Genomic DNA, 57,542 nt, shown 5'->3' with positions numbered 1-57,542 from the left:
AATCTTAAGGATTTACCTTTTTTACCTAAAGAATATTTATATGATGTAATTCCGCAGGTGAAAAAGCAGTTTGAGATTGTTAAATCTCTTTTAAATAGAAATGATATAGATACTATTTATGTATGTACAGATTCTGGAAGAGAGGGAGAATATATATATAGGCTTGTAGATAAACAGGCTGGAGAACCTAATAAGACAAAAAAGAGAATTTGGATAGATTCACAAACAGAAGAGGAAATAAAAAGAGGAATAAAAGAGGCTAAGCCTTTAAGTGAATATGATTCTCTAGCTCATTCAGCTTATTTAAGAGCAAAAGAAGATTATTTAGTGGGTATAAATTTTTCAAGACTTTTAACCTTAACTTATGGAAGACAAATATCTAATTTTTTGAATAACGATAAGGTTGTCATAGCTGTTGGTAGAGTTATGAGTTGTGTATTAGGTATGGTAGTAGACAGGGAAAGGGAAATAAGAGGTTTTCAAAAGAAGAACTTTTATAAGATAAATGGTGAATTTATAAAATCAGAAGATGAAAGTTATGAAGGTGAGTGGAAGGCAATAGAAGGAACTAGATATTATAATTCATCATTATTATATAATGATACTGGTTTTAATAAAGAACAAGATGCAAGAAACTTAATTAGCTACATAAAACCAGCTGAGTTTGCAGTAGTTGAATCCGTTAAAAAGACAAAGGAAACTAAAAATGCGCCACTTTTATTTAACTTAGCAGAGCTTCAAAATGAATGCACAAAAAGGTTTAAAATAAGCCCTGATGAAACATTAGGTTTTATTCAGAAGTTATATGAGAAAAAGCTTTTAACTTATCCAAGAACTGATGCTAGAGTTTTATCTACTGCAGTTGCTAAGAATATAGGTTCAAATATAAGTAAACTAGTAAAGATGAATTTTAATCAAAATGTTACAAACTATAGTAATGAAATTCTTAAAAATTCATGGCAAAAAAATATTCTAAAGAGCAAGTACGTAGATGATTCAAAAATAACAGATCACTATGCTATAATACCAACTGGAGAAGGTCAAAGTTCAGTGAATTCTTTAGGTAAATTAGAGAGGGCTATTTATGATTTGGTTGTAACTAGATTTTTAGCTATATTTTATCCACCAGCTAAGTATAGTAAGGTAGCTATAGTAACAAATGTTATGGATGAGAGATTTATGACAAGCAAGAAAGTTTGTGTTGAAAAAGGTTATTTAGAAATACTTAAGAATGACGTTAAAGATAAAGATTCAGAAGAGGATGCAGCAGCTTTTTTAAGTAAGCTTAGGAAAGGTGAAAAACTTCAAATAGGAGAGTATAGAATTAAAGAAGGAGAAACTACACCACCTAAAAGATATACAACAGGTTCTATAATAATAGCTATGGAAAATGCAGGAAAGTTAATAGAAGATGATGAATTAAGAGAGCATATAAAAGGCCAGGGAATAGGAACATCAGCAACTAGAGCTGAAATAATTAAAAAGCTTATTAATATAGGGTATCTAGGTGCAAATTCTAAAAGTCAGATATTAACACCTACAGAAAAGGGAGAAATGATATATGAGGCTATAAAGGTATCTGTACCATCTCTTTTAAATCCAACATTAACAGCATCGTGGGAAAAAGGATTAAAGCTAGTTTATGAAAAAGCAATAGAGCCAGATAACTTTATGGAAAAGTTAGAGTATTATACTAAAAATAATATAAACCGAGTAATGGTAGAAAATAATCTTGGTTATTTAAATAGAAGATTATTTGAAGTAAGAAAAGTCTACAATGTAGATATTTCTTAGCGTAAAAATAGGGGGAAGTTCATTAAATGTAGGATCCAAGTCACCAAAATTTAATAAACTTTCCCCTACAATATACGAAATAGGAATATTTATTCATAATCTATATAGAATTTTAATATAATGGATGAATTTATTAATAAAATATTTTTTTGATTTGCTTAATCTTAAAGTAATGTGATTAAATTACAAATGGTAAACTATTTGTAGGTAGAGTTAAAAAATAACCAGTATGGATATATTTGAAAATATTTCCATACTGGTTATTTTTACATTAATTTGTTTATTAAATTATATATTATAGGTGCTAGGAATACAGTCATAAGACCAGCTATTCCTATAGATAAACTACTCATAGCTCCTTCAGTTTCTCCAAGCTCTAAAGCTCTTGTAGTTCCAACAGCATGAGCGGCAGTTCCAAGGGAAATACCAACAGCTATTTTACTTTTTATTTTAAGTACTTTACAAACTCCAGGGCCTACAATTGAACCAATAATTCCTGATACAACTATTGATATTACAGTTACAGGTACAATGCCTTGCATATTTTTGGCTATTTCCATACCGATTGGTGTTGTAACTGATTTTGGTGCTAGTGAACGAACTAAAGCCTCTTGAAGATTAAATACATGAGAAAGTAATATAATACTTATAATTCCAACAGTACTTCCAACAAATATACCAACTAAAATAGGAAATGCATGTTTTTTTAGTAATGAAATTTGTTTGTATAAAGGAACTGCAAGAATTACAGTAGCAGGTCCCAAGAAAATGGTTATAAATTGTCCACCTTTATTATATGTATCAAAGTTTATGTTAAAGATAACTAGAACTAAAATAACTAATGTTATAGCTATTAATAAGGGATTGAAAAAAGATATTTTAGTTTTTCTATATATAAATGCGCCAACTTCAAAGGCTAACAGAGATAGTGTAATGCCAAACAGGGCATTATCTAGTAAAGAATTCATTAAAATCACATCCTTATTTAATTAAGAGTTTTAAGCACACTCTTTTTCAGTTTTATCATTAGAATCTTTTAAAATATTTGAACTTTTTTTTCTTGTCATAAGATCTACTACTAAAGCTGTAACACCTATAGTAATTATTGTAGTTAATGTACATACTAGAAGTAATCTTCCAAAACTATCTTTAATAACCGCAATAGATGTTAAAAGTCCAACACCTGCTGGTATAAAGAAAAAAGCTAAGTGATCTAAGAAAAATTTAGAAACAGTTTCTATCATATTAAGTTTAACAATATTAGTACATAATAAAATTAAAAGTAAAATCATTCCTATAATATTACCAGGTACAGGTAGGTTTAAGCCTTTTGCAATAATTTCACCTGCAAAATAAATAGCTAAAATAATTAATAATTCTCTTAAAAGTTTCATTTTAAAGCCTCCATTCATATATTAAATTTATCATTTTAAAGCTTATAGGTAAATCTTCATATAAAGTGGTTTTCTCTTGGGAAAACAATTACATTTGGTTTCAGCCCAATGTATATTTATAATTCTTAAAATTAAAGATAAAAATAAAAGTTAATCAAATTATAAAAGGACATGCAGTTGAGCATGTCCCCAATTTTAAGCATTTAAAGCTTCTATATTTTCTAGAGTTTCACTAATTTGATCCGTTGTAAGATTAGTAAGAATTGATTCAGGTAAATTTAGTGCAGTATTCAATAAATCTATAGCATTTTCTTTTTCGCCTTTTTCATTTAAAATTAAAGCTAAATAATAGTATGGTTCTGCAAAGGTTAGATTTTGTTCAGCTAATGGAAGTAATATTTCTTCAGCCTTTTCTTTTTCTCCAAGCTTATAATATATTTCTCCTAAATTAGCACTTATTATAACATTTTCATCACTAAAATTTAATGCTTCAGTATTAAATTCTAATGCTTTTTGTAAGTCACCTTTAATAATTAACATATATCCAAGAGTTTCTAATAAGGTTCTATTTTTAAAGTCTTGATTATAAATATTTTCTAAAATTTCTATGCAGTTATCAAGCTCGCCTTTTTTCCATTCTATTAAAGCTTTATTCATTTGAACTGAAAATAAATCTTCTCCAGTAAATGTTCTTTCGGTTAATATCTTATTTAAAATTTCTTCAGCCTTCTCATAACTTCCACATTTTAATTCTAAATACACATATATGGTTATGTATTTTGGATTAGAGTTTTTAATAGTGGCAGCATATCTATAATAATTTAATGCTTTTTGAATTCTTCCACCATGATATTTTGTATTAGCAATGAAAGCAATGATAGTAGATCTATATTCATAAACTTTATAAGTACAATAAATAGTAAATAGAATACTACCTATAGTTGGCTCGAAAAAACAAATAATAATAAGAGTCAATATTATGGATGTAGTTTTGTTTAAAAGTTTTTTTGTGTCAAATTGCATAAATAAACTCCCCCTCAAAGTCATAGTCTTATAAATATTATTATACTATGAAAAAAGGGGGATGAAAACAATTAAATTAGTTAAATTGGAAATTATTAATATTTATGTCTAAGTTTATTTTCAAACAAAGCAACGATTTTATACATTAGATATGCAATTAAGCTTAAAATTAAGATACTCATCATAACCATATCAAGTTGAGCTATCTGTCCTCCATAAACTATAAGAAATCCGAGACCATCTTTAGCTACTAAAAATTCTCCCATAATAACTCCAACAAAAGAAAGTCCTACATTTATTTTAAGAGCAGAAACTAGTGTTGGAATAGAGGCTGGAATAATAAGATATTTTAAAATTTGGAACTTTGAAGCACCAAAGGTTTTCATAAGTTTTAGTTTTTCATTATCCACCTCTTTAAAACCAGAAAGCACACTTATTATGGTTACAATTATTGATATAAGAAGGGCTATAACTATAATAGCAGTTATACCATTTCCAACCCAAAATATTATAATAGGTGCTAATGCAACTTTTGGAAGAGCATTTAAAACTACTAAATAAGGATCTAGAACTTTTGATAAGAAATCTGACCACCATAAAATAACTGCAATTAAACTTCCAAGCAATGTTCCAAGAATGAAACCGAGTACAGTTTCATAAAGTGTTATATAAATATGCCTAAATAGGCTGCCCTCAGAATAAAATTTAATGATGCTTTTTAAAATTCTAGAAGGAGTAGAAGTTAAAAATGGATCAATCCATTTTAAATCTCCGGCAATTTCCCAAAGAGCAAAAAATATTAATAAGATACCTAATCTAGTTATAGTAAGTTTAATTTTATAAAACTTTTCTTTTTTTAAAAATTTATCATGTTCAAGTAAAGCTTCTTTAGAATATAGTTCACTTAAATTATTATTGTATATTCGTTTCATATCTAATCAATCTCCCTCCATAATAAATTAAAATAATCTTTAAATTCTGTACTATCTCGTCTTTGAAGAGGTGATAAATCAGAATTTCCAAAATTAATATTGATACTAGTTTTAATTGTTGCAGGCCTTTTAGAAAGCATTAAGACCCTGGAAGAAGTTGAAATAGCTTCACTTATATCATGTGTTACCATAATAGCAGTTTTCTTTTCTCTTTTTATGATATAAAAAATTTCATCACACACTTTAAGCCTAGTTTGATAATCTAAAGCTGAAAATGGTTCATCTAGAAGTAGTATTTTAGGTTCTAAGGCAAGTGTTCTAATAAGTGCGACTCTTTGTTTCATGCCTCCTGAAAGTTGTTTTGGAAAATAATCCTTAAAATCATAGAGTCCATAAAGATTAATAAGTGACAAAACTCTATCCTTAGCTTCATTATTTAAAGTTTTTTTGATTTTTAAGCCAAGAACAATATTTTCATAGACGGTAAGCCAAGGGAAAAGGTGATCTTTTTGAAACATATAACCAAAGATATCTTCACTATTTTCTATTTTTAAATTATTAAAAAATATGTTTCCAGAGGACGGAGTTATAAGTCCTGCTATAATATTTAAAAGGGTCGATTTACCACAACCTGACGGACCTAAAATGCTTAAAAATTCACCTTCATTAACGACAAAATTAATATTCTTAAGTGCTTCTGTAATTTCATTTTTAGAGTGATAATTCATAGAAATGTCATTTATATTTAAATAGCTCATTTTATTCCACCTCAAATATTATTAGTAATGAAAAGTTTTATAAAGTAAATAATTAATTTAAAGTCTATAAATTTATGTAATCACTTAAGGTGACAAATTCCCTAAGTGACAATTTAAGGCGAATAAAATTATATTATATTAATAAGAATAATTAATTTTTTTCTTTTACCTTATCAGCAAATGAGTTATTAACCATAGTATTAAAACTAGGTCTATTAGGAAGAAGGTTTTTATTATAAGATTGAATAATATCCATAAGCCTATTCATATCTTCTTCCTTCAAACTAGGATCACTAGAAAAAGCATTAACCTGTCTATAATTCTTAATAACATTAATCAAAATATCATCTGAGGTTCCAGGGAAAAAACTCTTAATTTTACTGGCTACCTCTGAATCAGAATGTGTTCTAACAAATTCTTGACCTTTATAAATAGCTTTAGTAAATTTTAAAATAGTATCTGGATTTTTATCCATATAAGATTTAGTACTAAAGAAGCAAGTATAAGGGAGAGCACCAGCTTCCTTACCAATAGAAGCTACAATATATCCAGATTTATTTTGTTCAAGCATAGAAGCAGTAGGCTCAAATAAAGCAACATAATCACCAATATTAGCTTTAAAAGCGCCAGCTGTTGCGGTAAAGTCAATATTAGTTATTAGATTTACATCTTTATTAGGAATAAGTTCATGATTTTTAAGAACATATTCCAAAGCCATTTCAGGAACACCACCAGGTCTACCCCCTATAATAGTTTTACCTTTAAGGGTATCAAAAGAAAAATTATCATTTTTACTTCTAGCAACAAGGAAAGAACCATCTCTTTCAGTAAGTTTAGCAAAAACTACGGGGTAATCATCTCTACCTTGATTGTGGGTATAGATAACTTGCTCAGGTCCACAAAAACCAATGTCAGCATTTTTACTCAAGACTTGTTGCATTGTTTTATCAGCGCCTTGCCCAGTGGATAAATCAATATCCAAGCCTTCATCTTTAAAATAGCCATTAGCAATAGACACATACATAGGAGCATAGAAGACTGAACGAACAACTTCATTTAGTTTTACTTTTTTAATGTCTGAAGAAGTATCTTTTTTATCATTAGCAGGTCCACAGGAAACCAAGGTTAAAACCATTATCATAAGTACAGATAAAATAGTAAATAGCTTAGATTTTTTCATTTTGCTCTCCTTTGAGTGTTTTACATTTCTTGGTTTATAATATGAAGTGGAATTTACAACGGTTACTTATAAAAAGGGTTTTATTGTACAAATATGATAGGATAAAGAAAGATTTTGTAAAAAAGAATATATTCTAGAAAGGAATAAAAGGTCATAAAAATATATCTGAAATAGTAGAGTGTAATGCATAATATCTTTGAAGTACGAACTAAAAACACCGAAAAACTCATTGCTGAATAATACGGTGTTTTAAATAATTATTCGATTTTCATTGTTGTGACGTTAAATAAGAAGATTGCGTATCAACGTTTCTTACTCCCGACATTTGCCAGACTTAGATAGCTCCTATCTTAGGCTGGCAAATGTCGGGAGTATTTTGTTATATGAAGTTACCTTTAGCGTCTCCCAAATTTAAAATATCTTCTTTTATTAATTCTAATTCTTCTTTGACATATTTAAATGTATCATTTTTTAATAATTTGGCTGCTGTGGGTAAATACTTTGAATCCAACTCTTTTAATATTCTAATAGACACAAGCCTTAAGTAGTCATCTGAGTCAGTCAGTTTCTCAATCGATATATCCTCTGCCTTCTGAGGATATATTCTACTCAAAGAAATTAAAGCCCTTCGTTGAACATATTTATGCTCGTCTCTAACAAAATCAAGGAGGTACCGTCTACAATTATCGTTATCACTTCTTCCAATTAATTCTGCAATTTGCCACCTTGCCTCATACATGGGAAATTTTATTGCAACTTCAGAAAGAAGTCTAATAGCATCTATTTCAAGTAATTGTTCGCACTTTTCCATAGTTATTTCGTTTTCGTTATCAATTGCTATTACCTCAAGAAGCAGATTTGCTAAAGCATGGCTTTTCTCTACCGTTTTTATAATCTCAATAGCCCTATCAGCAAATTGCATTAGACCATTCCAATTTGGATAGTAGAATTCCTCATACTTAAAATACTTTTCACCACGTTCGTATTCATCTGAAGATAAACCTTCCCACTTCCAAAAGGAATCTAATTCTTCTCTAAATTCATTAATTAATACTTCCATCAATCGACCTCCCCGTAATAAAGGTAATTTCATATAACTTTTAAATTACTTCAAAAATGTAATAATATACCTTGTGTTAGCCATGTATTCCCGACGTTCATGTCGCTTATACTACATATATGCAACATTACTGCTCCATGTTAGCATCTTAAAGTACTAAATATCATTTCCAATTTTGCTTTAGAGTAGTACGTCATATTTTACGAGTGCGACTCGTTTATTTGTAATTATACCATATAATTGAAAATGGTTGCTTATCATTTTCAAATAGATGATATTTTTAATTTTATTTTTTCACCGTATTATTCAATTTTCAAAGAACATTGTTCGCATCCCTAAATCAAGTAGTTAGTTCTCAATATTTTCATATTGAGGTGTTGTGTTGATACTTTATATAATAAAATCTTGAAAAGATATGAAACAAAAATAGAAAGTAGGTTATTCTTTAAAAATATAACTCCATAAAAATAGAGATCTAGCTTATAATAAAGTTAGATCTCTATTTTTATAAACTTTTATGTATAACTTCTTAATTATGAAACTTGTGTTTTGGAGATAGTTGCTTCAGCACCCTGCCCAGTGGATAAGTTGATGTCCAAGCCTTCATCTTTAAAATATCCATTAGCAATAGAAACATACATAGGAGCATAGAAAACAGAACGAACAACTTCATTTAGTTTTACTTTTTTAACGTCTGAAGAAGTATCTTTTTTATCATTAGTAGGTCCACAGGAAACCAATGTTAAAACCATTATCATAAGTACAGATAAAATAGTAAATAGTCTAGATTTTTTCATTTTGTTCTCCTTTGAGTATTTTACATTTCTTGCTTTATAATATGAATAGAAATTTATAACGGTTACTTATAAGAAGGGTTTTATAGTAGAAATATGATAGGCTAAATAAAAAGTTTGTAAAAATATATATGATTTTAGAAAGGAGTAAAAGATATTTGTAAAAGATAGGAGATACTTCATATCATCTTTGAATTGCGAACTGAAAACACCGTAAAATTCAATTAAATAGTACGGTGTTTTAAATATTTATTTTGTTTTCATTGTTGTGACATTAAATAAGAAAATTACTAATTAATAATTAGTAAAATTTGCTTTATTAATTAACGCTAAATCATTTTTAAAATATCTTTTACTTATTTTTTTATTGTTTTCAATTATATAATACATCCATTCATTTTCAACAAAATGATAGGTTGTCTTAAAAATAACGCCTTTATGATATGTTGTATTTTTGACATTAACAATTACCTCAACAATATCTCCTTCCCTAAATAGAGGGGGTGTTCTGCCCTGTAAAATATCCATATCAGTCAATAATTTTGCTGTTTTATATAGGTCGCTATTGTCGTGAATGGACTCTATTAAACATTCCTTTGGTATACCGATAGCTAAACCATATTTTAAATACCAGCCAACTGTCAGATTGACTTCTTCGGAGGATATACAATTTTCTATTTGTTCAACAAAATCTTTTTTCAATAATTCTAATCTTGCTAGTTTTCCACACACTGGCACATCCATATTATCCATTTTGATCACCTTCAATTAATTATTTTGTTAGTATTTTAAAATCATTCTAACTTAGTTAATAATAATTATATCATATAAAACCAATTGATTAAGTATTGTTTTTCACCGTATTATTCAGTTTTCAAAGAAACTTTTCAGTATCTCTAATTTCAGTAGTTGGTTCACAATATTTTCATATTCAGGTGTTGTGTTAATACTTTATATAATAAAATCTTAAAAAGATATGCAAGAAATATAGAAAGAAGGTTATTTTCTGAAAATATAACTCTATAAAAATAGACATCTAGCTTATGATAAAGTTAGATGCCTATTTTTGTAAATTTTTATGTACAATCTCTTAATTATAAAACTTGTGTTTTGGAGATAGCTCTTTCAGCACCTTGCCCAGTGGATAAAACAATGTCCAAGCCTTCATCTTTAAAGTATCCATTAGAAATAGCAACATAAATAGAAACATAGAAAAAAGAACGAACAACTTCATTTTGTTCTCCTTTGAGTATTTTACATGGCTTGATTTATAATATGAATAGGAATTTACAACGGTTACTTATAAGAAGAGTTTTGTATTAGAAATATAAAAGATTAAAATAAAACAATATTTATATACTTAGATTTTGATTTATGTTAAGAGAAAGGAGAGTGTGATATAATTTTCATATAAGTTTAATTAAAATAGTGAAAAAATGTAGAAAAAACTAATTTATATATAGCATGTAGGTAAATGATGATTTATAGAAGAGGAGAAGTATGTATGGAGACAATAGTAATTAAATTAAACCCTGAATTATTAGAAAATCCTGATTTAGATTTAAGCTATACGGTACCTGATAGGATTGAGGAATTATCAGATAAGAGAATAATAGATAATGGATATGATTATTTAGAAGGTAAAAATAATCCAATTGGTATTTGGATGAAAACTACATCAGCGGAACAAAATTATCCATTTATAATTGATATATTCAAAAAGGAAATGTTTTTAGAAAATGATTTATCAAGATCAGTAGAAATATATATTTCTAAATCAGATTGTGCTGAACTGAAAAATTGCAAAAAAGTTTATCCTTTATAAATTATCGGTACAAGCTCTTATTTAAGATTGAGTAATATAAATAGTAATTTGAAAAGGAGTGCATTATTGAAAAGGCAACTTTTAATATAAATCTCAATATACACTATTCAGCACCAGAACAAGAATGGGATGAATGGATATTATAGAAACAGTTGTTTTAGAAAACAAGACTGATGTTGAAAAATATAAGGAGTTTATAAATAAGTGTAATTCTGATGAATATAAAGAAAGATTATTAGTAGGATTAGATAATTGGTTAAAGTAGTTATTATTTAAGAATAATGACATCTATAAATTCCAAGTTAAATTTAATTACTATAAATAGATGGAGTACGAAGAGTTTTATATTTTGAGAGGGGAGTTGTAAAGTGAGGATATTATCCATTGATGTAAGTGATGAAGAAATTAAAAATATGGTTATTGAGTGGAATGAACTTTTAGCTGTTGAGAAATACGAGGAAGCACTTTCTATGTTTTCCTCTGATAATTTAGAAGCTGAATGGACACCTGACTTATTAGAACAAGCAGTATATGGTTATGGGGTCATTGGTTATACCCGCGAAGAAATAAAAGAAATGTTTGGTCCTGAGGAATATAAAATTACTTCAATCTTTGATAATAAAGAAAAGGATAAAATAATAAATAGTATTGAAGTAAGTCGTGACTTGAATTTTAAAGATGAAAATGTTATAGGGATGGTGCATTACGATTGCATTCCCTTAAATGGTGAATTGAGTGATTTAACAGCTAGATTTCATATAAAGAAAATTGATGAGAAGAATATAACTTTAAAATTTTTGGATCTTCATGTCATGTAAAAGTTATGGTGAAAATTAGGAAGATAAATTTAAATTTGAAAGGGAATATATTCTAAAATATTTATATATAACTTCAATTCATTAATGTAAAAATTTTTAAATGATATATATTTGAATAGGTGTTTAAGGGGCGTGACTATGAATTTTTATATGCAATATACTGATACAGATGATTCGTTTGAAATTGGACAGGAATGTACTGTTTTTTATGAAATAATTAATAACTACGTAGAGAGACAAGTGTTATTAGCAAAGGACAAACTTGTGGGTTCAAATAGAAAAGATAAAATGTTAGATTACTTTTTATCAGAGTGTAGTATAACACCAGATGATTTTGATATAGAAGATAAAAACTTTAAAATAATAACAAAAATAGAATTTGAGGAAATTTGGGATAAGCATTGCAATCTATATAAAGAAGAATGGAACTACAGTAAGAATAAATTTAAGATAGGTATGGAAGTAAAAGGAGAGGTAGAGGTTATTTACCCACAAGGAATTATTATTAAATTAAATGAAACTACACTAGCAATTACGGATTATGATAAGTGTTTAAGAAATTCACCAGTTACAAGCATATACCCAAATCAATATATTAGTGGAAAAGTAAAAGAATATGATGAGAAAAATATGTGGATAGTTATAGAAATGTCGAAAGTGATAATTTAGTTCGAAATTAATTTGAGATTAGTATAAGGGTGAGATAAATTTAAAAATAAATACTAGGAGATGATTTTATGTTACTTTTTAGACCAGTGGGGAAAGCTGAATTAGAGTTAATAGAAAAAACTGATTATACTGCATTTCCACCTAGATTACCACAACAACCTATATTTTATCCTGTTCTCAATCAAAAATACGCAGAAGAAATTGCAGAAAGATGGAATACAAAAGATATAAATTCTCAATACAAAGGATATGTTCTAAAATTTGAAGTTGATGACACATATATATCAAAATTTGAAATACAAATTGTAGGAAAGAGTTATCATCAAGAGTTATGGATACCAGCAGAAGAGTTAGAAGATTTTAATAGGTATATTAGAGGAAAAATTGAAGTTGTTAAAAACTTTGAATAAAATTATAAAACTTAGAGATGTTTTATTAAATAGCCAAGGATTTGTGTGGAGTGATGCATTTATAATATTCAATACTTTATAATGTGAAAATAGCTTATTATATTTAATAATCTTAAAAATAGCCGTATAGCTTATTAAAGTTAAATGCTATTTTTATTAGGAGGAAATTGAATGATATTTAATAAAGAAATGGGAAGTTACCTAAATAAAATAACTATAAATTCTAACTTGAATGAAACAAGCGATAGCAATGATTTAAGGATACTACAAGGGGTAAATTGTATTGGAGAGCCTTTCTTTTATTTAGAGGATAACTGTTGCAATATAAGTAATAAAAATACCACAAATTCAACTGGAGAAAATCTTATGCAATTAGAATGGGATTGTAATGAGATTTATATAAATAGTTCAGAAGATAGCATAGCTTTATTAGAAGCTGGATTATCTATGGTAAAATTAATAAAAGACATTTTAAAAACAAAGTATTCGTCACAATCATTTGATATTGTTATGAGTTTTGATGATGGAAAAGAGTTTGAAGTATCACCATCTGTAACAGTACGGTTTTATGCCATTCGAAATAATGTTACTTTAATTTCTCATGATAAATTAGCTTTAGAAGAATTTAATGAAGCAGTTCTAATTGAATTTGTAAATTAAAATATTAAAAGATGTTATGTAGTAGATTATTAAGGGAGGATTTATGGGGAGAGATAAATATAAAGTATGGATAGAGGCAGAGGAATGGGTAGAAGGGGAATGGAATGTCCATAATGATAATACAGACGTTATAGTAGAATTTGATATTTGGGATAGGTGGGTAGCATCTTTTTTCACTTACAGCAATATTAATAAACTTATTGAAAATAATCAAAATACAGGAGAATGTTTATGTGGAAAATACTTTTGGGCAGCTAATATGCTACTTGTAGATGAGGTTAGTAGAAAAAGAATACAAGAGGTTATAGAGCATTTGATTAATAAGAATGAATTTGAGGGTGTCTTTAAAAAGTTTTGTGATGAGTAATTATTTAATAATCTATTATATTGTTAGATATTACTGAAATTATTAAATAATTGATTTGGCTTACAAACTCAAAATACCATAAAATTTATTTCTAAATAATATGGTATTCTAAAAAATCAGTTGTCTTCCTGAAAATATTCATATGCATATTCTTCTATTTCACTGCTATTTGTTAGCTCATAACCGATTTCATCATATAATCTATACTTTTGTTGTATATTTCCAATTGAAGCTTCTCCATCTAGTCCTAATAAAATGGTATACATAGTGTCTGTAAGAACTGTGTTAATAACACCGTGCATCTTTTCTAGTTGATCCGAAGTTAAGCCGAGATTATCTAGTTTTAATCCAACTTCAGTATCTTTGAGATTGCTAAAATACTGTTTCAACATATTATTTTTTTCTATGTAAAATAATTCAACGAATTCTTTTGCATTCATAAATCTTTCTCCTAACATAGATAGTATAATTCAACTTATGTGTAATTATATTATATAATAAAATATCAAAATGATGTACAAAAAATATAGAAATTAAATTATTGGCCTAAAGTATAATCATAAAAATAAACAACAGCTAGCTTACTGAAGGAATGGTGTTTATTTTTTATTAACTTTTATGTACAATCTCTTAATTATAAAACTTGTGTTTTGGAGATAGCTCGTTTAGAGCCTTGCCCAGTGGATAATTCAATGTCTAAGCCTTCATCTTTAAAATAGCCATTAGCAATAGAAACATACATAGGAGCATATAAAAAGGTTGGTTATATGGTATAATTTTCATATAAGTTAAATAGTTAAAAATGAAAATCAAAGTATAAAAAAAGGAGAACTAAATATGCCGGCTTATGTTTTTATACAATGTTTTATTAAATATGATAAAGAAACTTTCAATTATTTATTAAAAAATTTTATACTTGCTTTACAAGAGTTGGGGTTTTCAGAACATTACACAAAAACTCATGTTGCTAATGTTAAATGGGAGTTAAGTAAAAATGGATTTATGTATACAGGATGTAATATGCAAAGTGAAAGAATAAGTTTTGGTGAGAATTCTTTTTTTATTAGACCATTAATTGAGGGATATACTCCTGAAGGATTTGAAGGTTTAAAGGGAAATTGGATTGAATTTTCACTTATGTTTGATGAAGATGAAGTAATCAAAGATTTTAAAACTAGAGAGATGGATAACTGTGCAAAGAAAGTTATATGGACTGGGTGTAATGTACTATCAAAATATTTCCCTAATACTGTAGTATATTTAACAGATGCGTTACCATGGGAAGCATCATTAGGATTATATGAAAATATTTATAGTTTTGATTTAGCTATTGTACCAACTAATTACTTAAATTTATATAATAATATTCCTCATGAGTTTAAAAGTATTGAAAAGAATAGTAAATTACATATAGTGCGCATGAAAGCTTGGGGGAATTCTATATCATTTATATAGTACAAAATGATTAATTAGAACTTATGATGAAATTATATTAAGAAGTGTTTACTAAAAATTTCAGAAGTAAATTTGGGTTAACGAAATTTTATAAGTGGATTGTTTTATAAGTTATTATTTGTGATATAATTTAAATAGAATATTTATAAAGTATTATTTTAATTATTAAGGAGGAATAAGAATGACGATAGCAGAAAGAATAATAGAACTATCTAAAGAAATACCTGAAGATAAGTTAGCTGAGGTTATAGATTTTATGGAATTTTTAAAGGAAAAAGAATTAAAACAAAGAAGAAGTTTGATAGATGAAATTATGATTGAAGATAATGAAACCCTAGAGGAATTAGCAAAATGAAAAGTATAACTTATTCGGATTTACTTTATATTCATGAAAAAACAATAGTAGCTCATGGTGGATCAAAAGGAATAAGAGATGCTGAATTGATTAAGAGTGCATTAGAACTTTCGCTGTCAACATTTGGTGGAGAAGAATTATATAAAACTATCGAGGAAAAGATTTCTGTAACATCATATTCATTAATCAAGAATCATGGATTCATTGATGGAAATAAACGGGTTGGTATAGTTGCGTTAAGGCTTTTATGTAAAATAAATAATATAAACCTTAAATATACTCAAAATGAACTAACTAATTTAGGATTAGGAGTAGCAGCTGGTAATATTGATAAAGAACAAATAAAAGCATGGATTTTAGATCATAAGATATAAATCCCTTCGATTTTAAAATCGTAGGGATTTATTTTTATTAACTTTTATGTACAATCTCTTAATTATAAAACTTGTGTTTTGGAGATAGCTCGTTTAGAGCCTTGCCCAGTGGATAATTCAATGTCCAAGCCTTCATATTTAAAGTATTCATTAGCAATAGAAACATAAATAGGTGTATAGAAAACAGCTTAGATTTTTTCAGTTTGTTCTCCTTTGGGTGTTTTACATTTCTTGATTTATAATATGAATGTGAATTTATAACGGTTACTTATAAGAAAGGTTTTATAGTAGAAATATGATAGGTTAAATAAAAAATTTGTAAAAATATATATGCTTTTAGAAAGGAGGAAAAGTGGAATAAAAGATATTTATAAATAATGGAGTATGACTTATAACATCTTTGTATTACAAACTAAAAACACCGTAAAATTCAATTAAATAATACGGTGTTTTAGATAAGTATTTGTTTTTTATTGTTGTGCCGTTAAATCAGAATATTATGAACCAATAATCATAATATTGTAGTCATATATAGACTATTAATCAATTATGCTTATGATAATACAATACCTTTTTCTATTTTATTTCCTTTTAAAAATTCTTTTACCTCAAGAGGTTTCCCACCTGGAAACTGTAATATTTCTATAATCAGAATACCGTTATTGGTGGCGACTGTAATTCCTTCATTATTTGCATCTATGATATAACCAGGTGGTTTAATAATATTTGACTCTAATGACTTGGATTTGAATATTTTAATTGGAATATCTTTATAATAAGTATGAGCAGTTGGCCATGAGTTTATATTTTTATATGGCCAAGAACTCAATCCTCTTATTAAATTATGTATGTTAATACTACTATCATTCCAATTAATCTTTGCCATTTGCTTGTTTAACATCTGTACATAAGAACTTCCATCATTCGATTGTTTTAACCCACAAATTTTACCTGTGGCGATTCCATTTATTGTTTCCTCTAACAGTTCAGCACCGTTTATTTTTAATAAGTTGTACAATTCTCCTGCTGTCATAGATTCAGATATGTCAAACTCACTTCTCATAAGAATATCACCCGTATCTATACCAGTATCCATCAGTATAGTTGTATTTCCAGTTTTTGTTTCACCATTTATTAAACTCCAATTTATTGGTGCTGACCCCCTATACATTGGGAGGCGAGATGCATGTAGACAAATACATCCAAGTCTTGGTATGTCAAGTATTTGCTTAGTTAAGATTTGACCATATGCTACAACAATAATAAAATCAGGATTTATTTCTTTTAATTTATCAATAATTACAGAGTCTGTTCTTATTTTTTCTGGTTGAAAAATTTGAATTTCATTCGATAGTCCGACCTCTTTAATTGGTGAAATTGCTACCTTATTCCCCCTTCCACTTGGTTTATCAGGTTGTGTTACAATAGCACTTACATTATATTTCTCTATCATTTTCTTCAATGAAGGAACTGCAAAATCAGGAGTTCCCATAAAAACTATTTTCACTATTAATACCTCCATTTGATACTACAAAATATATTTTGTAGTTATTCATTAGTTATGAAATAATTTGTGATTTCAATTAAAATATTAGCAATTATACCATATAATCCTAATAATTTCAATTTTGTCTTTTTCACCGTAGTATTTAATTTTTAAAGAACTTTTTATATTTAATTTAGTTTGTAATTTTTTTATTATTTTAATTTTCTAATGTTTTTTATCAAAGATTAAATCAATTGTTAATAAAACTATAAGAAAGTAATTAACAATATCAGCAACTAAAGTAAACTCTAACAAATGATTTGTTTCTAATAGGAATAGTGTTTAGATAGAAATTAATAAGAATATATTGCCATTAGTAAATGGTATTGATTGGATGCAAATTTATGCCTCAAAAGAAGTGCAGATATATTTAGTTTAATGAACTTAAAACATAAGAAATATACATATAATTTAAATATAATACAGAAATTAATATTAGGATAAAATAAAATTTGATTTTTAAGTCAAATCATACTTTTAATGAGGTGAGTATTAAATGATTAGAAGAACTATAACAAAAAAAGAATTAGAAACTTCACCATACATAAAATGGAATGAATTTATTAACCTTATAGCAGTAGAAGATTATAATGAGTTAACCTATATACAAAGAGTGGCTCAATTATGTTTCTATTATGATTCAGAAGTTCAGAATGGCGGGCATATTCAATATTTTACAAATAGGAAAGGTCAATATTTAAATGAAACGTTAGAAGCGTTGAAAGTTATAGGTGCTTTTAAACAATTAGATATAGTGAGTGAATTAATAAATTCTTATGATATATTAGATGAAGAAAATATTAATAGCAGAGATGAATTCATACAAAAAGTTTTGGTAGAATATGACTACGAGTTTAGTAGGGATGAATCAGAAGAAAGATTTGATGAATTGATTGAAAGAGTAGATAGAGAGTTTTATTTATGCAAACCTACTATTAATGATCTGTTAGAAGAGTATTTAAAAAAATATGAAGAGGAATTTATAAGTTTAATATAATTGTCTAAAAATAAACATCTAGCTCATGAAGTTAGATGTCTATTTTTATAAACTTTTATGTAGAATTTCTTAATCATAAAACGTGTATTTTGGAGATAGCTTTTTCAATACCTTGCCTAGTGGATAAACCAATATCCAAGCCATCATCTTTAAATTATCCATTAGCAATAGACACATACTTCTATAAGCGAATTTCAAACTAATGGCTTTAGCCATGGTTGTTTTCTTCACGGTATTTCTTTACCAAACTATAAAAGTTATTTTTATACTTATCCAATCGTGTTTTGTCTTGCTTTGAATTCAAAAAGGGCTTTCTTTTACCTATTACTAAAACATCTTTTATTATTTCATCACAATCAATAGGATGTTTTAATTTTAAATATGGAGCAAGCACAGATGAATTTATATTTGTAGTATTAGCAGTTAGCCATGCTACTTGTTCGGTTGTAAAAAGGTTTGTTGGAAATTCTAGATTTTTCAAATTGCATATTTTCGAAAGAGGGTTAATATCATTGTCATCAATTTTTTTAGCTGAAAAGATTAGAGTCTCTAATTTTTGTGCATGACAAAGTGGCTTTAATGATTCCAAAACATACTTGTTCCATACTTTATCACCAAAATACAACTCCTCAAGAGCAGGGGCTAAAGGAATTTCTTTCAATGTATGCATTCTAGTAAAATCATCAAAAGATAAACCTTTCAAATGAATGTTTTTTGACAAATCCCATAGATGTGTAACTCGTTGATTCCAAAAGAATAATAGATACTCTACATTTGGTAGTTGTTCTAGTTTTGTAAAGTCTGAAATTAATGGACATTTCCAAAAGTGAATTACTTTAAATTGGTATCCATAATTTTCAATAAAGTAATCAAAAGTATCTTGTGTTAAGCCACTTATCAATATTTCTATTGCATTTGGATGGTTCTTTAATTCATCAATTTGTTCATAGGTTATACGACCACCAGAAATATTTGATTGTATTAATGATATACAATTGTCAGTATTTTCATCTCTGATTTTAAAGCTTTTCAAATAATATTCTAATCCTTTTTTATTCATATCATCACCTCATTAAATTATAAATAAAGTTGCTCATTACAAGTAATTTTAGACTTATTTATATTAGTATATAGTCCACAATAATTTAAGAATCTAATATAATTAGTATCTATTATACAATTTTATAATTAGGTAGTTCTTTAAGGAGTTGTGATTGGGAAGGTTTATTTTTCATTTATCTTCAATCCCAATCCCTTTTTTTGAATTATATAAAAAGGTAGATTTCCTTCGTTATCATTAAGTACACCAATATTGAAAGTAGCTAAATCTATTAAACCTATAAGTATAGAAGGAACTTCTATAACCCATTCAATATTATCTAGGTAATAGGGGAAATCAAATTTAGGATTTTCGGTATGAAAGTATAGAGCATCATCAGCGCCATCATGCCCATCTAAATATAACCACGTTTGAAAATCTCTTTCAGTTTCATTTGCTTGTTTAGAAATCTTATCAAAAATCTTGAGATAATACAAAATGTGTTTTTTTCTATCCTTATGACTCACAGAAGTTATTCCATACCAATCTAAATGAATGTGCCACATTCTATACCATGACTTTTCAGAAAGGTCTATGTTAAAGTCCCTTAAATTTTTTTCAACACCTCTATAGTGTTTTTTTAAATCTCTGGTTATTTTCTTCATACAATCTTTACCTCCAATCAAGTATGTAGTATTAAATACTCAATTTATTAGAATGTTATTAATGATGAATTTAATTATTGAATATACAATCTTTTGCAATTATTTCAAGTGAAGCATCATTATCTTCATCCCAGTTTACAAATATAAATTTACGGAACGGGGGTTGCTCTTTCATCTCACTAATTGAATAAAGTATCATACCTTCAGGTCTATTAGATTTCATTGATTTAACATCTATAAATGTTACTATAATTTTTTCATTTTCATTACTTATTAAATATACTTGAATAATATCTTCATTTTGTAAAATTGTTTCTATACTACTATCATGTACTCTATAATCTCCAATATACCGAATGAAATTTTTATCATCCATATAGTTCATCTCCTAAAAATTATTATAAGCATACTCTGTACCAAGGTGATTACTCAATATAATATTTGTTTTTGATTAACTCTTCTTCAGTAATATATTTAATATCTTCATACCCCTTTGACAGAGCATACATATACATTTTTGATACCAATTGGCTATTTTTGCACCAAAATATAACATAGGAACAGTCATATACTGCAAGTATAATTTGACAATCACTTTCCGTAAATTCTTTATACTTTGATACTGATTTTATAGTTCCATCTTTTAAAAAAGCTCTTAAAGTTACAAATACCATATAATAAGTATTGTTTTTTGATTTTTCATATAGTTTTTCTCCAGATATTATTTTATCTTCATCAAACAAAAATTGATTAGTAAATTCATTATCGTGGACTATGTGTATCTCATCATTATTAATTAGCCATTGGTAATAGTTAAAAGGTAAAGGTTCTAATATATCTGAAAGATGATTTCCGTATTCGTTTGGAATTTTAAAACTAACTCCCATATTTATCATTGAATTGTCCTCCAAATTTATTTATAAGTTATAATGTGGTACAATTAAAACTTGATTATTAGTGATTATATCATATAATTCCTGTTAATTCATTATTGTTGATTTTAAACAACAAATGATACTTTTAATTTTATTTTTTATATAATGAAATTGGAGGTATGTTATAATTAACATGTTAATGAGTTTTAACTTAATATGTACAGTTACTAGTTAGAGAAGTATTGTAACTTTCTTCAGGAAGGTGTGATTTAATGAATGAAAACAATGTAATTATTGCAAGAAGATCTTGGATTTATGATAGAAGTGTTGTTTTCAATCTTAGGATTATTAAATCAGATAAGTTGTATGATAGTGGAGAATATGAAGATGAAACTGAAATCAGAGATGATAAAGAAAGTGAATTGCTATTACATTGAATATGAATCTATGCTTGAAAAGGGAGTTTTTAATGTTAGAAGCGAGGAATTCCTAAGCTTGTTTGAAGTAATTAAAAATGCTGAAAAGTCTACAAATCAAAAAATTAATTGGATTATAGAAGAATAGTCTTATTTTAAGTTATAGAAGTAAAATAGATTAATCAAAATATATAGAAGGAGATGCTAACATGGAGATAAACAAAGAATGGAAGTTTAATGATGTAGAAAATACAGCAGTTTTTACAACAATGCAAGTTATTAATGAAGATATGCCAATACTTTATGTTTCTCATGATGAAGAAGATGGTGCTTGGCAGTTTCATCATGGAGAAAATATAAACATTGAGGATGCTATGATTGTATCATTAGCCCATATGGTCTATTTAGACGGTACTTTAACTCAATTAGTTGACCTTCCTTTAGGTTGGATTGCTACTAGAAAAAGTATAAATGACTCTTGGAAAAAAGAAAGAAAATAGATTTCAAATTTAGTTTTCAATTTTTAAAGATATATTTTCAATATAAACATAAAAATAGGCATCTAGCTTTTGAAGTTAGGTGTCTATTTTTTCTAAACTTTTATGTATAAACTTCTAACTATAAGATTTGTGCTTTGGAGATAGCTCTTTCAGCATCTTGCCCAGTAGATAAATCAATATTTAACCTTCATCTTTAAAGTATCCATTAGCAATATAAACATACATAGGTGTATAGAAAACAGAACGAACAACTTCATTTAAGCTTACCTTTTGAAGAGCTTTAGAGATATCTTTTTTATTATTAGTAGTTCAACAAGAAACTAAGGTTAAAAGCATTATCATAAGTACACATAAAATTGTAAATAGCTTAGATTTTTTTCATTTTATTTTCCTTTGAGTATTTTACATTTCTTTATTTATAGTATTAATAGGAATTTGTAACGGTTACTTATAAGAAGATTTTTGTTGCAGAAATATGATATGTTAAATAGGGAATATGAAGTATTCTTTTATTTAAGTTTTTATGTAAAAAAGGAATATAATAAAGTTAATAATATGATATAATTTCCATATAAGTAAATTCAAAGTGGCAAAATATTACGTATCTTTAAGAGTTAGATACGCATTCTTATAAGTTCAAATTAATTATAATGAAATATTACTAATTAATTTATATAATTTGATTGCACATAGTAGATACAATTAATATATTTGGGGGCGATTTTAAAAATGGAATTAAAAGGAAATCAAAAAGAGTATTGGAATAAGGTGGCTACAGACAAACAGTTTACAACACCATTTCAAATTGAACTGTTCTCTGAATTCGTTGACAAGCAAGATATGATTTTAGATGTTGGTTGTGGTTATGGAAGGACATTAAATGAATTATATTTTAAAGGATTCAAAAATTTATTCGGTATAGATTTCTCTAGTAAGATGATTGCGAGAGGTAAAGAGCAGTTTCCATGGTTAAATCTTAATGTAAAAGAAGATAAAAAAATAGCATATGCAGATAACAGCTTTGACTCAATAATTTTATTTGCGGTATTAACTTGTATAGTTGATGATGAGGAACAAGTTCTTCTTATGGATGAAATTAAAAGAGTATTGAAGCCAAATGGTATATTATATATAAATGATTTTTTATTAAATACAGACGAAAGAAATGTAAAGAGATATAAAACATATAAAGATAAATATAACAAATACGGTATTTTTGAATTACCAGAAGGAGCGGTACTTAGACATCATGATTTAAGTTGGATAGAAGCAATTACATCAGACTTTAATAATATAAAATTAGAAACAGTTATATATACAACAATGAATGGTAACAAGTCAAATGGCTTTTTTTACTTAGGCAAAAATAATAAATAATAAAATTACTTTACAATATTATTAAAATTAGCCTATATCTAATATTTAAAAGATATAGGCTTTTATTCAATGATTTAATAATATTATTTTTTTTAAAGGATTGTTTTATAAGTGTCGTGAACAGAATTATGTAAAAAATGTATTATTACGGTGATAGTATATGAATACGAAATGAACAATAATTATGCAAAAGGAGTGAAAATATGGCTTTATATAAGTTACCATTAGGTATTAGAATTCCTAAAGATAATGAATATCCCGACGGATATGATGTTAAATCAATCAATGATAAAAGAAATTCAGCAAATATAGTTGAAGGATTTACAATAAAAGAAGTTGTAGGAGAAAAATTTTCGCATTATGTAGAGATAAATGTTGATGTTGATAAAATTTGGAGCCTGTTTTGTAGTTTGACAAGGAATTTAATTAATGATGTTGCTTATGGAATTATAGGTTTTAAAGAGGAAGAACCAACATTAAGTAAGTTTTCAAAACTAGAAAAAATTATTAGCATTTTCCAAAAATATGAGTTTGAATTAGTTAATGATGGATGTTTAGAGTTTGGTATAGCTAACTATAATGAAAATTCATTAAATGAAATATTTATTACAAGTTTTAAATATATAAAAATATGGACTAATAATAAAGAGGGCTTAATTGATGTCTTAAATAGCTTTGAAATTCAAGAGATTGAAAATCTTCAGTTTATAGATGAATTTCCAGTTGTATCGCAGGCACTCTCTAATAGTTTTAATAAAGAAATTAGACATTATTCAGAAGTTATAGAGTGTATTGAAAGGGAGTTTTTTGACTTATAGTAGTATCCACTAATATATAAATATAGTAAAATTAGAGGAAAAAACATGGTGTTCATATAATGTTTTCGTAATAGCCATAAATATATATTGTAATATGGTTTCTACAATTTAATTTAAAACTTATTTTCAACTTATCCTTATCAAATTGATTTAATTGAATGTAGAATTTCAATTGCAATATATAAGTATAATATTTTTAAAATTTTTATATATTGTTTTTGTTGAAATATGGATTAGGTAAGGAGATAAAAATTTTTGGAGAAAAAACCATATATAAGAAAGATTTAGAAAATATACTTGAGAAAAATATAAATAACTTAAAATATAGACAGGATTCTTTCTATATTTTAAGTTATTTAAATAATGGGTTCATGGATAAAACGTAATTTTTAAAGAATAATTGAAAGAAAATGTTATTCGTTAAATATATCAATTTAGAAAGGAGTTAGATGTTCAGAAATTGACAAGATGTCATCTCATTAAAAATCCTAATACTCTCCATTGTATTCCACATAACTTGTTAGTTTAACACGATCAACATGATATGGTGTATATACATCCACTGATACCGAGGATAAACTTTCTAAAAAATTAATTGCTGCATCTACTAACTCATCAGATGAAAATACAGCCTCATCTAAGAAGCCACTCAATAAAGCTGCATCTCCTTTAGATTTTAGAAGAAGATAGCCATAGCCAGGATCGACAATAACAAGATTTGTAATCTCATCTTCGTTTTGCTCATTTGTACTATCATAAAATCTCACTAAAATATCTTGTTCTCTATAAAATATATCTGCATCGCATGAAAAACTTTTATATTTAAATTTCATTTTTTTAATACCACCCTTGTATATAGCATTACTTCATCATTTTTTATGATTCTGACTTAATTATATCATGTGACTTCAATTAATTCCTCATGATTTTTAAACATATGAAGATCTTGATGTTATTTTTTCACTGTATTATTCAATTTTCAAAGAACATTTTCCGTATCTCTTAAGTGAGCATCCAAATCTTAGATTTGGTTAATGCGAACTTACTCATTAGAATGAATATGAGAAGGAGTTTCCTTAATTAAATTAATTTCTTACAATCCATTACAATATTTGAAAATGACATTACAGTATTTTATAGACTAATACATTTTCGTAGAGAATTTATAATTTTAAAATCATTTCATATTGACCAATAACATCTTCAAAGCCTAATGCTAATAAGAAAGATTGCATGGATTTAAATTGATCGTCTACATTAAGAACACCAATCCTATATGATTCTGTATTTTTTATCAGGTCCGTAAGGATACTTCTTGCAATGCCTTTAGGCCTATAATTCTTATTTACAGCTATTTAAAGATGTGTAAAAACATAGCAAGTGTAAGAAAAAAGGGAATGTGATATAATGTTCATATAAGTTAATTTGAAGTTATAGGAAAATGATAATCTATATCCAACATATAGCTAAATAGTAATTTATTGAGGTGTTTGGTTAATGAAAATTAAGAAAGTTAAATTTAGAAATATTGAATGTAATTTAGAGTTTATAACAAAAGGTTGCTATCGATATGAAGGATATAATAAGTATGAATTATGGGCTAATATTAGAACAACAAGTCAAAGAGCATTAGAAAATGCAGGTTTTATTTATTTTGACAGAGGATTATGGTATAAAGAAATAGATTATAAATTAGCTAAAGAATTAAATACTATTTAGAGTCTTAAATTAACTGTAGGTTTAGTACTGTTAATTATAGTTTACAAATTTACTATGTAAAATAAATATTATCGGAGCTGAAAAATGCAAAATTGATGCAAATAAACTGGATATTTTAGGACAAAGAAATGATGGACGTGTTGATTTTATCTATGCCCTTCTAGAAAAAATTGTTCCAGGGGTAAATGCAAATGATGCAAAATTTAAATTAGAAATAAAGTAGATGGATTTCAGTTTTAATAAATAGTAATTTGAAAGGAATATGAATATGAGTATATGTGAGGAATGTTATAGTAAAGAAAATCGTATTACTCCATTATTAAAATCACAAGATTGTTTAGAAAATCATGAGCAATATATCTGTGGAAGTTGTGGTAGATGTATTTGTATTGATAAAGATAAAAAACGAAGTGTACAAAGATGGAATTTTCCTTTTAAATCTTTAGAAATAGCAAAATTATATTTAAGGACTGCTGATTTTACAATGAAAAAGCCTTGTGGAATTTATGAAGTAGTTAATATCAAAGGAAGAAAATCATATAAAATATTTGTGAGTATTGAAGATTTAAAAATTTATCTTAAAAAGAATACAGACAAAACTTGTGAGTTAATGAAACCTATTTATATAAAGTATGAATATGAAGAGTTTCAAAATACAAAAATTAAATTTTTAAATAAGGAAGAAGTACAATTATATTTAGCTGAACAATCAAAAAATATAATATAAAATCTGTAAATGGTAATTTAGGGAGGTACTAAATATGTTAATGCAAGAACCAAAGCCAGAAATGGTTGAGGAGTGGAAAGAGGTCTGGGTTGAATACAAAGACAAATTACTCCCAAATCGGAAGTCTGGTAGAGAGGTCTTAGAATATTTAAGAAGCAAGTATATTTTAGAGGAACTAAATGATGATAATGCAAACCAGATAGTAATGTATAATCTACTATACAACAAGCCACTTGCAGAAAAGTTACCTATTGGAGTAGAACCGTCAGTAGTTATCTTTGTTATACAAAATAAAGATAATGGAAGGTTTCTTTACGGAAATCAAGACGAAATTTTTAGAGGAAACAAAGTTATTGTTGGTGTTGAATTAGAATCAGGATTTTTTTATGTTGAAGGTAGTAGTTTACTTTGGGATGAACTATATGCATTTCAAGGCTTGGATGAAAATGATATTCAGAATTTTTTTTGCGTTGCAGGGTATATTTCCTGTCTAAAAAAATTTGGGCTTCTCGAAAGAGTCTTATGCTAAATTTCAATTTGAAATGGAATGTATTCTAAAAAATTTAGATTTTCATAGAATAATTTGTTATAAGCTTTTTAGGAGGACTAATATGGATTATATGTTACCAATTATAATAATGGTATCGATACTAAGTTTTTTTATTTTGGTATTTGTTATAGGGGAAATAGGTGAGAAAAATATAGAATTGTTATGGAAAATTGTAAGAGTTGAATTTATTATAATTTTGCTTATAAACTTATTCATATGGATAATTGTAAGTAAAAACTTAGGAACAATAAAAAACTTAGAGTTTGCAGTAGTAATAGGTGAGATAATTCTTTTTATATTTTCAGGGGTTAGATGGAAGTATTATGAGAAAAAAACATTAAAAATTGAAGAAAAAGTATTATACATAACTATTATAGATGGAAATGGAAAAGGTACAGGTAAAGCAGGTTTGGCTGGATTGTTGGCTATTTTTTCAATTATTGGTCTTTTTATAACAATAGTAAATGTATGTGGTTTTATTTTTTAGAGATAATTTAGATTATTTTAATTAAAAAAGGAGAGAAAAACTTTCACAGTATTTAGGGGTAAATGTTGATATTGATAGAATCTGGCTAAGCTATGAATTATAATTATGGTTGTTTACATTTTCTATCTGCTATTATATAAAAGTTTACAGGCATGAGTGTTTATAATTATACCAAAGAAGTTCTTTAGAATTTAAATTGCAATATATAAAAACCTAGGGATTTTGTAGATTTATTACCAGTAAAAAAGTATGTGAATTATTTAGCTATCATGATATTATTTTAATTGGCATGGATAATATATTACAATTGCAATAATAAAAATTTATAATTGGAGTAAATAAATGAATAAAAGAAGATTAATTTCTATTGTCTCAATAATAAGTATATCTATTATGATTTTTGGAATGTATTCCTATACAAAAAAAGAAAATAATTATAAAAACATGATATATACGGCCGAAAAACTACAGGAACAAGGAGAATTTAATAAAGCTGAAGAAATATATAATGATAGCTTGAAAATAAAAAATAATAATAGTGTTATTGATAAAATAGATGCTATTAAAAAAAGTAAAGATAGTTTAAAAAAGCTTGAAAATGTAGAAGCATTAGTTAAAGACAATAAGTATAACGATGCATTAACATTATTAAGTTCGTTAACAGACGAATCAACATTTGTTATGGACAAAATTAATACTAAAAAAAATGCTGTGCAAAAAGCCAAAGAAGACTATGAAGCATTGCTTGAAAAGCAAAGAAAGGAAAGCGAGGAAAGAATAGCAGAAGAGAAACAAAAACAGGCTAAAGCAGAACAACAGGCTAAAGCAGAACAACAGGCTAAAGCAGAACAACAGAGCAGTACTACTAATGCTAAAAATGAAAAAGTTAATTCTTCTAAAAAAGTGAAAAGTAATAATAGTACAATTACTAAGTCTAAAAATTCCCAAAAAAAGTCAAATGAAAAATTTGATATTGATATTCCGGATCCATCTGTCTTAAAAAAGATTATGGAAGAAAATCATCGAAAATTTGTTGAAGATTTACAGGAAAGTAATAGAAGAGCTATGGAATAGATTAAGAAAAATTAAAATTATAACTACAAGTGGTTTTTAAGAATATTTATTTTAGTCGATTTTATAAAGAATGTAGCAAGTTATATAAAATGAGGTATTTGCTAATTATTAAAAGAACTATAACAAAAAAATAGAAACTTCACCATACATAAAATGGAACTCTTTGTCTTGCTGAAATATTTCATCACAAAGAGTTCTAGATAAGTGTACTTTTCTTTTGGAGTATAAAGGAATAAGTAATTATCAAGGTGCTGTGAGATTAACTCATCGATATAAATATAGTGGTAAGTAAGAAAATAAATTTAATAGAGGTTATTATTTAGAGTATTTTAAAAGAATTAAGTAAGAATACCGTAAAATTCATTTCTGAATAATACGGTATTGTAGACAGAATATTTGATTTTATAACTAAGGCGTTAAGTTTGAAATAGTAGTTATTTGCTCTTTACTGGAATCCAAACTTCCCCTGTTGAGTTATGGGCTTTACCGTAATACATTTCGAATTGAGGTCCTTCAACTTGTTCAAAATCTGATGTTGGGAACCAATCAGAATAAATTCTTTGCCATACAGTAGGGATATCACAATTATCAGCTGGAAATATAGCCCATGTTAAAGCTGGTATAGATAATCTTTCATACTCCTTTGGAATATTAATATTATTTGGTACATATTCACAAATCATGTACTTAAATGAATTTTCTGTATGATTATATAGAGCAGCGTGCAACATAGTATCATGACTACGTCCTAAAAGTGTATTCATACGATCAACCGAGCCATTTTCATCACAGGTTGTACAAAATTTTGGTACCTCAATAAATGCTGTTTCTTGATTATTTGCTTTTATGGTACTTGCAACTCCAAATACCTCAAAGGCTTCTTTTTTTTCAATACGATAGTTCATTTCAATTCCTCCCTTAATAGATAGGTAGAAGGTCATTTTAGGATAAGCTTTAAGCGTTATTCCCATACTGCGAGCTGCTGTAGGAGAAACATCATGCATATTTTTAAATGCCCTAGAAAATGCCTCTGGTGATTGATATCCATATTTCATAGCAATATCAATAATTTTGGTGTTCTTATTTTGTAGTTCAATAGCAGCCAAAGTTAATTTTCTACGCCGAATATACTCTGATAATGGTATACCGCTAATAAATGAAAACATTCTTTGAAAATGATATACTGAGCAACAGGATATTTTTGCTAATTGTTTATATTCAATAGTATCTGTAAGGTGCAATTCAATATAATCCATAGCATTATTCATACAATTAAGCAAATCCATAAGCTTCCCTCCCCTTGAAATAAATATATCATAATGATTAAAACAAAACCTTGCAGTTTATGCATTATAATATCATGTGTGAATCTATAACATGTATAATTGATAATAGTCACAAATATACATATCTGGCTAAAATATTAGTAATTATATCATATAAATCCAAATAATTCATTACTATTTTTAAGAGAATAAGGTTCTCTATGAATTTTTTGCTTATAATGACTTTGAATGTGTTATAATTTTCCTATAAACTGATTTAAGATAAAATAAGGGAAAATAGATTTGATATCATGTTGCAAAAGCTTATCCTGATAATGAATATTTAACAGAAGTGGTACAGGTCTTTCTACTTATGATAATGAAATAATTTAAAATATATTGATGAGGTGGAGAATATGCAATATAGGAAGTTACAAATTAAAGAAATAAATAACGAGCTATTTAAAAAGTTTGAGCGCAATCAAAAAGTTACACAATGCTTAAGAAAAATAAATGATGAATGGATGGTTAAAGATGTTTCATTTATAGATCAATGGAGTGAAGATGATTATAAGGAGCTTATAGAATTTCTTAAAAAAACATTGAAAAAAGATGGGGTTATATATGGTGCATTTGAAGAAAACTCATTAAAAGGATTTGTATCAGTGGAAAATGGATTCATTGATGAAGAACAAACATATTTTGATCTTTCCAACATTTATGTATCGGAGGATATGAGGGGCCATGGTATAGGGGAAAAACTTTTTCATATGGCTGCCCAATGGGCAAAAATTCATAATGCAAAAAAGTTATATATTTCTGCACACTCTGCTGTAGAATCACAAGCATTTTACAAAGCAATGGGATGCATAGAAGCATTGAAATATAATCAACAACATGTCGAAAAAGAGCCATGTGACTGCCAATTAGAATATGTTTTATAGTATTAAGATAGAATAGGTCATGTTTTAATTGAAGTGGAAAAGGAATAATAAAGAAGAGAGTATTACCAAGCTGTTATATTAGAACAACAATCTTATAATGTTAATGTAGTAGGTTTTTATGATCATGAGAGTTTTACTTTGATTGTTATGGATAGTTGTTTTTACAAGAACAATGCTTTGCAAATAAAAGAAGTGAAGAATACAATAAAAAGTTAAATCTCTATGGCAATGGAATTAAAAAAATGTGTGCATAATCTCTGCACACATTTATACTACTTTTAAGTTACCATTATTTTCTATAGACTTCATTTTGCTTTAAATAACCACTATCTATAAGGACGCTGTTTATATTATTCTTGTCTACAACTATTGGTGTAAGAAGAATCGAAGGTATATCCTTTTTGCCATTATATACATATATAGATACATCTATAGTTTTTTTATTTGCTAGTTTTATTGCAGCATCTATAGCAGCGTGGGCTTCTTCCCTGGCATCCTTAAAAATTGTCATTGATTGAGTTCGCTTAACAATTCTTTGAGCAGCCTCTAAGTCAGCATCTTGTCCTGTTATTACTACCTTACCTGCTAAACCTTGTGCTTTTAATGCATCAATCGCAGCGCCGGCTATAATATCGTTTGGTGCTAATATAGCATCAATTTTATTGTTGTTAGAAATCAAAGCATCTTCAACTATCTTAAAAGCAATACCTGCATCCCAATTTTTTACAGGTTTATCTACAACTATATTTATATCTTTTATATCAGCTAATGGTTCTATATATTTCATTGCAGCTTCCTTATACAGTTTAGAATTAAAGTTATCAGGATCTCCTGACATAATAATATAATTTCCTTTTGGCACAGTTCTAACAAGATATTGTCCTTGAAGTTCACCACTTGTTATTCCATTAAAAGAAATATATAAGTCTGAGTCACTATTTTGTATAAGTCTATCATAATCTATTACCTTAATTCCTGCTTTATGGGCTTTTTCAACTAAATCTGCTGCTGAATATGAATCTACAGGCATTAGAATTAATGCATCTATTCCATCTGATATTAGACTATCCACTTGAGAAGCTTGTTTAGCTGCGTCTAAATCAGCATTTACTATCTTTAGTGTAACTCCTTTTGCTTTAGCGTACTCTTCCATAAACATTTTTATTCTTTGTAATCTTGGTATTATCTGGTCAGGAAAAGCTACACCTATTACTATCTTATTCCTATTTATGTCTTCCGCTAATAAATTGTTATAAGAATTGTATTCTGGCAATATTATTTTCTTTATGTTTAAAATATCTTCTTCAGCATAATAAATTGGTACAATAAAAACATCTGGTATTGATATATACATACTTAACACCTATTAATTAGTCATCTAATAATTAGTATATTAAAATCATATCATTTGTTTCCATTCACTTTATAATAAATATAATGATAATTAAAGATTACTATTTCGATAGGCAACATATCTGGTAATTTTAAGAGTGTTTTCTTCTCCTGGAAAAGATACTGGATTTTTTTGAGTTTTATTATATAAATCAATTGCATCTATAACATCGAATGCTAATTCTTTAAAATTTATTCTTCCATACATTTTTGGTGGAAGAATGTAAATAGGCTTAGTAGGTTTTAAAGTTTTTATCATATTTACAGCATCGTATTTTAGATGAGGACAACACACAAGTATGTCAAATTCAGATATTTTGTTTTTTGCTAAATCAAATGAAGAAAATTCAATAGAATAATCGTTTTCCATGTTGTTTTCTAATATTTCTTTATGCAATTTACTGCATAAAGCACTTGATGAGAAGCCACCACCACAACATAAAAGAATTTTTATCATTTTTAAACCTCCAATTCAAATATAGTTAGAATAAATAGGCATATATTTAATAAATAAATTTACTTTGAGTAAATAATATCATAATAAGTAAAAATATTCAATAAAAGAGGCTTTAGTAAATACTATACCTTAATATAATAATTTTGTACATTACAATATTATTATATTATGGGGTAATATTATTGTTTTAGATAAGTGCAATGTAAAAGTATAGAAAATAGAAGAAACAAATTTATTTAATTTTATTTTTTAAAATTTTAGAACTTTAAAAAAATCTTTTTTATATTATCAATTGTTAAAAAATTAAGAGTAACTTTATTATAATAAACATAGAAAAAATTACAAATAACTTGAATTTTTTCATTATATTTTTATACTTTTTTATTTTATAATATGAATTAGAATTTACAGCAATTAGTTACAATAAGATTTTTGTATTAACAATATTAAGGAGAGAAAATGTATATTTAAGGATTTATATAAATAGAAGATTATTAAAGTGAGGGGATTATAATGAATGAAACATCAAGAATTTATAAAGCATTAAGTAATTATGAGATAAATAAAATAATAAAAAATTATTTTGGAAAAGAAACTGAATTTAAAGAAAAGTTAATATCAGGAGGAATGTTTAATACTACCTATCATATAGAAATACCTGAAAGTAAGGAACAGGTGATACTAAGGGTAGGGCCTATAAATAAACATTTAATTTTGCCATTTGAACTTAATTTAATGGAGGCAGAAGAATATGTGTACAAACTTTGTAGTAAACAAAGTATTCCTTGTTCACAAATATTATTATGTGATACAGAAAAGAAAATTATAGATCGTGATTATATGATTGTAAAATATATTGATAGTAAAGTTCTATCAGAAGTAGATATTAATAATGAATTAGAGGAGAAGATTTATAGTGAGGTAGGAAGCTACATAGCTAAATTACACAATATTACTTCAGATAAATTTGGAAGAGTCTACGAAGTATCTAAAGGAAAAGGATTTGATTTATGGAGTGAATATCTATTAGATGAGTTTTTAAAGCTTCGAGAAAAGGTTGAACAGTTTAATATATTTAGCATAAAAGAATTAAATTTAGTTGAGGATATTATTAATAAATACAAAAATATACTTGATGAAATAAAAGTACCACATTTGATACATGGAGATTTGTGGGCTGGTAATATTTTAGTACAAGCAGAAGAGGATAGTTATAAATTAGCAGCTATTATTGATGCAGATAGAGCAATTTTTGGTGATATTGATTTTGAATTCGCTAGTTCTTGGATTATTAATCAACCATTTTTAAGAGGTTATGGTAAAGGTTTAAGTGATGATATAAAGAGAGAGACACGTAGAAAAATTTATAAGCTTATATACACATTAATTGATACCTATGTTTGGATTATAGAATATGATAAACGTGAATACGGATTAGAAAATAAAGCTATAGCTATAAAATTAATAAATGAATTGCTAGAATAATTATTTTTATAGGTTATTTACATTATTTATTAAGAATTCGCCAATTTATTTTCTGCTAAATTAATAAATTTAAGAAGTATTTTGGAAAATTTATAGTATTTATAATTATAGAATTTTAAAATAGTTTTAGTATTAAGTAAATATAATATGTTGTAATATTCATCTAGTGTAGAAAACTAGATGAATATTATTTTCTAAATTTAATTTAAAATAATAGACAGATATTATACTATATAAACATGATAATATAAGAATAGTCTTTCAGAAGAATCGGCTATGAACTTACTGTAAAATTATTTATTTATCAATTTTAAAAAAATCAATTTTAAAGCTTAATTAATATTATGAGCCATAAACTTCATTAAAATTGTAATAACCACTTTTTATAATAACATCATTTACATTTTTACTATCTACAACTATTGGAGTAAGAATAATTGATGGAACATTAATTTTTCCATTATTTATATAGGTGTTTATAGCTAAATCCTGGTTATTGGCTAATTTTACTGCAGCATCCATAGCAGTCTTAGCCAATTCTCTATTATCTTTGAATACGGTCATAGCTTGGGTTCTTTGAAGTATTCTTTTAACAGCAGGTAAGTTTGCATTTTGGCCTGTTACTACTACCTTACCATCCAAGCCATATTCTTTTAATGCTTCAATTGCAGCACCTGCCGAAGTATCATTTGGTGCTAATATAGCATCAACTTTATTATTATTGTTAATTAAAGCATTTTTTACAATATCATAAGTTGTGGCAGGATTCGAAAGTTTAATTGTTTTATCTGTAACTATCTTTATGTTTCCTATATCAATTAGAGGTTTTATATATTTCATTGCACTTTCTTTAAGGCCAACATTTGGATCTGTAGACAGAACAATATAGTTTCCTTTTGGAACTTTTTCAGTAAGAAACTTTCCTTGAAGCTCTCCAACTTTTGAATTGTCAAAAGCAATGTACAAATCTACATTACTATTTTTTGCGAGTATTTCATAAGATATTACCTTAATTCCTGCTTTATTAGCTTTTTCAATTAAATCTGCTGCGGCTACTGGATCAACAGGTGCTAAAATTAGCACATCTATGCCCTGTGATATTAGATTTTCTACTTGGGAAGCTTGTTTATTTGCATCAAAATCATTAATTTCTATCTTTAAGTTAATACCTTTATTTTTAGCATATGTTTCCATGATTTCTTTATCTATAATCCATCTATTTTCTTTTAGGGTAGGTAAAGATACTCCTATTACTAATTCCTTTCTTTTAAAATATTCATTTGTAATATTTTCATTATAAGAAAATGGTATTGTATTCTCTATATTTAAGATGTCCTTTTCAATATAATAAACTGGTACAAAAAAAGTAGCTGGTATTATTAGATACATATTTTTTTCCCTATAAAATATTAATATATTAATTAGTATATTAATACTCTATTATATTGATTCTACAATATGAATACGAAAATTTGAATTTAATTCTCTCTTGCATTTTTAACGTTTTTTAGCAATTATTCTAATTCAATCAGTGATTCTTTGTTGAAAATTTTATTATTCATAATCAAATTATCTCACAAGATAATTTGAGATATGTTTTGTGCAAATTAAATAATAATATTATGAGGTTTCTTTATTGGAACTTATATATAAATAAAAATTTTAATGGAGGTATTTATATGGGATACTATGTTAAAGTAGAACCAAATGTAAAAATTTATGTAGAAGATATCAACCGAGGAGGAGAAAAGACAATTTTATTTATACATGGTTGGCCTGCAAATCATAAGTTGTTTGAATATCAGTTTAATAAGCTTCCTAAGATGGGATACCGTTGTATCGGTATTGACTTAAGAGGTTTTGGTGAGTCAGATAAGCCTTGGAATGGGTATTCTTATAACAAATTGGCAGATGACATTCTGGGTGTAGTTGAGGCGCTTAAATTAGAAAATTTTACACTTGCTGGTCACTCGGTAGGAGGAGCAATTTCTGTTAGATATATGGCTAGACATAATGGCTATGGGGTATCTAAATTAGTATTGATTGCCGCTGCTGCGCCTACTTTTATTAAGCGTTCAGAATTTCCATATGGTTTGGAAAAAGAAGATGTGAATAAACTTATTCAGGAGACATATGAAGATCGTCCTAAAATGTTAAAAAATTTTGGAGATATGTTTTTCTTTCAGCATGTAACAGAAGGATTTGCAGAGTGGTTTTTCCAATTAGGACTTCAGGCAGCAGGGTATTCTACTGCGGCACTTGCAACTTCACTTAGGGATGAAAGTTTATTTTCTGATCTCAATAAAATATTTGTTCCAACTTTAATTCTTCATGGTGTTCATGATAAAATATGTCCATTTTCATTGGCTGAGGCACAAGAGAAAGAAATTCAAAACTCTAAACTTGTACCATTTGAAAATAGCGGTCATGGATTATTTTGGGAAGAACGTGAGAAATTTAATCAGGAATTAATAAAATTTATTGGTGAATAAGGGTTTTAAATCTTAAATATGTTTTTTGATCAATTATTAAAAATGTGCCGTATTTTTAGAGACAAATTTTACGGTATTTTTTTATATCTTAAAATTAAGTATAGAATAAATTTTTATAATAGTTACTTATAGTTATCTTTTTATAATATAAATATAAAAGTTTCAATATGTATAAGATTTTTAGGTGAATTAAAGGTACTTTTAGTTTTATATATGAATAATATGATAATTGGATAACTAATAAAAATAATAGGAATAAATCTTATAATCTTAATTTATTAAATTTCTAAGTATATATTTAGAGAGCTATTGATCTGGGAGGGTAATAGATGAAGAAAATAATTTACAATAGTTTATATAATATTATATTTCGTAATAGTAATATAGCTAAAGTTAAATTAAAAGTAATTTCGGCAAGGCAAATTCCGTACAATGTTCAAATTGTAGCTGAAAATCTATATATACCTTGGGCTATAGATATAAGTGATAAAGGAATAGTATATTTTACAGAAAGATCTGGGGCTATTAGAGTTATTGAAGATGGTAAACTTAAGATGGAACCAATTATTAAGTTCAGTCCACCTTTTGTAAGTGTTGGGGAAGGTGGGCTAATGGGACTTGTTTTAGATCGTAACTATTCACAAAATCATTATATCTATGTTATGCATTCGTATATAGAATCTAATATAATTTATAATCGTGTTGTTAGATTATTTGAAAATAATAATAGAGCAGTTATTAATAAAATTCTGCTAGACAAAATTCCTGGAGGACAAATTCATAATGGAGGAAGAATAAAGATAGGTCCAGATAATAAATTATATATAACAACTGGAGATGCGGGTAATTCTTTGTTAGCTCAAGATTTAAAAAGTACAGCTGGTAAGATATTGAGAATAGAATTAGATGGAAGCATTCCAAAAGATAATCCAATTATTAATTCACCTATTTATAGTTTAGGGCATCGGAATCCACAGGGGTTAGCATGGAATTTTAATAATATATTATATGAATCAGAACATGGACAATCAGCACATGATGAAATAAATATAATAAAACCAGGGCTCAATTATGGATGGCCTATGATTCAGGGGAACGAAGAATCAACCGAAATAATTGCACAAAAGCCATTGATACAAAGTGGAGAAGAAACTTGGGCACCGTCTGGTATTGTATTTATAAAGCAGGGGCCATGGAAGGAGAAATTATTAGTTGCTAATTTGCGAGGACAACAATTACTTGTTATGTCATTAAATCGATCAGGGACAGTAGTAAGAAATGTATACGAATGGCTTAAAAATGATTATGGTAGATTACGCGAGGTTATTGAGGGAAAGGATGGATCAATTTACTTGAGTACAAGTAATAGGGATGGGAGAGGAAATCCAACTGTAACTGATGATAAAATTATTAGGCTTATTCCTAAGTAAGCATTATTTTAATAAATAAAACATATATAGGATTAAAAATAATTATCATTAAATAGCAATACTTTTTACTATAGTAAATATATTGGAAAAAATAAATGTGTGTAGATATAAAAGTGTTGAAAAAGTTTAATAATTCAAAATGTATAAAGATAAACTCTATATATTGAATATATTATTTAATATATAAATAATTAATAATTAATGGGTGGTAAATATGTATCTATCAATACCAAACGGTTTTATTGTACCAGTTTATTATGTCGAGCAGCATGTATTAGATATAGGGAAAAAAATATTGCAAGAACATAATTCTTATAGAATTTTAACAGATGAAATTATAGATAGAAAAGATATAGTAATAGGAGTGTCTTTTGGAGATCAAATAACATATAGATGGAAAAGGCAAAAAATAATTATGGAGGAATATGCTAAAACAAAAGGAGTTACTCTAAAGATAGAAAATGCTGATGCTGATGCAGCAAAACAGGCACAACAAGTGGAAAAATTAATATCAGAAGGAATAGATGTACTAATTTTAGTACCTGTAGATTCATATTCAGCAGCGGAGTTGGTTGACAAAGCTCATAAATCTGGAGTCAAGATAGTAGATTATACAAGACTTATACAAAATAGTGATGTAGATTTGTATATTTCTTATGATGGATTAAAAATTGGAGAACTTCAAGGACAGTATCTTATAAAAACTGTTCCAAAGGGAAATTACATTATTCTGTCAGGTGATCCAGATAATTTTAATTCTAAACTTTATAAGGAAGGGGCAATGAAATATATAACGCCATTAGCAAACATAAAAAACATAAAGATTGTTGCAGATAAACCAGTGAAAAATTGGGATTCTAATATTGCATTTAAAATAGTTGAAGAGGCTTTAATAGCAAACAATAATAAAATTGATGCTATATTAGCACCAAATGATCTTATAGCAGGTGGTGCAATTGATGCATTAAAGGCTCAAGGATTAGCTGGAAGAGTAGTGGTCACAGGCAAAGATGCTGATTTAGAGGCTGCTCAAAGAATTGTTAGGAGAACTCAATCCATGACAGTATTTAATGATCCTAGAGAAGAAGCATATGCTGCTATAGAAGGGGCAATAAATTTAGCTAATAACAAGCCTATAGATGTACAAACTTATGTGAACACTGGAAAAACCAATGTGCCTGCAATTATTCTTACTCCAATAGTTATAGATAAGAATAATATAAACAGCGTCCTTATAGATAGTGGTTATTTAAAGCAAAATGAAGTTTATGCAATGTAATTGTAATAATATGAAATTAGCTAATTAAAAAATAAGCTTTTAATAAGGATAAGCATTTACAAGTATCAAAATAAATACAACATATTGGATAAAAAAGAAATTTGGAAATATAATGGAAATAAATGTGCGAGTTTTAGAAAAAACTTTAGTATATTGTATATATGAAGAAAAAGTTTATATAACTAAAGAATAAATTTTAACGTATTAAATATATAAGATAAATTAATTAAAAAAGTAAAATATTTTTATAGGGGGCATTAGATGAGGAGGAAATTATTTTGTGAGATATGTCCGTTGTTTTATAAAATATCTGTAAAAAAGGAAAGGTTTAAAAGATATTTTAAATGGATAGTTGATAATAATAAATATGCATGTGAAAAAAGTGCAGATAAGTTGCCAGTACTTTTATATTCTCATAATTCTCTTATAAGGAGAAGGCTTGGTAATGTAGATATTAAGCTTCAGGAAAATAAGGCAACTAATCTTAAGTTATCAGCACCTAAAATTACAGGTATACTAATTAAACCAGGTGAAACTTTTTCATTTTGGAAAGTAGTAGGTTGTTGTTCTCAAAAAAAAGGGTATTTAGAAGGGCTTACTATAAAAAATGGAACAACTGCAAAAGGTGTTGGAGGAGGAATGTGTCAGTTTACAAACCTTATACACTGGATGATTCTTCATAGCCCACTTGAAATAGTAGAACATCATCATCACAATCAATTTGATTTATTTCCTGATTTTAATAGAGTGATTCCTTTTGGGACAGGCACATCAATAGTTTATAATTATTTAGATTATTGTTTTAAAAATAATACAGAAAACACATATCAATTGATAACATATGTTACAGAAACACATCTTTGTGGAGAGCTGAGGGCATTAAAACAAGAGGCTAAAGCATACCATATAATAGAGAAAGATTTATATTTTAATGAGGAAGATGGAAAGTATTATAGAAATAATAAGATATATAGGAAAGTAATTAACAAGGTAACTGGAAATATAGAAAAAGAAGAGCTTATAATATCCAATCATTCAGAAGTTTTATATGATAGTAATTTTATAAAACCCGAATTGATTAAATCAAATACTAATAAGGATGTAAGTAAACAAATTGAAAAAATCATATAAGATTTAATATATTTTATGAAGGTAAAGAGTTAATTATTATAAAAACTAATTCTTTACCTTCATAAATATAGTTTTGAGTGTATATTAATAGATTATCTAGATAAAATTTAATTATAGTATATTACAAGTTGAGTATAAATACTTAAAATAGAAATTAAATTTATTATGAATATATATCATAAACTTCATTTAGTTTCAAATAACCGCTTTTTATAAGTGTATCATTTATATTATTTCTATCTACAAGTATTGGACGTATAAGAATTGATGGAACATCTATTTTACCATTATTAATCATATTTGTTGTAGTTATATATTGTCCTCTAGCTAATTTTGTTGCAGCATCTATAGCAGTCTTAGCTTCTTCTCTAATATCAGCAAAAACTGTCATTGCTTGGGTTCCGGCTACTATTCGTTTAACAGCGCTTAACTCAGCATCTTGTCCTGTTACTGGAATTTTCCCTGCCAAACCTTGTTCTTCTAATGCCTTAATTACAGCACATGCTATTGCATCGTTTGGAGCTAATATAGCATTAATTTTATTGTTGTTAGTAACTAAAGAATCTTTAACTATTTTGTAAGCAATATCTGGATTCCAGTTATCGACCGCTTCATCTGTAACTATATTTATGTCCCTTATATTAGCTAGAGGTCTTATAAATTCCATAGCACCATCTTTTATTAGTTTAGAATTATTATCACTAGGACTACCTGATAGAATAATATAGTTTCCTTTAGGAACTTTTTGAATAAGATAGCGTCCTTGAAGTTCTCCAATAGCTACATTATCATAAGAAACATATAAATCTAAGTCAGCGTTTTTGATAAGTCTATCATAAGCTACTACCTTAATTCCTGATTTATGAGCCATTTCAACTATATTTGCAGCAGCAGACAAATCCACAGGTACTAAGATTAAAACATCTATACCTTGAGATATTAATTTTTCAACTTCCAAATACTGCTCAGCTGCAGTAGTAGCACTATCAGTAAACTTTAGGGTAACCCCTTGTTCAGTAGCATATCTTTCTAAAGCAGCTTTATCTTTAGGCCATCTAGCTTCACCACCTCCTTTAGGTAAAGATATGCCTATTGTTATATCATTTCTTTTTTTTATAAGATTGATAGCATAATTAGAATTTTCTAAAAGCATTAGGTTATTTATGTCTAAAATATTTTTTTCTATATAATAAATTGGTACAAAAAAATCATTTGGAATTGATAAATACATAGTTAGCTCCTATTAAATTACTTGTATAATATTTACCATATTCAATTTACATAGAAATATTTCCACATTTAGCTATATAAAACGATTTTTTTAATAAGCTATTTGGTACTTTATCCAAGTTTTCTTAGTTTAATAAATTTTTTGAATAAGTATATTAGTAATATAGTTGATAATATAATAGCACATACTTTTCCAAAGTTATTGAATATATTTGAAATAGTTTCTAAGTGCTCACCTAAATAATAGCCTAATAGAACAAGAATAGTATTCCAAAATAATATCCCTATTGAAGAGTACATTATAAATTTTGTAAAGTTATATCTTAAAGAACCTGCAAATAAAGATATGTATGTCCTAGTTAAAGGAACCATTCTAGCAAAGACTAAAGTTTTATTTCCATACTTATTAAAAAATTTTTCTAATGTATAAAAGCTTTTAATGCTACTAGGAAATTTCCTTTTTATCCAATTAATAATAGCATCACCACCATAGTAGCCAATTAAATAACATATAGTAGAACCAAGTAAACTAGCCATAGTGCAGATGAAAATAATAGTAGGTAAAAGCTTATTGGACTGAGCAGCTATAAAACCTACAAAGGGTAAAATTAATTCGCTAGGCAGTGGGAAACAAGCATATTCGAGCAATACAACAATAAAGGCTCCAATATATTGATAGCTTCTAATAAAGTCTAAGATAGATTCAATTAAATTTTCAGTCAAAAAAATTCCCTCCTAAATTTAAAATTAGTATATTAAAATTAAAAAGACCTTTAGTATAATTATGTTTGCAATAACATAAATTATACTAAAAGTCTCATTACCATTAAGGTATGTAATACCAGATTATAAAAATCGTACTGTTGACATTACATTTTCAATTACTCCCTTTTATATAGAATACATTTCATAATATTTTGTTTATCAATACTATAACAAAATATAAAATTAATGTATATAATTATATTGTAAAATGTATGTTAAATAAATTAGATAGTACTTATTTAGATGTAATAATATAAAATTTTATGTATCATAAAGAATTTAGTTTAAAAAGGCTATGCCTTATATATGTAAAGCATAGCCATAATTTTAATAATATTGAGAAAAGGTTCTATAGTGATCAGAAGTTCCATAGATAAGACCATCATTTGAATAAAGTAGTCTATCTGCTCCTCTGTGACCACCATTATAATTTATATCACATTCACGCCATACTCTGCCTGTTTTTTCAGGTAAAACTTTTTCTGCATTAGTGAATATGTCTCCACCGATACTCTTACCAGGTGCGTAGTCCCAAAGATTTTTTCCAGGTTTCCAGCCTAACTTACTAGCTTGAGCTTTAGTTATATAATTGCTAGGAAGTTTATTATGAGTATGAATATAATCTGCCACACCTTGGAAATCATTTATTATATTATAAGAATAACTAATAGAGTGTTTTGTTGATGATAATGTTAATGCAGTAGCTTTGGTAGGAAATGATAAGCTTAATAATATAAAAGATAGGGTAAAAGTAAAAAGTAATAAGGTAAATTTTTTTGTGATATTTCTCAAATTAAACAACTCCTTAATATTTTTATTGAAAAATAATGTACAATATAATTATCTATTTTCTATCTACTTGGCAAAAGTAAAATATTGTTAATTATATGTAATTTTTAAATTAAATTTATTAGTTGCTAATTTAGAATTTAGTTTTTTCGAATATGAATTTAATTATAAAACTGGAGATGATAAAGTATATTATTATTTACCTCAAAATATTTGTATATAAATTAAAAAATAATAAAAAATATTTAGAAGGTATTTAATACATTTTATGAAAAGGTTTTAAATTTATTTTATTATAATATAAATAAATTTAAAGATTTGTTAAGAAAGTTTAGTTTGATATTAAGTCCAATAAAATATAATATATGATTTTATTAAAATTAAAATAGATATATCTTTAATTTAACGTTCTTGACAATAGTAGTATTAGATAAGATAATGAATATATTGAATAAAACATAAGAAAATAACGAGGTGTAATAATGAAAAAACAATTATTGCTTAATAAATTATCCCTAATAGTAGCAACAACATTTTTTGCATTCGCAGCATTTCAAAAGAATATATATTTTGTACTTTTAGGGTTAGCTATGATGGGATATAGCATTTATAAGATAAGAAAGTTAAAAATTCGTAAATAAGTATGAAAAGAAAAAATAGTTAATGAATATAGAAAATATTTTAATATAATCTTATTTTTTAACGTGAAGTGGTTTTATATATAAATTTCAAATTGTTTTTAATTTATAAGGATGAGGTTGAAATTTTATATAAAATCATTTTTTTTATAAAAGTAATAATTCTATATAGTTATGAGACATTTCATTTCAAACTTTTTAGTATAAAAAATTCAATAGTATATTATAATTTAAGATAGTATAAATAATGTTCAAAAATTCATTGTAAATAGGATAGGATAACTACTTAATAACAGAATCACCATTAGTTTTTAAATCTCAATTTCTACATTTACTTTCCTTTATAGTTATTTTTAATTTTATCATAAAATTATCTCCTTAAATAATAAAATTTATTATAAATAGTTCATATAATATGCATCTTGAATGGATAAATACTAACTTTATATACTATAAAATACAATTATGCTATAATTATCAATAAGGGTATTTTTATAATAATTATTTATGTAACTTATTTTATATTCATAAATAGTTTTTATTAATAATTATTTAATGATGTTTGAATGTAAGGGGGAATTATGGTGAGGATATTAGAAACAGATAGATTGGTACTTAGAAGATTTTCTCCTGATGATTGGAAGGATTTACATGAGTATCTTTCAAATGAGCTAGTTGTGAAATATGAACCTTATGGTATTTATGATGAAGAAAGTAGTAAAAAAGAAGCTTTATATCGTTCAAAAGAAGAATGCTTTTTTGCAGTTTGTTTAAAAGAAAATGATAAACTAATAGGTAATGTATATTTCAATATAAAAGACCCTAAAGAATTTCTTACATGGGAAATAGGATATGTTTTTAATCCTAAATATTCTAAAAGAGGTTATGCAACAGAGGCATGCAAGAGAATATTAGATTATGGATTTGAAGAATTAAATGCTTGTAGAATAGTTGCAATGTGTAATCCTAAAAATATAAACTCTTGGAGAGTACTAGAAAGATTAAAGATGAGAAGAGAAGGCCATTTAGTAAAAAATATATTTTTTAAATATGATGAAAAAGGAAAGCCTATTTGGCATGATACTTATGAGTATGCAATATTAAAAAATGAATGGAACAAATAGAAAAATTATATACCAGTCCAACGTACATATAACTTGTATGGTGGACTGTTTTGTTTTAAACTTTAAAGTAGAAAAAGCTATTTTCTATTTAGATTCACCTGTTTCAAATTCAGGAAGATTAAAACTTAAAATATTAGATTTATTAGAGGATTATAGCTTTAAAGTTGAGGTGCAAACCATAACTAATGTTGATTCTACACTGGAAACTTTAGATAATGTTATAACTACTGATGCAATTATTCTAGATAAATGTAAAAGCTGGATTAACTTAAATAGGGAGATTATAGAAAAGGAAATATCTAATCCTATGTGTGTCAATTTTGAATTTCTAAATAATATTATATAAAAATTAAGAAGGTGTTTTATGAATAGCAAAAACATTGAATTAGCAATTTATATTTATCCTTTACCTAAAGGAACCTCTTATTATAAAGAAGATCTACAGCATAAAGAGAAGGTGATAGAACTTTTTGATTATTGTCAAATACTCGAGGGGGTTATTTACTTAGAAGGATGGAATTTTCTTATAGATAAATATGGCTATGAGGCGTTGTATGAAATTGATAAAGAGTCTGGCTGGTTTGATAGTGAATCTATTGAAGAATTTATTGAAGAGATAAAAAATGAGATGAAAATATCACCAAGTAATTTGTAAAAAAAGATTTTTGAATTATTATATTTTAATAGTATATTTATTTTGAATTTTCAAGTATAGATGAAATATAGATGGGTAATATAATAACATAAGGTACTTAGCAATTGAGTCATGTTTATATGTACTTTTTAAAAAGAATATATAAATGATAAAGACCAATTATGTATATGATTGAGCTACACATCTTAATAGATGAATAGTTACAAATAATAGTTATAAACTTTTATTTTGTTCTATGGTCAGCTATTAACAATAAAGCTTTTATTTATGTTGATGTTAGCTAAGATTGTTAAGTACTTTAGTAAAGACAATAATCAGTTTTATTAATAATAAATTGATTGTTGTTTTTTATTCGAATTTTGTAATTATTTTGAATTATGTTTTTGCAAATAATGAAGAGAACTATGTGTAGTTTTATGATAAATTAATATAATTTATAACAAAGTTGTATTATTTCAAATAAGGTAGTATCGTATCTGGAATGTGATGTAAAAAACACCACAAGATTCAATTTATGAATAATGGGTTGTTTGAACAAATTGTTCTTTTTTCAGTTTTTGTAATAAATGAGAAAGTTATGAGTTAAATATATTTACTTTAATGTCATATGAAGTATGGGAAATGGATTTCCTTGTTCATCAAATTCCGACCTCTTAAATACATCAAATCCCATATGTTTATAGAATCCTACCCCTTGTATATTCTGCTCATTTACATCTACATATTTTATATTTAAACTATTTATTGCATATTCTATAAGCTTTTTTCCTATACCATTACATCTACATTCATCACTTACAAACAACATTTCAATCTTACCATCATGCACCCCCATAAATGCTTGTATATTATCTTCATCATCTCTTACACACATAAATTTGTTAACATAATAAACACCTTCTTTAACTTGAGGTTTTAATGATATTATATCCTCTTCATTTAAAAAAGTATGTGTTGCTCTTACCGATGATTCCCACACTTTTAATATAGCATCCATGTCCTTCTTATCAATATTATTTAAAATTTCTATATCAATCATATTATATATCCTCCTTAAAACTACAGTAGATAATCTTTAATCAATTTAAGAAAAATTTAGTTGCTGTGAATTCTAATACAAACAAATCAGTTTATAATATATTATAAATATAATTAGAGTAGTATAAAGATTATAGCATGTCATCTATATAATTTCATTATTTTGTAGAAAGTATAGAAGTTTTAACATAGTATTATTCAATTTTCAAAGATTAATGTTTGTATTTCTGTTTTCAACAGTTATATTACAAACAACTATTAATCTTTCAATGGTTTTAAACACTTATAATAGATAAATATCTAGTGTAATTGTAAACAAACTTTATAGATATTGTATATCAGTGTTAATATTTTAACAAAAAAGTATTGACAAATGTTTATATATGGAATAAGATAAAAATGTAAAAGTTAATAAATCTTCAGGGCAGGGTGAAATTCCCTATCGGCGGTAAAGCCCGCAAGCCTTATAGGTAGGATTCGGTGAAACTCCGAGGCCGACAGTGATAGTCTGGATAGAAGAAGATAAATATAAAGTACAGTAGTCTATGTATATGATTTTATTTGAATTATTATTAAATTACTTTAAGCTTTTAATTTTAATAGTTTAAAGTCTATTTAAGTAAAATAAGATTTTATACTAGTTTATTTTTGTTTTGTGCTCTGAAATATTTTATATTTCAGAGTTTTTTATTTATAGGAGTTTATAGGATTATTAGTAGATATAAATCTACTATAATCTGTATTTTATAGTACTATAAAATAAAATGTAAGTGACATTAGTATTTTAGATTACTGATAAACTATATTAACTTATACTTTTCATAAATTATATTTATTATAATTTATTTATTGAAAGTATATTTTAGATTAGTTTAATATTTATGCCCTGAGTAAATTTATTACTCAGGTTTTTTTGTTAACAAAAATAAAATTTTCTCTGAAGACTTATTAAAAATTATTAATAGGGAGGCCTTTTATGGATGAAGCTTATATGAAGATAGCTTTAGAATTAGCTGAAAAAGGAAGGGGGAAAGTAAATCCTAATCCTATGGTAGGAGCAATTATTGTAAAAGATGAAAGAATAATTGCTAAGGGATACCATGAGGGGTATGGAAAAAAACATGCTGAAATAAATGCATTTAATAATGCAATTGAGGATGTTTCAGGAGCTACTATGTATGTAACTTTAGAACCTTGCATTCATTATGGTAAAACACCACCTTGTGTTGACATGATTATAAAAAAGCAAATTTCTAAGGTTGTAATTGGGATGATTGATCCTAATAAATTAGTTTCTGGAAAAGGTGCAAAAAAACTTAAAGATGCGGGAATAGAAGTTTTAACTGGAGTTTTAGAAGAAGAATGTAAAAAACTTAACGAAATTTTTGTTAAATTTATAACAACAAAAATTCCTTTTTTAGTTTTAAAAACAGCTATGTCTTTAGATGGTAAAATAGCCACTAGTACAGGAGAATCTAAGTGGATAACTGATACTATAGCAAGAAATGAAGTTCATAGCTTAAGAGGTCAGCTTTCAGGTATTATGGTTGGAGTTAATACAATTATAAAAGATAATCCAAAGTTAACCTGTAGAATAAAAGGATATAAAAACCCAATAAGAATAGTTGTAGATAGTACTCTTAGAATACCTGTAGAATCAAATGTTATACAGAAGATTAATAATACGCATACAATTATTGTTACAACCAAAATAGCTAATATATCTAAGATAGAGTTGTTAAGAAGTCTGGGGGTAAAAGTCTTAATCATTAAAGAGAAAGATAGAAGGGTAGATTTAAAAGCCTTATTACTTGAACTTGGGAAATTAAATATTGATAGTATCTTACTTGAAGGAGGAGCTACATTAAATTATTCGGCTTTAGAAGAAGGTATAGTTGATAAAGTTCAGTTCTATTTGTCACCTAAAATAATTGGTGGAGAAAAGTCTAAAACTCCAGTAGGAGGAAAGGGGATTGATTTATTAAAGAACTCTTATAAAGTAAAGAATTTAACTACAAAGTTCATAGGAGAAGACATTTTGATAGAGGGATATATTAATAAAGAAGGTGTATAGATGTTTACTGGAATAGTTGAAGAGATTGGTTTAGTTAAGGATATAAAAAGAGGTGAGAAGTTTTATAAATTAACAATAAAAGCACATAAGGTTTTAGATGGAACTGTCCTAGGAGATAGTGTTTGTACTAATGGTGTTTGTCTTACAGTTGCTAATCTGAACTTAGATAGTTTTGAAGTAGATGTAATGCCTGAAACGATAAGAAAAAGTAATTTAGGAAGCCTTAGTATTGGATCAAAGCTTAATTTAGAAAGAGCTTTAAGCGTTGGAGATAGATTAGGAGGGCATATAGTTAGTGGACATATAGATGGAACTGGTGAAATTATTTCATTTGTTAAAGAAGATAACGCTATATGGCTTATTATAAAATCCCAAACCAAAATATTAAAATATGTAGTTGAAAAAGGTTCTATTACTATTGATGGGATAAGTTTGACAGTTGCTTATGTTGATTCAAAGTGTTTTAAGGTATCTATAATTCCTCATACAGCTAAAGAAACAACATTACTTACTAAAAATATAGGTGATAGTGTTAATATTGAGTGTGATTTAATAGGTAAGTATGTAGAGAAACTTTTGAATCATGATAGTGATAGAAAAAATGAAAATAGAAGTTCCCTAGATAAGGATTTTCTTAAAATAAATGGGTTTATGTAAAAGGAGAGATTAGTATGAATGAATTTAATAATATAGAAGAAGCAATAGAAGATATTAAACTAGGGAAAATGGTTATAGTTATTGATGATCCTGATAGAGAAAATGAAGGTGATTTAATAATGGCAGCAGAGATGGTGACCAGTGAAGCAATAAACTTTATGGTTACACATGCGAGGGGGCTTATATGTATGCCTCTTGAAGAATCTATACTTGATAATTTAAATATACCTCAAATGGTTGAAAAAAATACAGATAATCATGAAACTGCTTTTACGGTATCAATTGATCATAAAGATACCACAACGGGTATTTCAGCTTATGAAAGGGCTTTAACTATAAGAAAAGTTTTAGAAAGTAATAATGCTTCTGATTTTAGAAGACCAGGCCATATATTTCCTTTAAGAGCAAAAAAAGGTGGCGTTTTAGAAAGAGCTGGACATACTGAGGCAGCAGTAGATTTAGCTAAATTTGCAGGGTTAAAACCAGCATGTGCTATATGTGAAATTATGAATGAGGACGGGAGTATGGCAAGAACTAAAGAATTAATAAAATTTGCAAAGTTACACAATCTTAAAATAATTACTGTAAAGGATTTGATTAGTTACAAAAAAGAGAGAATGATAGAAAGAGTTACAGAGATAAAAATGCCGACTAAATATGGTGACTTTAAGATGTATGGATTTATTAATAAGTTAAATGGAGAATATCATTTAGCATTGGTTAAGGGAGAAATAAAGAATAATGTTCCTATACTAACTAGAGTACATTCAGAATGTTTGACAGGAGATGCTTTAGGCTCTAAAAGGTGTGATTGTGGAGAACAGTATGATGTAGCTATGAAAAAAATCGCTGAGGAGGGAGTAGGAATTTTATTGTATATGAGGCAAGAAGGAAGGGGGATAGGACTTATCAATAAGTTAAAAGCTTATGCACTTCAAGATGATGGTTTGGATACTGTGGAAGCAAATATTAAGTTAGGCTTTAAGGCTGATATGAGAAATTATGACATATCAGCTCAAATTCTTAAGGATTTGGGTGCTAATAAGCTTAAACTTATGACAAATAACCCAAGAAAAGTTAAAGGATTAGAACAAGCTGGTATAGAGATAGTTGAAAGAGTTCCTATTCAAATAAATCATAACGAATTTAATGAATTTTATTTAAAAACTAAGAAAGAAAAATTAAATCATATACTTTCATATTAAATTTATAAAAAATAATATAATTCTTTATTTTATGTTTATTATTATATATTGTAATATGCTTTCTACAAATTAAATTTGATATATGTTTATTTCGTGTTTAACAAATGTATTAATATAAAGATATATTTTAAATTTCAATATATATCATAAAAATCTAAATTTAAAAAAATATTAGGAGTGATAGATATGAAAATAATGGAAGGAAAATTGGTAGCAGAAGGTCTGAGGATTGGTATTGTAGTAGGAAGATTTAATGAGTTTATAGTTTCAAAATTATTAGGTGGAGCTTTAGACGGACTAAAAAGGCATGGTGTAAATGAAAATGATATTGAAATAGCTTGGGTGCCAGGAGCTTTTGAACTACCATTAATAGCTAAAAAAATGGTGAAAAGTGATAATTATGATGCGATTATTTGCTTAGGAGCTGTTATAAAGGGATCTACACCGCATTTTGATTATGTATGTGCAGAAGCATCTAAGGGTATTGCTTCAGTTTCTTTATCCACTGAAAAGCCTGTTATATTTGGAGTTTTAACTACAGATAACATAGAACAAGCTGTTGAAAGGGCTGGTACTAAAGCAGGGAATAAAGGATATGATGCAGCTGTAACTGCTATAGAGATGGCTAATTTATTGAAAGAATTGTAATATATAGGAGTAATGTTGATGTTAGAAGCTGTTTAATTGAATGCTATAATTCAATTAAATAGCTTTTATATTTAATTCAGGTATAAAGAAAATTTGGTATATGTGATAGAAATATTGATAAAATGGAGTTTATATTTCGAAAGAATCTGGAGTTTTTATCTTAATTTTTTCCTCTTTTAATATTGTTTCAATTTGTTTTATATCTTTAATTTGTTCTTTATATATAGACACATCTTCTAAAAAAAATTTTTCTTTAGTAAATTCAACTTTTTCAGTAGTAAGAGGTATATGGACAATTTCAGAAGAAACATTATTAGAATCAGATGAATTAAAACTCTTTTTTTCTATTACTAACTCTTCATGAGTAATAGGGATAATAAAATGTTTTTCTTCTATAAAACGTTCTTTATGAATTTTTACATCTCCTGTTTTTATCCATTCTTTTGTTATATTAAGTTCCTCTTTTTTCAATTTAATAATAATATCCTTATTAAGTAATTTATTATCACTTGTATTTTTTGTATCATTATTTGGTGTATTTGTTATAAACGAGTTATTTGCCATGTTATTATCCTCCAGTTGTTTATAAAAACACCTCACAAATCATATATGACTTGGAGGTGTTCTAAATGTATTAATCTTGGTAATTATTACTGTCAATAATATCAGCATTTCCAATATTATTTATACGAGCCTCTTCTCTTTTAAGAGTTTCATCTACATGTTTTGTGTCTTCTACAGTATGTTTGTGTGCAGAAACCTCACTTGTTAAGACTGTACGTTTATTAACATCAATTTTTTCTTCAGTAACAGGAATTCTAATAGTTTCTTCTTCTGCAATAGGAGAGTCACTTGCTTCATTATTTAAACTTTTTCTTTCAATTACTACTTCCTCACGCTCTACAGGAACATCAACTATTTTATGCTCTTCTATAATTTCCTTACCAAGTTCTACTTCTCCTCTTTGAACTCTGCTTTTAGCAATATCAAGTTCTTCTTTACGCAGACGAAGAGTAGCATCATCATCAGTATGCTTTGCTTCTTTATTATTACTGTCATCTCCAAAAATTTCTCCAAATATACTCATGTCACATACCTCCATTAATATTTTTTAGCCATTTATATATTATCCGTAACAGGACTATATTATCCTATTTAAAAGTTGGAAATGAAAGCAACATATGATTAAGTTCATCTAAAGTAAACTCTTTTGTTTGTTTATTAAAAGAAGATAATCATATTTACCTAAATGAATTATATTATCAGTTATAATTTCAAATATCATATCTTTATAATAAATATCAGGAATGGCAACGCTTATATCTTTATATTGTTCTAATTTTTTTAATTCAGAAATTTCAGATATAATTAAACCATAAACATAAAATTGAGGTTTTTTGAATTGTATATTTATAGGGCAATTTATAAGTTGGTTTGTATAAAATTGATAAATTTCTGTAAAATATTTATTATGTTTAATTTCATCATTTCTAATCTGAGTAATAATATTTTTTTCTTCCTCAGAAGGTGCTACAGAAATTAAATAATTATACAGAAATTCAAATTTTGTTTGGTTTTGAATAGCTTGTTTTATTATTGATAATGAAGCTTCTAAACTTTTATATGATGAAGGTAATCTATTAGGATTAGTACATATTGAAAATTCACTCAAAGCAAGTTTTTTAGCTTGTTCATCTAAATTTATATTCTCTAAATTTAAGTAAAGTAGATAATCGTATTTATGAGCATGAATTAAATGGTCTGTTAATATTTCAAGCATAATATCTGTATAATATTTATCTGGAAGTCCAGCTCTTATATCTCTATATTGTTCTATGGCTTTTAATTCACCAAATTTTGCCTTGCTTAAACCATCTATATATGATTTAGGAAGTACAAACTTCATATCAGGTGGAATAGATATGCTATTATTTGTATAAAATTTGTATATTTCTCTAAGTAATTTATTATGCCTATTTTCATCATTTCTAATTGAAGTTATAACATCTTTTTCTTCTTGAGATGGAGCTATAGAAATTAACTGTTCGAAAAAAGGCATATATTTTTCTTGGGTTAAAATAATTTCTTTTAACAAAAGTATAGCTGTTTCTATAGTCTTATATGATTTAGGTAATGGAGCTTTATTATAGTATAATATATTGTAAGGCAGATAAGAATTCATTTAATACTCCTAATAGTAAATTGTTCATATTAATATTGTATTATATTGATAAATTAATGTTACGAGTATAACATAAATATATATTTCTTTAAAATGGTAAAATATTTAATTTTTAACATTATTATTCTTAAAATTTAAATAAAGTAGATAATCATATTTGTTTGCATGAATTATATCATCTGTAACAACTTCAAACACCATATCCCTAAAATATTTATCAGGAAGTCCTGTCATTATATCTCTATCTTTTGTTAACTCATTTAATTCAAAAAATTTAGCTTGTACTATGCCTGTAATATAAGATTTTGGCTTTTCAAATTCTATATTATCTGGAATTTCCAATACTTTATTTGTATAAAAGGTATAAATTTGCTTGAAGATTTTACTATGCTTACCTTCATCATCTCTAATACTTGAAATAATATTTTTTTCTTCATCAGTTGGGGCAATAGAAATCAAATAATTATAAAAAAGTTTATACTCATTTTCACTTTGAATAGATTGTTTTATTAATGGTAGAATGTCGTTTAAAGATTTATATGATGAAGGTAATCTATTTAAAGTATAATAGTGTATATAATAAGGAAAATTGTGATACATTTAATACTCCTAGTAAAAATTTATCTACAATATTATCTTATTAATAATTTAAAGTATGGTTACTATTATTAATAGATAGTTTTTTTAGAAATCTTAGCTTATTTAAGAATTAAATTAATAATATGTTTGTTTTTTAATGACAAAATTTTAATATAGATGTTTTTATTAATCTTTCATATAATGAATAGATTTTTTAGGACACTTAAGAATACATCTACCACATTGAATACAATCAGCATGCTTTATAGTAGAATTTTTATATTTATAAGGGGAAAGTCCCATTGGACAATTCTTTTCACATAGTCTACAGGAGATACAATTTGCATCTATTTGTAATAAGGTTTTCTTATTTTTCTTATTTCTTATTTTTGAAATTAAAGCAGCTAGATTTCCCATAGGACAAAAATTACACCAACTCCTTTCGTTGTAAAAAAGAGAAAGGGATAGACCAATAATTGTAGTAATAACTATTAATCTATAGACTATCCCACCCATCCTATATAGGTTTCCCCAATTTTTAATTATATTAGTAGTAAAAAAAGTAAGCATTAAAAAAGTAATAAAAATTCTAAAAGGAATAGTTCTTAAAAAATTTGGGGTTTTTCTTTTGTTACAGAATTTTGCAATAAAGTTATCATAAAAGCTCCCTCTTGGACAAAGATTTCCACACCAAAACCTTCCTTTAAAAAAAGAAACTATAATTGGTCCAAGCATACATATTATTGCAATCAATCCGATTCTAAAATCAAATAAGCCTTTAACTAGAAAAATTAATAATATTATGTAAGAATATTTTTTCCAAAGCTTTAAAATAGGATTCATGAAAATATCCTCCTCCGTTAATCAGTTAGTATACATTTTTAAATTATTATAATTTATTTAATTTTATGATTTAAATCTCCCAATATATACTTAATAAGAATTAAATTATTTTTGATATATAAATAGAAAAAGAGTGAACTTTTGTATAAATATTAGTTTACAAGAAACATAATTTATACAATAATTCACCCTAATACATAATATGGTTTTAAGAATAATACGTTAGCTTTCTTTTAATTTGGATATATCTACCGTATAATCTTTGCCTGTTTCTAAATTCTTAACCTCAGCTTCATTAGTTGCTTCTATAATTCTTTCTATCCAAACTGATTTTCCATTGTATTTCACATCAATTACACCTAATGAATCAATAATTTCACTAACTCTTTCTAAATCCATAACTTCTCTCCTTATCTTAAAGATTAATAGCATTTTTTGTTTTGATAATTTTAAATTTTAAAATGAAATTTCTATTCATATAAATTCGTAAGGGTACTCTTTTAAAGTAAGTTCAAATAACTAAATCCAGAAATTGGATAGTTTCTTATAATTTCAAAAGTATATTGTTAATGCTTTCACTAACGGTAATTCTAGCATCATAAACCCAAGACTCATCAAATTCTAAATTAAAAACTTTGGAAAATGAATAATAAAGGTTTATCTTTTGATAGTAAATTTCTAGCTCATATAAATCATTAAATTTAAGTATTGGTTTTGATAAAATTTCTTTTTTAGCTACAAAAAGTTCGTCTATATAATTCAAAAACCAAGACAGTAGTTCATCGTTACTAACATCAAAAGGTATTTTTAATAAACTCCATTCAATAATTTCTGATAATTTATAAAATTTTATACTATCTAAAATAATCAAGTATTCACTTATATTCATTTTCCTATAATAGGGTACTTTTTCTTCAAGGTTACTCCATAACGCTAGTTTTTCTTTAAGTGGAAGGTTTTTAATTTTTAATATTTCTTCACTTGGTCCAAGCACTGCTTCTTGAATAGGCTTATCATCTGTTTCTAAAGCATCATATATAAATTCTTGCGTATTGCCATAGGAAGCTACAAAGCCTTCATCATATATGCCTATTCTACCAGCTCTGCCAGCTATTTGTTTTACTTCTTGAGAGGTTAAAAATCTAATTTCATTGCCATCAAATTTTTTAATATCCATAAAGACTATTCTTTTTATAGGAAGGTTCACACCCATACCAATAGCATCTGTAGTTATTAAAACAGTACTTTCTTTTGAAATAAATTGTTCATATTGTTTTCTTCTTACTTCAGGAGGTAAATCACCATATATTAAACTACAGCGTATTCCTAAATTAGAGTAGTGAGTAGCAAGTTCTAAAACTCTCTTTTTTGAAAATACAACTAGAGCATCCCCATCTTGTACGTCTTTATAGGAAAAGGCTTCTCTTTGAGGAATTAAAGGAATGGTTCTTCTATATTCTTTTATTTCATAAGCATCTTTACAATCTTCTATTATTTCTATTAGCAGATCTTTAGCATTTATAGCTCCACATATATGAATTTCTTTGCAGCGTAGTCCTAATAAAGCTCTAGTCCAAGCTATTCCCCTTTGATCATCATTTATCATTTGAATTTCATCAATTATAGCAATTTCATATTCCTCATTAATATTTAATTTTTCAATAGTACAAGAAATATGATTAGCACCTTCAACAAGGACTTCTTCTTCTCCTGTTAGTAAATTACATTTAACACCTTCTTTATTTAGCCTTTCATAATTTTCTAATGCTAATATTCTTAAAGGAGAAAGATATATGCCTTTAGAAGCTTCTTTTAATCTCATCATTGCATTATAGGTTTTACCCGTATTTGTTTCTCCAAGATGAAGAAATATCTTTCTAGGTGTTAATCTAGCTTCCCTATATTCATCCTTTGGATTTGAAGGAAAGACTCTTTCGAATTCCTTAGAAATCATTTTTGGGATATGTGTACTTACAAGTACGCTAATTATTCCAGACCTTAAATAGTTATTAAAATTACCACTGACAACTTCATCAAAAGAGTAGGAGGTGTTGTTTTTTTTGTTATAGCCTTCTATTAATCTAATAGATATATATTCTAGTAATTCTAGGTATTTTTTATAAATATTTTTATAATCTTTGAAACCTAAGTCTTTAAATTCATCTAGTTCACGAATTTTTTTTCTAATTGCAGCATCGTGTTCCCATAGGGCATTAATTTTTGTATGTCTAACTATTTGTTCAATTTGAGGAATTTGGCTTTTAAGCTTTTTAAAATTCCTTTCCATAACTCCTTTTTTCATAGATGATCCTTTCTAAAAACAAAGTTTATTTTGATATATTTTATTATAAAGTAACTTTTTGATTAATTTAATATTATATTATATTTGTAAAATAGCATTATTAAATATTATCTGGAATTTAAACTTTATTATTCTTTTATATTAACTTTTAGGTGTTAATCAAAAAGCAGAAAAGAGTTTTTGAAAATATTTTAATTTTTATATTGAAAATGTTTAATATGTATGTTAATATGTAATCAATTAAACAACTATATATTGTCTAAACATTTTTGTTAAGGCA

Annotated in this window: 69 protein-coding genes and 1 riboswitch (1 of these 70 only partly in view); of the genes, 36 read left to right on the top strand and 33 right to left on the bottom strand. The window is 26.6% G+C overall.

All coding sequences use genetic code 11. The features are described from left to right. On the top strand, positions 1-1,794 hold the 3' portion of the coding sequence (locus tag BUB01_RS14650) for a DNA topoisomerase (RefSeq protein WP_072989417.1). 186 nt of this gene lie to the left of the window's left edge; 1,794 of the gene's 1,980 nt are visible here — the last part of the coding sequence; its start codon lies off the left edge, out of view; the stop codon is at positions 1,792-1,794. A gap of 266 nt (positions 1,795-2,060) precedes the next feature. Here BUB01_RS14650 and BUB01_RS14645 read toward each other — a convergent pair whose 3' ends face one another. The 10 genes from BUB01_RS14645 to BUB01_RS23710 form a co-directional block, all read right to left on the bottom strand. After that, positions 2,061-2,762 carry an LrgB family protein gene (locus BUB01_RS14645; protein WP_072989414.1) on the bottom strand — a complete coding sequence of 234 codons (702 nt, stop codon included), beginning with the start codon at positions 2,760-2,762 and terminating at the stop codon, positions 2,061-2,063. A gap of 30 nt (positions 2,763-2,792) precedes the next feature. Further along, a complete protein-coding gene (locus tag BUB01_RS14640) occupies positions 2,793-3,188 on the bottom strand; it encodes a CidA/LrgA family protein (RefSeq protein ID WP_072989411.1) in 396 nt (131 codons plus the stop codon). Between the two features lie 195 nt (positions 3,189-3,383). Further along, complete coding sequence (locus BUB01_RS14635; protein WP_072989407.1) at positions 3,384-4,211, bottom strand: tetratricopeptide repeat protein; 828 nt, start codon at positions 4,209-4,211, stop codon at positions 3,384-3,386. A gap of 95 nt (positions 4,212-4,306) precedes the next feature. Further along, the gene (locus BUB01_RS14630; RefSeq protein ID WP_072989404.1) at positions 4,307-5,143 is read right to left on the bottom strand and encodes an ABC transporter permease; all 837 of its coding nucleotides are present in this window, start codon (positions 5,141-5,143) and stop codon (positions 4,307-4,309) included. A 2-nt stretch (positions 5,144-5,145) separates the two neighbouring features. Further along, the gene (locus BUB01_RS14625; protein WP_072989402.1) at positions 5,146-5,901 is read right to left on the bottom strand and encodes an ABC transporter ATP-binding protein; all 756 of its coding nucleotides are present in this window, start codon (positions 5,899-5,901) and stop codon (positions 5,146-5,148) included. 151 nt (positions 5,902-6,052) lie between these two features. Next, positions 6,053-7,081 carry an ABC transporter substrate-binding protein gene (locus BUB01_RS14620; protein ID WP_072989399.1) on the bottom strand — a complete coding sequence of 343 codons (1,029 nt, stop codon included), beginning with the start codon at positions 7,079-7,081 and terminating at the stop codon, positions 6,053-6,055. 379 nt (positions 7,082-7,460) lie between these two features. Further along, the gene (locus tag BUB01_RS14615; protein ID WP_072989396.1) at positions 7,461-8,141 is read right to left on the bottom strand and encodes a HEAT repeat domain-containing protein; all 681 of its coding nucleotides are present in this window, start codon (positions 8,139-8,141) and stop codon (positions 7,461-7,463) included. Between the two features lie 533 nt (positions 8,142-8,674). Further along, positions 8,675-8,938 carry an ABC transporter substrate-binding protein gene (locus BUB01_RS14610; RefSeq protein WP_072989393.1) on the bottom strand — a complete coding sequence of 88 codons (264 nt, stop codon included), beginning with the start codon at positions 8,936-8,938 and terminating at the stop codon, positions 8,675-8,677. Between the two features lie 291 nt (positions 8,939-9,229). Further along, on the bottom strand, positions 9,230-9,688 hold the full coding sequence (locus BUB01_RS14605) for a hypothetical protein (RefSeq protein ID WP_072989390.1): 459 nt from the start codon (positions 9,686-9,688) through the stop codon (positions 9,230-9,232). A 341-nt stretch (positions 9,689-10,029) separates the two neighbouring features. Continuing rightward, entirely contained in the window at positions 10,030-10,125 is a 96-nt protein-coding gene (locus tag BUB01_RS23710; protein WP_242958415.1) for a hypothetical protein, read from the bottom strand. 314 nt (positions 10,126-10,439) lie between these two features. Here BUB01_RS23710 and BUB01_RS14595 point away from each other — a divergent pair, with 314 nt between their 5' ends. The 7 genes from BUB01_RS14595 (at position 10,440) to BUB01_RS14570 (ending at position 13,684) form a co-directional block, all read left to right on the top strand. After that, positions 10,440-10,760, top strand: coding sequence for a hypothetical protein (locus BUB01_RS14595; RefSeq protein WP_072989387.1), 321 nt, complete (start codon positions 10,440-10,442; stop codon positions 10,758-10,760). Between the two features lie 133 nt (positions 10,761-10,893). Further along, positions 10,894-11,025, top strand: a complete 132-nt coding sequence (locus BUB01_RS23830) for a hypothetical protein (protein ID WP_278337143.1) — start codon at positions 10,894-10,896, stop codon at positions 11,023-11,025. Between the two features lie 103 nt (positions 11,026-11,128). Continuing rightward, the gene (locus BUB01_RS14590; protein ID WP_072989384.1) at positions 11,129-11,578 is read left to right on the top strand and encodes a hypothetical protein; all 450 of its coding nucleotides are present in this window, start codon (positions 11,129-11,131) and stop codon (positions 11,576-11,578) included. 138 nt (positions 11,579-11,716) lie between these two features. Continuing rightward, entirely contained in the window at positions 11,717-12,247 is a 531-nt protein-coding gene (locus BUB01_RS14585; RefSeq protein WP_072989380.1) for a hypothetical protein, read from the top strand. A gap of 68 nt (positions 12,248-12,315) precedes the next feature. Then, positions 12,316-12,657 carry a hypothetical protein gene (locus tag BUB01_RS14580; protein WP_072989377.1) on the top strand — a complete coding sequence of 114 codons (342 nt, stop codon included), beginning with the start codon at positions 12,316-12,318 and terminating at the stop codon, positions 12,655-12,657. 171 nt (positions 12,658-12,828) lie between these two features. Beyond that, positions 12,829-13,317, top strand: coding sequence for a hypothetical protein (locus BUB01_RS14575; RefSeq protein ID WP_084108830.1), 489 nt, complete (start codon positions 12,829-12,831; stop codon positions 13,315-13,317). A 43-nt stretch (positions 13,318-13,360) separates the two neighbouring features. Next, a complete protein-coding gene (locus tag BUB01_RS14570) occupies positions 13,361-13,684 on the top strand; it encodes a hypothetical protein (RefSeq protein ID WP_072989374.1) in 324 nt (107 codons plus the stop codon). Positions 13,685-13,800: 116 nt separating this feature from the next. Here BUB01_RS14570 and BUB01_RS14565 read toward each other — a convergent pair whose 3' ends face one another. Further along, positions 13,801-14,142 carry a hypothetical protein gene (locus BUB01_RS14565; protein WP_242958411.1) on the bottom strand — a complete coding sequence of 114 codons (342 nt, stop codon included), beginning with the start codon at positions 14,140-14,142 and terminating at the stop codon, positions 13,801-13,803. A 176-nt stretch (positions 14,143-14,318) separates the two neighbouring features. Then, complete coding sequence (locus BUB01_RS14560) at positions 14,319-14,426, bottom strand: ABC transporter substrate-binding protein (protein ID WP_084108827.1); 108 nt, start codon at positions 14,424-14,426, stop codon at positions 14,319-14,321. 95 nt (positions 14,427-14,521) lie between these two features. Here BUB01_RS14560 and BUB01_RS14555 point away from each other — a divergent pair, with 95 nt between their 5' ends. From BUB01_RS14555 to BUB01_RS14545, 3 genes are all read left to right on the top strand, one after another. Next, positions 14,522-15,139 (top strand): hypothetical protein, encoded by a 618-nt coding sequence (locus BUB01_RS14555; protein ID WP_072989368.1) that lies wholly within the window; start codon positions 14,522-14,524, stop codon positions 15,137-15,139. A 181-nt stretch (positions 15,140-15,320) separates the two neighbouring features. Continuing rightward, positions 15,321-15,494 carry a DUF2281 domain-containing protein gene (locus BUB01_RS14550; protein ID WP_072989365.1) on the top strand — a complete coding sequence of 58 codons (174 nt, stop codon included), beginning with the start codon at positions 15,321-15,323 and terminating at the stop codon, positions 15,492-15,494. Continuing rightward, entirely contained in the window at positions 15,491-15,868 is a 378-nt protein-coding gene (locus BUB01_RS14545; RefSeq protein WP_072989362.1) for a type II toxin-antitoxin system death-on-curing family toxin, read from the top strand. Before BUB01_RS14550 ends, BUB01_RS14545 begins: the two co-directional genes overlap by 4 nt. Positions 15,869-16,421: 553 nt before the next feature. Here the strand turns inward: BUB01_RS14545 and fmt are convergent. After that, positions 16,422-17,375, bottom strand: coding sequence for a methionyl-tRNA formyltransferase (fmt, locus tag BUB01_RS14540; protein ID WP_072989360.1), 954 nt, complete (start codon positions 17,373-17,375; stop codon positions 16,422-16,424). A 535-nt stretch (positions 17,376-17,910) separates the two neighbouring features. On the opposite strand from fmt, the gene BUB01_RS14535 reads away from it, so the two are divergent. Next, positions 17,911-18,411 (top strand): DMP19 family protein, encoded by a 501-nt coding sequence (locus tag BUB01_RS14535; protein ID WP_072989357.1) that lies wholly within the window; start codon positions 17,911-17,913, stop codon positions 18,409-18,411. A gap of 208 nt (positions 18,412-18,619) precedes the next feature. On the opposite strand, the gene BUB01_RS14530 is transcribed toward BUB01_RS14535, so the two are convergent. The 4 genes from BUB01_RS14530 to BUB01_RS14515 form a co-directional block, all read right to left on the bottom strand. Then, positions 18,620-19,471: an internalin G-like protein gene (locus BUB01_RS14530; protein ID WP_072989354.1), complete on the bottom strand. Its 852-nt coding sequence runs from the start codon at positions 19,469-19,471 to the stop codon at positions 18,620-18,622. A 164-nt stretch (positions 19,472-19,635) separates the two neighbouring features. Further along, entirely contained in the window at positions 19,636-20,115 is a 480-nt protein-coding gene (locus tag BUB01_RS14525) for a hypothetical protein (RefSeq protein ID WP_072989350.1), read from the bottom strand. A gap of 70 nt (positions 20,116-20,185) precedes the next feature. Further along, entirely contained in the window at positions 20,186-20,491 is a 306-nt protein-coding gene (locus BUB01_RS14520) for a hypothetical protein (RefSeq protein ID WP_072989347.1), read from the bottom strand. Between the two features lie 49 nt (positions 20,492-20,540). After that, complete coding sequence (locus BUB01_RS14515; protein ID WP_072989344.1) at positions 20,541-21,011, bottom strand: DUF2691 family protein; 471 nt, start codon at positions 21,009-21,011, stop codon at positions 20,541-20,543. Between the two features lie 251 nt (positions 21,012-21,262). Here BUB01_RS14515 and BUB01_RS23265 point away from each other — a divergent pair, with 251 nt between their 5' ends. From BUB01_RS23265 to BUB01_RS14495, 5 genes are all read left to right on the top strand, one after another. After that, positions 21,263-21,427, top strand: coding sequence for a hypothetical protein (locus tag BUB01_RS23265; RefSeq protein WP_159433258.1), 165 nt, complete (start codon positions 21,263-21,265; stop codon positions 21,425-21,427). Next, positions 21,378-21,554 (top strand): hypothetical protein, encoded by a 177-nt coding sequence (locus tag BUB01_RS23260; protein ID WP_159433257.1) that lies wholly within the window; start codon positions 21,378-21,380, stop codon positions 21,552-21,554. Before BUB01_RS23265 ends, BUB01_RS23260 begins: the two co-directional genes overlap by 50 nt. Before the next feature lie 61 nt (positions 21,555-21,615). Beyond that, positions 21,616-21,906 (top strand): hypothetical protein, encoded by a 291-nt coding sequence (locus BUB01_RS14510; protein ID WP_072989341.1) that lies wholly within the window; start codon positions 21,616-21,618, stop codon positions 21,904-21,906. A 729-nt stretch (positions 21,907-22,635) separates the two neighbouring features. After that, positions 22,636-23,283 carry a class I SAM-dependent methyltransferase gene (locus BUB01_RS14500; RefSeq protein ID WP_072989337.1) on the top strand — a complete coding sequence of 216 codons (648 nt, stop codon included), beginning with the start codon at positions 22,636-22,638 and terminating at the stop codon, positions 23,281-23,283. A 203-nt stretch (positions 23,284-23,486) separates the two neighbouring features. After that, a complete protein-coding gene (locus BUB01_RS14495; RefSeq protein ID WP_072989334.1) occupies positions 23,487-24,101 on the top strand; it encodes a hypothetical protein in 615 nt (204 codons plus the stop codon). A gap of 488 nt (positions 24,102-24,589) precedes the next feature. Here the strand turns inward: BUB01_RS14495 and BUB01_RS14490 are convergent, their stop codons facing one another. After that, entirely contained in the window at positions 24,590-24,868 is a 279-nt protein-coding gene (locus BUB01_RS14490) for a hypothetical protein (protein ID WP_143152504.1), read from the bottom strand. Positions 24,869-25,598: 730 nt separating this feature from the next. Here BUB01_RS14490 and BUB01_RS14480 point away from each other — a divergent pair. From BUB01_RS14480 to BUB01_RS14460, 5 genes are all read left to right on the top strand, one after another. Next, on the top strand, positions 25,599-25,820 hold the full coding sequence (locus BUB01_RS14480) for a hypothetical protein (RefSeq protein ID WP_072989326.1): 222 nt from the start codon (positions 25,599-25,601) through the stop codon (positions 25,818-25,820). A 268-nt stretch (positions 25,821-26,088) separates the two neighbouring features. Next, positions 26,089-26,547 (top strand): hypothetical protein, encoded by a 459-nt coding sequence (locus BUB01_RS14475; protein WP_423231128.1) that lies wholly within the window; start codon positions 26,089-26,091, stop codon positions 26,545-26,547. A 34-nt stretch (positions 26,548-26,581) separates the two neighbouring features. Continuing rightward, positions 26,582-27,076, top strand: coding sequence for a hypothetical protein (locus BUB01_RS14470; RefSeq protein WP_072989322.1), 495 nt, complete (start codon positions 26,582-26,584; stop codon positions 27,074-27,076). An 82-nt stretch (positions 27,077-27,158) separates the two neighbouring features. Further along, positions 27,159-27,584: a hypothetical protein gene (locus BUB01_RS14465; RefSeq protein ID WP_072989319.1), complete on the top strand. Its 426-nt coding sequence runs from the start codon at positions 27,159-27,161 to the stop codon at positions 27,582-27,584. Positions 27,585-27,926: 342 nt separating this feature from the next. Further along, positions 27,927-28,658 carry a hypothetical protein gene (locus BUB01_RS14460; protein WP_072989316.1) on the top strand — a complete coding sequence of 244 codons (732 nt, stop codon included), beginning with the start codon at positions 27,927-27,929 and terminating at the stop codon, positions 28,656-28,658. Positions 28,659-29,092: 434 nt separating this feature from the next. Here the strand turns inward: BUB01_RS14460 and BUB01_RS14455 are convergent, their stop codons facing one another. Continuing rightward, positions 29,093-29,944, bottom strand: coding sequence for an AraC family transcriptional regulator (locus tag BUB01_RS14455; protein ID WP_072989314.1), 852 nt, complete (start codon positions 29,942-29,944; stop codon positions 29,093-29,095). 395 nt (positions 29,945-30,339) lie between these two features. Here BUB01_RS14455 and BUB01_RS14450 point away from each other — a divergent pair, with 395 nt between their 5' ends. Next, entirely contained in the window at positions 30,340-30,867 is a 528-nt protein-coding gene (locus BUB01_RS14450; RefSeq protein ID WP_072989311.1) for a GNAT family N-acetyltransferase, read from the top strand. 289 nt (positions 30,868-31,156) lie between these two features. Here BUB01_RS14450 and BUB01_RS14445 read toward each other — a convergent pair whose 3' ends face one another. Together BUB01_RS14445 and BUB01_RS14440 are read right to left on the bottom strand one after the other, a co-directional pair. Next, positions 31,157-32,221, bottom strand: a complete 1,065-nt coding sequence (locus BUB01_RS14445) for a sugar ABC transporter substrate-binding protein (protein ID WP_072989309.1) — start codon at positions 32,219-32,221, stop codon at positions 31,157-31,159. 90 nt (positions 32,222-32,311) lie between these two features. Beyond that, positions 32,312-32,716 (bottom strand): PTS sugar transporter subunit IIB, encoded by a 405-nt coding sequence (locus tag BUB01_RS14440; protein ID WP_072989306.1) that lies wholly within the window; start codon positions 32,714-32,716, stop codon positions 32,312-32,314. Positions 32,717-33,229: 513 nt separating this feature from the next. Here BUB01_RS14440 and BUB01_RS14435 point away from each other — a divergent pair. Next, on the top strand, positions 33,230-34,201 hold the full coding sequence (locus tag BUB01_RS14435) for a phosphotransferase (protein ID WP_072989303.1): 972 nt from the start codon (positions 33,230-33,232) through the stop codon (positions 34,199-34,201). 342 nt (positions 34,202-34,543) lie between these two features. Here BUB01_RS14435 and BUB01_RS14430 read toward each other — a convergent pair whose 3' ends face one another. Continuing rightward, on the bottom strand, positions 34,544-35,590 hold the full coding sequence (locus BUB01_RS14430; protein WP_072989299.1) for a sugar ABC transporter substrate-binding protein: 1,047 nt from the start codon (positions 35,588-35,590) through the stop codon (positions 34,544-34,546). Positions 35,591-35,880: 290 nt separating this feature from the next. Here BUB01_RS14430 and BUB01_RS14425 point away from each other — a divergent pair, with 290 nt between their 5' ends. From BUB01_RS14425 to BUB01_RS14410, 4 genes are all read left to right on the top strand, one after another. Beyond that, complete coding sequence (locus tag BUB01_RS14425; protein WP_072989296.1) at positions 35,881-36,693, top strand: alpha/beta fold hydrolase; 813 nt, start codon at positions 35,881-35,883, stop codon at positions 36,691-36,693. A 329-nt stretch (positions 36,694-37,022) separates the two neighbouring features. Next, positions 37,023-38,123, top strand: a complete 1,101-nt coding sequence (locus BUB01_RS14420) for a PQQ-dependent sugar dehydrogenase (protein WP_072989294.1) — start codon at positions 37,023-37,025, stop codon at positions 38,121-38,123. Between the two features lie 214 nt (positions 38,124-38,337). Then, entirely contained in the window at positions 38,338-39,402 is a 1,065-nt protein-coding gene (locus BUB01_RS14415; protein WP_072989291.1) for a sugar ABC transporter substrate-binding protein, read from the top strand. A 261-nt stretch (positions 39,403-39,663) separates the two neighbouring features. Continuing rightward, positions 39,664-40,533, top strand: a complete 870-nt coding sequence (locus BUB01_RS14410) for a VanW family protein (protein ID WP_072989288.1) — start codon at positions 39,664-39,666, stop codon at positions 40,531-40,533. Positions 40,534-40,696: 163 nt separating this feature from the next. Here BUB01_RS14410 and BUB01_RS14405 read toward each other — a convergent pair whose 3' ends face one another. The 3 genes from BUB01_RS14405 to BUB01_RS14395 all read right to left on the bottom strand — a co-directional run bounded on the left by BUB01_RS14405 (position 40,697) and on the right by BUB01_RS14395 (position 43,320). After that, on the bottom strand, positions 40,697-41,764 hold the full coding sequence (locus tag BUB01_RS14405) for a sugar ABC transporter substrate-binding protein (RefSeq protein ID WP_072989285.1): 1,068 nt from the start codon (positions 41,762-41,764) through the stop codon (positions 40,697-40,699). Positions 41,765-41,874: 110 nt separating this feature from the next. Then, on the bottom strand, positions 41,875-42,486 hold the full coding sequence (locus BUB01_RS14400; protein WP_159433256.1) for a DedA family protein: 612 nt from the start codon (positions 42,484-42,486) through the stop codon (positions 41,875-41,877). Between the two features lie 369 nt (positions 42,487-42,855). After that, complete coding sequence (locus BUB01_RS14395; protein WP_242958410.1) at positions 42,856-43,320, bottom strand: ribonuclease; 465 nt, start codon at positions 43,318-43,320, stop codon at positions 42,856-42,858. Positions 43,321-43,799: 479 nt separating this feature from the next. On the opposite strand from BUB01_RS14395, the gene BUB01_RS23255 reads away from it, so the two are divergent. From BUB01_RS23255 to BUB01_RS14380, 4 genes are all read left to right on the top strand, one after another. Next, complete coding sequence (locus BUB01_RS23255; protein WP_159433255.1) at positions 43,800-43,958, top strand: hypothetical protein; 159 nt, start codon at positions 43,800-43,802, stop codon at positions 43,956-43,958. A 578-nt stretch (positions 43,959-44,536) separates the two neighbouring features. Then, on the top strand, positions 44,537-45,079 hold the full coding sequence (locus BUB01_RS14390; RefSeq protein WP_072989275.1) for a GNAT family N-acetyltransferase: 543 nt from the start codon (positions 44,537-44,539) through the stop codon (positions 45,077-45,079). Beyond that, positions 45,063-45,425, top strand: a complete 363-nt coding sequence (locus BUB01_RS14385) for a DUF5616 domain-containing protein (protein WP_072989272.1) — start codon at positions 45,063-45,065, stop codon at positions 45,423-45,425. The genes BUB01_RS14390 and BUB01_RS14385 overlap by 17 nt, the downstream gene beginning before the upstream one ends. 18 nt (positions 45,426-45,443) lie before the next feature. Beyond that, a complete protein-coding gene (locus BUB01_RS14380) occupies positions 45,444-45,734 on the top strand; it encodes a hypothetical protein (protein WP_072989269.1) in 291 nt (96 codons plus the stop codon). 592 nt (positions 45,735-46,326) lie between these two features. Here BUB01_RS14380 and BUB01_RS14375 read toward each other — a convergent pair. Continuing rightward, on the bottom strand, positions 46,327-46,773 hold the full coding sequence (locus BUB01_RS14375) for a GNAT family N-acetyltransferase (protein WP_072989265.1): 447 nt from the start codon (positions 46,771-46,773) through the stop codon (positions 46,327-46,329). A gap of 410 nt (positions 46,774-47,183) precedes the next feature. Continuing rightward, positions 47,184-47,300: riboswitch (FMN riboswitch) on the top strand. A 448-nt stretch (positions 47,301-47,748) separates the two neighbouring features. On the opposite strand from BUB01_RS14375, the gene ribD reads away from it, so the two are divergent. From ribD to ribH, 4 genes are all read left to right on the top strand, one after another. After that, positions 47,749-48,846 (top strand): bifunctional diaminohydroxyphosphoribosylaminopyrimidine deaminase/5-amino-6-(5-phosphoribosylamino)uracil reductase RibD, encoded by a 1,098-nt coding sequence (ribD, locus tag BUB01_RS14370; RefSeq protein ID WP_072989261.1) that lies wholly within the window; start codon positions 47,749-47,751, stop codon positions 48,844-48,846. Next, positions 48,847-49,503, top strand: a complete 657-nt coding sequence (locus BUB01_RS14365; protein WP_072989258.1) for a riboflavin synthase — start codon at positions 48,847-48,849, stop codon at positions 49,501-49,503. Positions 49,504-49,517: 14 nt separating this feature from the next. Next, positions 49,518-50,708, top strand: coding sequence for a bifunctional 3,4-dihydroxy-2-butanone-4-phosphate synthase/GTP cyclohydrolase II (locus BUB01_RS14360; protein ID WP_072989256.1), 1,191 nt, complete (start codon positions 49,518-49,520; stop codon positions 50,706-50,708). A gap of 186 nt (positions 50,709-50,894) precedes the next feature. Next, the gene (ribH, locus tag BUB01_RS14355) at positions 50,895-51,356 is read left to right on the top strand and encodes a 6,7-dimethyl-8-ribityllumazine synthase (RefSeq protein WP_072989252.1); all 462 of its coding nucleotides are present in this window, start codon (positions 50,895-50,897) and stop codon (positions 51,354-51,356) included. Between the two features lie 129 nt (positions 51,357-51,485). Here the strand turns inward: ribH and BUB01_RS14350 are convergent, their stop codons facing one another. From BUB01_RS14350 to BUB01_RS14320, 7 genes are all read right to left on the bottom strand, one after another. Further along, a complete protein-coding gene (locus tag BUB01_RS14350) occupies positions 51,486-51,920 on the bottom strand; it encodes a YsnF/AvaK domain-containing protein (protein WP_072989249.1) in 435 nt (144 codons plus the stop codon). Positions 51,921-51,990: 70 nt separating this feature from the next. Further along, positions 51,991-52,443, bottom strand: coding sequence for a YsnF/AvaK domain-containing protein (locus BUB01_RS14345; protein ID WP_072989246.1), 453 nt, complete (start codon positions 52,441-52,443; stop codon positions 51,991-51,993). Positions 52,444-52,551: 108 nt separating this feature from the next. Then, positions 52,552-53,538, bottom strand: a complete 987-nt coding sequence (locus BUB01_RS23500; RefSeq protein ID WP_200802874.1) for a ferritin-like domain-containing protein — start codon at positions 53,536-53,538, stop codon at positions 52,552-52,554. A gap of 105 nt (positions 53,539-53,643) precedes the next feature. Continuing rightward, positions 53,644-54,138 carry a ferritin-like domain-containing protein gene (locus BUB01_RS14335; RefSeq protein WP_072989243.1) on the bottom strand — a complete coding sequence of 165 codons (495 nt, stop codon included), beginning with the start codon at positions 54,136-54,138 and terminating at the stop codon, positions 53,644-53,646. 165 nt (positions 54,139-54,303) lie between these two features. After that, entirely contained in the window at positions 54,304-54,960 is a 657-nt protein-coding gene (locus BUB01_RS14330; RefSeq protein ID WP_072989239.1) for a 4Fe-4S binding protein, read from the bottom strand. Positions 54,961-55,182: 222 nt separating this feature from the next. Beyond that, positions 55,183-55,359, bottom strand: a complete 177-nt coding sequence (locus BUB01_RS14325) for an H-type small acid-soluble spore protein (protein ID WP_072989236.1) — start codon at positions 55,357-55,359, stop codon at positions 55,183-55,185. A 145-nt stretch (positions 55,360-55,504) separates the two neighbouring features. Continuing rightward, on the bottom strand, positions 55,505-57,262 hold the full coding sequence (locus tag BUB01_RS14320) for a helicase-related protein (protein ID WP_072989233.1): 1,758 nt from the start codon (positions 57,260-57,262) through the stop codon (positions 55,505-55,507). Between the last annotated feature and the right edge of the window lie 280 nt (positions 57,263-57,542).

The organism is Clostridium cavendishii DSM 21758 (assembly GCF_900141845.1).
Taxonomy (GTDB): domain Bacteria; phylum Bacillota; class Clostridia; order Clostridiales; family Clostridiaceae; genus Clostridium_AG; species Clostridium_AG cavendishii.
Note: the sequence above shows the minus strand (reverse complement) of the source record. Positions and strands in the feature narration are given on the sequence as shown.

Coding starts and splice junctions, on each gene's coding strand:
- BUB01_RS14645 (WP_072989414.1), bottom strand. CDS start 2,762: ATGAATTCTTTACTAGATAATGCCCTGTTTGGCATTACACTATCTCTG.
- BUB01_RS14640 (WP_072989411.1), bottom strand. CDS start 3,188: ATGAAACTTTTAAGAGAATTATTAATTATTTTAGCTATTTATTTTGCA.
- BUB01_RS14635 (WP_072989407.1), bottom strand. CDS start 4,211: ATGCAATTTGACACAAAAAAACTTTTAAACAAAACTACATCCATAATA.
- BUB01_RS14630 (WP_072989404.1), bottom strand. CDS start 5,143: ATGAAACGAATATACAATAATAATTTAAGTGAACTATATTCTAAAGAA.
- BUB01_RS14625 (WP_072989402.1), bottom strand. CDS start 5,901: ATGAGCTATTTAAATATAAATGACATTTCTATGAATTATCACTCTAAA.
- BUB01_RS14620 (WP_072989399.1), bottom strand. CDS start 7,081: ATGAAAAAATCTAAGCTATTTACTATTTTATCTGTACTTATGATAATG.
- BUB01_RS14615 (WP_072989396.1), bottom strand. CDS start 8,141: ATGGAAGTATTAATTAATGAATTTAGAGAAGAATTAGATTCCTTTTGG.
- BUB01_RS14610 (WP_072989393.1), bottom strand. CDS start 8,938: ATGAAAAAATCTAGACTATTTACTATTTTATCTGTACTTATGATAATG.
- BUB01_RS14605 (WP_072989390.1), bottom strand. CDS start 9,688: ATGGATAATATGGATGTGCCAGTGTGTGGAAAACTAGCAAGATTAGAA.
- BUB01_RS14595 (WP_072989387.1), top strand. CDS start 10,440: ATGGAGACAATAGTAATTAAATTAAACCCTGAATTATTAGAAAATCCT.
- BUB01_RS23830 (WP_278337143.1), top strand. CDS start 10,894: ATGGATATTATAGAAACAGTTGTTTTAGAAAACAAGACTGATGTTGAA.
- BUB01_RS14585 (WP_072989380.1), top strand. CDS start 11,717: ATGAATTTTTATATGCAATATACTGATACAGATGATTCGTTTGAAATT.
- BUB01_RS14580 (WP_072989377.1), top strand. CDS start 12,316: ATGTTACTTTTTAGACCAGTGGGGAAAGCTGAATTAGAGTTAATAGAA.
- BUB01_RS14575 (WP_084108830.1), top strand. CDS start 12,829: ATGATATTTAATAAAGAAATGGGAAGTTACCTAAATAAAATAACTATA.
- BUB01_RS14570 (WP_072989374.1), top strand. CDS start 13,361: ATGGGGAGAGATAAATATAAAGTATGGATAGAGGCAGAGGAATGGGTA.
- BUB01_RS14565 (WP_242958411.1), bottom strand. CDS start 14,142: ATGTTAGGAGAAAGATTTATGAATGCAAAAGAATTCGTTGAATTATTT.
- BUB01_RS14560 (WP_084108827.1), bottom strand. CDS start 14,426: ATGTATGTTTCTATTGCTAATGGCTATTTTAAAGATGAAGGCTTAGAC.
- BUB01_RS14555 (WP_072989368.1), top strand. CDS start 14,522: ATGCCGGCTTATGTTTTTATACAATGTTTTATTAAATATGATAAAGAA.
- BUB01_RS14550 (WP_072989365.1), top strand. CDS start 15,321: ATGACGATAGCAGAAAGAATAATAGAACTATCTAAAGAAATACCTGAA.
- BUB01_RS14545 (WP_072989362.1), top strand. CDS start 15,491: ATGAAAAGTATAACTTATTCGGATTTACTTTATATTCATGAAAAAACA.
- BUB01_RS14535 (WP_072989357.1), top strand. CDS start 17,911: ATGATTAGAAGAACTATAACAAAAAAAGAATTAGAAACTTCACCATAC.
- BUB01_RS14530 (WP_072989354.1), bottom strand. CDS start 19,471: ATGAATAAAAAAGGATTAGAATATTATTTGAAAAGCTTTAAAATCAGA.
- BUB01_RS14525 (WP_072989350.1), bottom strand. CDS start 20,115: ATGAAGAAAATAACCAGAGATTTAAAAAAACACTATAGAGGTGTTGAA.
- BUB01_RS14520 (WP_072989347.1), bottom strand. CDS start 20,491: ATGGATGATAAAAATTTCATTCGGTATATTGGAGATTATAGAGTACAT.
- BUB01_RS14515 (WP_072989344.1), bottom strand. CDS start 21,011: ATGATAAATATGGGAGTTAGTTTTAAAATTCCAAACGAATACGGAAAT.
- BUB01_RS23265 (WP_159433258.1), top strand. CDS start 21,263: ATGAATGAAAACAATGTAATTATTGCAAGAAGATCTTGGATTTATGAT.
- BUB01_RS23260 (WP_159433257.1), top strand. CDS start 21,378: ATGAAACTGAAATCAGAGATGATAAAGAAAGTGAATTGCTATTACATT.
- BUB01_RS14510 (WP_072989341.1), top strand. CDS start 21,616: ATGGAGATAAACAAAGAATGGAAGTTTAATGATGTAGAAAATACAGCA.
- BUB01_RS14500 (WP_072989337.1), top strand. CDS start 22,636: ATGGAATTAAAAGGAAATCAAAAAGAGTATTGGAATAAGGTGGCTACA.
- BUB01_RS14495 (WP_072989334.1), top strand. CDS start 23,487: ATGGCTTTATATAAGTTACCATTAGGTATTAGAATTCCTAAAGATAAT.
- BUB01_RS14480 (WP_072989326.1), top strand. CDS start 25,599: ATGAAAATTAAGAAAGTTAAATTTAGAAATATTGAATGTAATTTAGAG.
- BUB01_RS14475 (WP_423231128.1), top strand. CDS start 26,089: ATGAGTATATGTGAGGAATGTTATAGTAAAGAAAATCGTATTACTCCA.
- BUB01_RS14470 (WP_072989322.1), top strand. CDS start 26,582: ATGTTAATGCAAGAACCAAAGCCAGAAATGGTTGAGGAGTGGAAAGAG.
- BUB01_RS14465 (WP_072989319.1), top strand. CDS start 27,159: ATGGATTATATGTTACCAATTATAATAATGGTATCGATACTAAGTTTT.
- BUB01_RS14460 (WP_072989316.1), top strand. CDS start 27,927: ATGAATAAAAGAAGATTAATTTCTATTGTCTCAATAATAAGTATATCT.
- BUB01_RS14455 (WP_072989314.1), bottom strand. CDS start 29,944: ATGGATTTGCTTAATTGTATGAATAATGCTATGGATTATATTGAATTG.
- BUB01_RS14450 (WP_072989311.1), top strand. CDS start 30,340: ATGCAATATAGGAAGTTACAAATTAAAGAAATAAATAACGAGCTATTT.
- BUB01_RS14445 (WP_072989309.1), bottom strand. CDS start 32,221: ATGTATATATCAATACCAGATGTTTTTATTGTACCAATTTATTATGCT.
- BUB01_RS14440 (WP_072989306.1), bottom strand. CDS start 32,716: ATGATAAAAATTCTTTTATGTTGTGGTGGTGGCTTCTCATCAAGTGCT.
- BUB01_RS14435 (WP_072989303.1), top strand. CDS start 33,230: ATGAATGAAACATCAAGAATTTATAAAGCATTAAGTAATTATGAGATA.
- BUB01_RS14430 (WP_072989299.1), bottom strand. CDS start 35,590: ATGTATCTAATAATACCAGCTACTTTTTTTGTACCAGTTTATTATATT.
- BUB01_RS14425 (WP_072989296.1), top strand. CDS start 35,881: ATGGGATACTATGTTAAAGTAGAACCAAATGTAAAAATTTATGTAGAA.
- BUB01_RS14420 (WP_072989294.1), top strand. CDS start 37,023: ATGAAGAAAATAATTTACAATAGTTTATATAATATTATATTTCGTAAT.
- BUB01_RS14415 (WP_072989291.1), top strand. CDS start 38,338: ATGTATCTATCAATACCAAACGGTTTTATTGTACCAGTTTATTATGTC.
- BUB01_RS14410 (WP_072989288.1), top strand. CDS start 39,664: ATGAGGAGGAAATTATTTTGTGAGATATGTCCGTTGTTTTATAAAATA.
- BUB01_RS14405 (WP_072989285.1), bottom strand. CDS start 41,764: ATGTATTTATCAATTCCAAATGATTTTTTTGTACCAATTTATTATATA.
- BUB01_RS23255 (WP_159433255.1), top strand. CDS start 43,800: ATGAAAAAACAATTATTGCTTAATAAATTATCCCTAATAGTAGCAACA.
- BUB01_RS14390 (WP_072989275.1), top strand. CDS start 44,537: ATGGTGAGGATATTAGAAACAGATAGATTGGTACTTAGAAGATTTTCT.
- BUB01_RS14385 (WP_072989272.1), top strand. CDS start 45,063: ATGAATGGAACAAATAGAAAAATTATATACCAGTCCAACGTACATATA.
- BUB01_RS14380 (WP_072989269.1), top strand. CDS start 45,444: ATGAATAGCAAAAACATTGAATTAGCAATTTATATTTATCCTTTACCT.
- BUB01_RS14375 (WP_072989265.1), bottom strand. CDS start 46,773: ATGATTGATATAGAAATTTTAAATAATATTGATAAGAAGGACATGGAT.
- ribD (WP_072989261.1), top strand. CDS start 47,749: ATGGATGAAGCTTATATGAAGATAGCTTTAGAATTAGCTGAAAAAGGA.
- BUB01_RS14365 (WP_072989258.1), top strand. CDS start 48,847: ATGTTTACTGGAATAGTTGAAGAGATTGGTTTAGTTAAGGATATAAAA.
- BUB01_RS14360 (WP_072989256.1), top strand. CDS start 49,518: ATGAATGAATTTAATAATATAGAAGAAGCAATAGAAGATATTAAACTA.
- ribH (WP_072989252.1), top strand. CDS start 50,895: ATGAAAATAATGGAAGGAAAATTGGTAGCAGAAGGTCTGAGGATTGGT.
- BUB01_RS14350 (WP_072989249.1), bottom strand. CDS start 51,920: ATGGCAAATAACTCGTTTATAACAAATACACCAAATAATGATACAAAA.
- BUB01_RS14345 (WP_072989246.1), bottom strand. CDS start 52,443: ATGAGTATATTTGGAGAAATTTTTGGAGATGACAGTAATAATAAAGAA.
- BUB01_RS23500 (WP_200802874.1), bottom strand. CDS start 53,538: ATGAATTCTTATCTGCCTTACAATATATTATACTATAATAAAGCTCCA.
- BUB01_RS14335 (WP_072989243.1), bottom strand. CDS start 54,138: ATGTATCACAATTTTCCTTATTATATACACTATTATACTTTAAATAGA.
- BUB01_RS14330 (WP_072989239.1), bottom strand. CDS start 54,960: ATGAATCCTATTTTAAAGCTTTGGAAAAAATATTCTTACATAATATTA.
- BUB01_RS14325 (WP_072989236.1), bottom strand. CDS start 55,359: ATGGATTTAGAAAGAGTTAGTGAAATTATTGATTCATTAGGTGTAATT.
- BUB01_RS14320 (WP_072989233.1), bottom strand. CDS start 57,262: ATGAAAAAAGGAGTTATGGAAAGGAATTTTAAAAAGCTTAAAAGCCAA.